This window comes from Micromonospora sp. CPCC 206060 (assembly GCF_036906895.1).
Taxonomy (GTDB): Bacteria; Actinomycetota; Actinomycetes; order Mycobacteriales; family Micromonosporaceae; genus Micromonospora.
Genome location: NZ_JBAKHU010000009.1, coordinates 57,207 through 114,135, shown reverse-complemented (window position 1 = coordinate 114,135; position 56,929 = coordinate 57,207). Strand labels below are relative to the sequence as shown.

The 56,929-nt window shown below is 71.7% G+C and carries 54 protein-coding genes and 1 pseudogene (1 of these 55 running past the window's edge); 43 read left to right on the top strand and 12 right to left on the bottom strand.

The window, feature by feature from the left end:
• The 3 genes from V6U90_RS09995 to V6U90_RS09985 all read left to right on the top strand — a co-directional run.
• Positions 1-997, top strand: partial view of an FAD-dependent monooxygenase gene (locus tag V6U90_RS09995; protein ID WP_334433768.1) — the 3' portion only. The gene continues 74 nt to the left of window position 1, outside the view; only the last 997 of its 1,071 coding nucleotides appear in the window; the start codon falls outside the window, past its left edge; the stop codon is at positions 995-997.
• Positions 998-1,139: 142 nt separating this feature from the next.
• Complete coding sequence (locus tag V6U90_RS09990) at positions 1,140-2,708, top strand: MFS transporter (protein ID WP_334433766.1); 1,569 nt, start codon at positions 1,140-1,142, stop codon at positions 2,706-2,708.
• Positions 2,709-2,727: 19 nt separating this feature from the next.
• Positions 2,728-3,327, top strand: a complete 600-nt coding sequence (locus V6U90_RS09985; protein WP_334433764.1) for a TetR/AcrR family transcriptional regulator — start codon at positions 2,728-2,730, stop codon at positions 3,325-3,327.
• A gap of 118 nt (positions 3,328-3,445) precedes the next feature.
• On the opposite strand, the gene V6U90_RS09980 is transcribed toward V6U90_RS09985, so the two are convergent.
• On the bottom strand, positions 3,446-5,377 hold the full coding sequence (locus V6U90_RS09980; RefSeq protein ID WP_334433762.1) for a helix-turn-helix domain-containing protein: 1,932 nt from the start codon (positions 5,375-5,377) through the stop codon (positions 3,446-3,448).
• An 18-nt stretch (positions 5,378-5,395) separates the two neighbouring features.
• Positions 5,396-6,178, bottom strand: a complete 783-nt coding sequence (locus tag V6U90_RS09975; protein ID WP_334433760.1) for a 3-hydroxybutyrate dehydrogenase — start codon at positions 6,176-6,178, stop codon at positions 5,396-5,398.
• Positions 6,179-6,348: 170 nt separating this feature from the next.
• On the opposite strand from V6U90_RS09975, the gene ruvC reads away from it, so the two are divergent.
• The 8 genes from ruvC to V6U90_RS09935 all read left to right on the top strand — a co-directional run bounded on the left by ruvC (position 6,349) and on the right by V6U90_RS09935 (position 15,583).
• Complete coding sequence (gene ruvC / locus V6U90_RS09970) at positions 6,349-6,876, top strand: crossover junction endodeoxyribonuclease RuvC (RefSeq protein WP_334433758.1); 528 nt, start codon at positions 6,349-6,351, stop codon at positions 6,874-6,876.
• Positions 6,873-7,475, top strand: a complete 603-nt coding sequence (gene ruvA, locus V6U90_RS09965) for a Holliday junction branch migration protein RuvA (protein ID WP_334433756.1) — start codon at positions 6,873-6,875, stop codon at positions 7,473-7,475. The genes ruvC and ruvA overlap by 4 nt, the downstream gene beginning before the upstream one ends.
• Positions 7,472-8,536, top strand: coding sequence for a Holliday junction branch migration DNA helicase RuvB (ruvB, locus tag V6U90_RS09960; RefSeq protein WP_334433754.1), 1,065 nt, complete (start codon positions 7,472-7,474; stop codon positions 8,534-8,536). Before ruvA ends, ruvB begins: the two co-directional genes overlap by 4 nt.
• 139 nt (positions 8,537-8,675) lie before the next feature.
• Positions 8,676-9,011 carry a preprotein translocase subunit YajC gene (gene yajC, locus V6U90_RS09955; RefSeq protein WP_334433753.1) on the top strand — a complete coding sequence of 112 codons (336 nt, stop codon included), beginning with the start codon at positions 8,676-8,678 and terminating at the stop codon, positions 9,009-9,011.
• Between the two features lie 151 nt (positions 9,012-9,162).
• A complete protein-coding gene (gene secD / locus V6U90_RS09950) occupies positions 9,163-11,067 on the top strand; it encodes a protein translocase subunit SecD (RefSeq protein ID WP_334433751.1) in 1,905 nt (634 codons plus the stop codon).
• Position 11,068: 1 nt separating this feature from the next.
• Complete coding sequence (secF, locus tag V6U90_RS09945; RefSeq protein WP_334433749.1) at positions 11,069-12,256, top strand: protein translocase subunit SecF; 1,188 nt, start codon at positions 11,069-11,071, stop codon at positions 12,254-12,256.
• Positions 12,257-12,379: 123 nt separating this feature from the next.
• Positions 12,380-12,943 carry an adenine phosphoribosyltransferase gene (locus tag V6U90_RS09940; RefSeq protein WP_334433747.1) on the top strand — a complete coding sequence of 188 codons (564 nt, stop codon included), beginning with the start codon at positions 12,380-12,382 and terminating at the stop codon, positions 12,941-12,943.
• 222 nt (positions 12,944-13,165) lie between these two features.
• Complete coding sequence (locus V6U90_RS09935; RefSeq protein WP_334433815.1) at positions 13,166-15,583, top strand: RelA/SpoT family protein; 2,418 nt, start codon at positions 13,166-13,168, stop codon at positions 15,581-15,583.
• Positions 15,584-15,660: 77 nt separating this feature from the next.
• On the opposite strand, the gene V6U90_RS09930 is transcribed toward V6U90_RS09935, so the two are convergent.
• Both V6U90_RS09930 and V6U90_RS09925 read right to left on the bottom strand, forming a co-directional pair.
• Positions 15,661-16,494 (bottom strand): peptidylprolyl isomerase, encoded by an 834-nt coding sequence (locus V6U90_RS09930; RefSeq protein WP_334433745.1) that lies wholly within the window; start codon positions 16,492-16,494, stop codon positions 15,661-15,663.
• A 44-nt stretch (positions 16,495-16,538) separates the two neighbouring features.
• Positions 16,539-17,405, bottom strand: coding sequence for a peptidylprolyl isomerase (locus V6U90_RS09925; RefSeq protein WP_334433743.1), 867 nt, complete (start codon positions 17,403-17,405; stop codon positions 16,539-16,541).
• 261 nt (positions 17,406-17,666) lie between these two features.
• Between V6U90_RS09925 and V6U90_RS09920 the strand changes: the two genes are divergently transcribed.
• The 3 genes from V6U90_RS09920 (at position 17,667) to V6U90_RS09910 (ending at position 20,789) form a co-directional block, all read left to right on the top strand.
• Positions 17,667-18,386: an MBL fold metallo-hydrolase gene (locus V6U90_RS09920; protein WP_334433741.1), complete on the top strand. Its 720-nt coding sequence runs from the start codon at positions 17,667-17,669 to the stop codon at positions 18,384-18,386.
• Between the two features lie 39 nt (positions 18,387-18,425).
• On the top strand, positions 18,426-19,754 hold the full coding sequence (gene hisS, locus V6U90_RS09915) for a histidine--tRNA ligase (RefSeq protein WP_334433739.1): 1,329 nt from the start codon (positions 18,426-18,428) through the stop codon (positions 19,752-19,754).
• Between the two features lie 93 nt (positions 19,755-19,847).
• Positions 19,848-20,789, top strand: coding sequence for an acyl-ACP desaturase (locus tag V6U90_RS09910; protein WP_334433737.1), 942 nt, complete (start codon positions 19,848-19,850; stop codon positions 20,787-20,789).
• A 125-nt stretch (positions 20,790-20,914) separates the two neighbouring features.
• Here V6U90_RS09910 and V6U90_RS09905 read toward each other — a convergent pair whose 3' ends face one another.
• The gene (locus V6U90_RS09905) at positions 20,915-21,430 is read right to left on the bottom strand and encodes a PaaI family thioesterase (RefSeq protein WP_334433735.1); all 516 of its coding nucleotides are present in this window, start codon (positions 21,428-21,430) and stop codon (positions 20,915-20,917) included.
• A 54-nt stretch (positions 21,431-21,484) separates the two neighbouring features.
• On the opposite strand from V6U90_RS09905, the gene V6U90_RS09900 reads away from it, so the two are divergent.
• The gene (locus V6U90_RS09900; protein WP_334433733.1) at positions 21,485-21,961 is read left to right on the top strand and encodes a winged helix-turn-helix transcriptional regulator; all 477 of its coding nucleotides are present in this window, start codon (positions 21,485-21,487) and stop codon (positions 21,959-21,961) included.
• 23 nt (positions 21,962-21,984) lie between these two features.
• Here the strand turns inward: V6U90_RS09900 and V6U90_RS09895 are convergent, their stop codons facing one another.
• The gene (locus V6U90_RS09895; RefSeq protein ID WP_334433731.1) at positions 21,985-22,815 is read right to left on the bottom strand and encodes an SGNH/GDSL hydrolase family protein; all 831 of its coding nucleotides are present in this window, start codon (positions 22,813-22,815) and stop codon (positions 21,985-21,987) included.
• A gap of 429 nt (positions 22,816-23,244) precedes the next feature.
• On the opposite strand from V6U90_RS09895, the gene V6U90_RS09890 reads away from it, so the two are divergent.
• Entirely contained in the window at positions 23,245-24,297 is a 1,053-nt protein-coding gene (locus tag V6U90_RS09890; protein WP_334433729.1) for a S1 family peptidase, read from the top strand.
• Between the two features lie 82 nt (positions 24,298-24,379).
• Here the strand turns inward: V6U90_RS09890 and V6U90_RS09885 are convergent, their stop codons facing one another.
• Positions 24,380-25,075: a hypothetical protein gene (locus V6U90_RS09885; protein ID WP_334433728.1), complete on the bottom strand. Its 696-nt coding sequence runs from the start codon at positions 25,073-25,075 to the stop codon at positions 24,380-24,382.
• 251 nt (positions 25,076-25,326) lie between these two features.
• On the opposite strand from V6U90_RS09885, the gene V6U90_RS09880 reads away from it, so the two are divergent.
• The 15 genes and pseudogenes from V6U90_RS09880 (at position 25,327) to V6U90_RS09810 (ending at position 43,037) form a co-directional block, all read left to right on the top strand.
• A complete protein-coding gene (locus V6U90_RS09880; RefSeq protein ID WP_334433726.1) occupies positions 25,327-25,986 on the top strand; it encodes a hypothetical protein in 660 nt (219 codons plus the stop codon).
• Between the two features lie 86 nt (positions 25,987-26,072).
• A complete protein-coding gene (gene aspS, locus V6U90_RS09875; RefSeq protein WP_334433813.1) occupies positions 26,073-27,902 on the top strand; it encodes an aspartate--tRNA ligase in 1,830 nt (609 codons plus the stop codon).
• Positions 27,903-28,025: 123 nt separating this feature from the next.
• A pseudogene (locus V6U90_RS09870) lies at positions 28,026-28,840 on the top strand (sugar nucleotide-binding protein).
• A gap of 88 nt (positions 28,841-28,928) precedes the next feature.
• Positions 28,929-29,513 (top strand): helix-turn-helix domain-containing protein, encoded by a 585-nt coding sequence (locus V6U90_RS09865; protein WP_334433722.1) that lies wholly within the window; start codon positions 28,929-28,931, stop codon positions 29,511-29,513.
• Positions 29,510-30,847, top strand: a complete 1,338-nt coding sequence (locus V6U90_RS09860) for an MFS transporter (protein WP_334433720.1) — start codon at positions 29,510-29,512, stop codon at positions 30,845-30,847. The genes V6U90_RS09865 and V6U90_RS09860 overlap by 4 nt, the downstream gene beginning before the upstream one ends.
• 105 nt (positions 30,848-30,952) lie before the next feature.
• Positions 30,953-31,171 (top strand): hypothetical protein, encoded by a 219-nt coding sequence (locus V6U90_RS09855; protein WP_334433718.1) that lies wholly within the window; start codon positions 30,953-30,955, stop codon positions 31,169-31,171.
• Between the two features lie 75 nt (positions 31,172-31,246).
• Positions 31,247-32,818, top strand: a complete 1,572-nt coding sequence (locus tag V6U90_RS09850; RefSeq protein ID WP_334433716.1) for a replication-associated recombination protein A — start codon at positions 31,247-31,249, stop codon at positions 32,816-32,818.
• A gap of 1,460 nt (positions 32,819-34,278) precedes the next feature.
• Positions 34,279-34,878 (top strand): hypothetical protein, encoded by a 600-nt coding sequence (locus tag V6U90_RS09845; RefSeq protein WP_442933558.1) that lies wholly within the window; start codon positions 34,279-34,281, stop codon positions 34,876-34,878.
• Between the two features lie 170 nt (positions 34,879-35,048).
• Positions 35,049-35,510 (top strand): DUF948 domain-containing protein, encoded by a 462-nt coding sequence (locus V6U90_RS09840; protein WP_334433714.1) that lies wholly within the window; start codon positions 35,049-35,051, stop codon positions 35,508-35,510.
• Between the two features lie 36 nt (positions 35,511-35,546).
• A complete protein-coding gene (locus V6U90_RS09835) occupies positions 35,547-35,852 on the top strand; it encodes a hypothetical protein (RefSeq protein ID WP_334433712.1) in 306 nt (101 codons plus the stop codon).
• Positions 35,849-38,527, top strand: coding sequence for an alanine--tRNA ligase (gene alaS / locus V6U90_RS09830; protein WP_334433710.1), 2,679 nt, complete (start codon positions 35,849-35,851; stop codon positions 38,525-38,527). Before V6U90_RS09835 ends, alaS begins: the two co-directional genes overlap by 4 nt.
• Positions 38,524-38,982 carry a Holliday junction resolvase RuvX gene (gene ruvX, locus V6U90_RS09825; protein WP_334433708.1) on the top strand — a complete coding sequence of 153 codons (459 nt, stop codon included), beginning with the start codon at positions 38,524-38,526 and terminating at the stop codon, positions 38,980-38,982. The genes alaS and ruvX overlap by 4 nt, the downstream gene beginning before the upstream one ends.
• Positions 38,982-40,214 (top strand): endolytic transglycosylase MltG, encoded by a 1,233-nt coding sequence (gene mltG / locus V6U90_RS09820; RefSeq protein ID WP_334433706.1) that lies wholly within the window; start codon positions 38,982-38,984, stop codon positions 40,212-40,214. Before ruvX ends, mltG begins: the two co-directional genes overlap by 1 nt.
• Position 40,215: 1 nt before the next feature.
• The gene (locus tag V6U90_RS09815; RefSeq protein ID WP_334433704.1) at positions 40,216-41,034 is read left to right on the top strand and encodes a shikimate dehydrogenase; all 819 of its coding nucleotides are present in this window, start codon (positions 40,216-40,218) and stop codon (positions 41,032-41,034) included.
• A 119-nt stretch (positions 41,035-41,153) separates the two neighbouring features.
• A complete protein-coding gene (locus V6U90_RS09810; protein WP_334433702.1) occupies positions 41,154-43,037 on the top strand; it encodes a glycerophosphodiester phosphodiesterase family protein in 1,884 nt (627 codons plus the stop codon).
• On the opposite strand, the gene V6U90_RS09805 is transcribed toward V6U90_RS09810, so the two are convergent.
• Entirely contained in the window at positions 43,038-43,307 is a 270-nt protein-coding gene (locus tag V6U90_RS09805; RefSeq protein WP_334433700.1) for a hypothetical protein, read from the bottom strand. It lies immediately after the preceding gene.
• Positions 43,304-43,459 (bottom strand): hypothetical protein, encoded by a 156-nt coding sequence (locus tag V6U90_RS09800; protein WP_334433698.1) that lies wholly within the window; start codon positions 43,457-43,459, stop codon positions 43,304-43,306. Before V6U90_RS09800 ends, V6U90_RS09805 begins: the two co-directional genes overlap by 4 nt.
• Before the next feature lie 171 nt (positions 43,460-43,630).
• Here V6U90_RS09800 and V6U90_RS09795 point away from each other — a divergent pair, with 171 nt between their 5' ends.
• Positions 43,631-43,873 (top strand): GntR family transcriptional regulator, encoded by a 243-nt coding sequence (locus tag V6U90_RS09795; RefSeq protein ID WP_334433696.1) that lies wholly within the window; start codon positions 43,631-43,633, stop codon positions 43,871-43,873.
• An 872-nt stretch (positions 43,874-44,745) separates the two neighbouring features.
• A complete protein-coding gene (locus V6U90_RS09790; protein WP_334433694.1) occupies positions 44,746-45,480 on the top strand; it encodes a restriction endonuclease in 735 nt (244 codons plus the stop codon).
• Positions 45,481-45,655: 175 nt separating this feature from the next.
• Here the strand turns inward: V6U90_RS09790 and V6U90_RS09785 are convergent, their stop codons facing one another.
• The gene (locus V6U90_RS09785; protein ID WP_334433692.1) at positions 45,656-46,918 is read right to left on the bottom strand and encodes a cation:proton antiporter; all 1,263 of its coding nucleotides are present in this window, start codon (positions 46,916-46,918) and stop codon (positions 45,656-45,658) included.
• A gap of 161 nt (positions 46,919-47,079) precedes the next feature.
• Here V6U90_RS09785 and aroC point away from each other — a divergent pair, with 161 nt between their 5' ends.
• A complete protein-coding gene (aroC, locus tag V6U90_RS09780) occupies positions 47,080-48,258 on the top strand; it encodes a chorismate synthase (protein WP_334433690.1) in 1,179 nt (392 codons plus the stop codon).
• Positions 48,255-48,761, top strand: a complete 507-nt coding sequence (locus V6U90_RS09775; RefSeq protein ID WP_334433689.1) for a shikimate kinase — start codon at positions 48,255-48,257, stop codon at positions 48,759-48,761. Before aroC ends, V6U90_RS09775 begins: the two co-directional genes overlap by 4 nt.
• Here V6U90_RS09775 and V6U90_RS09770 read toward each other — a convergent pair whose 3' ends face one another.
• On the bottom strand, positions 48,762-49,499 hold the full coding sequence (locus V6U90_RS09770) for an alpha/beta fold hydrolase (protein ID WP_334433687.1): 738 nt from the start codon (positions 49,497-49,499) through the stop codon (positions 48,762-48,764).
• A gap of 84 nt (positions 49,500-49,583) precedes the next feature.
• Between V6U90_RS09770 and V6U90_RS09765 the strand changes: the two genes are divergently transcribed.
• The 5 genes from V6U90_RS09765 (at position 49,584) to nusB (ending at position 53,198) form a co-directional block, all read left to right on the top strand.
• Positions 49,584-50,600 (top strand): helix-turn-helix transcriptional regulator, encoded by a 1,017-nt coding sequence (locus V6U90_RS09765; protein WP_334433685.1) that lies wholly within the window; start codon positions 49,584-49,586, stop codon positions 50,598-50,600.
• Between the two features lie 11 nt (positions 50,601-50,611).
• Positions 50,612-51,688: a 3-dehydroquinate synthase gene (gene aroB / locus V6U90_RS09760; protein WP_334433683.1), complete on the top strand. Its 1,077-nt coding sequence runs from the start codon at positions 50,612-50,614 to the stop codon at positions 51,686-51,688.
• Complete coding sequence (gene aroQ, locus V6U90_RS09755; RefSeq protein ID WP_334433681.1) at positions 51,685-52,140, top strand: type II 3-dehydroquinate dehydratase; 456 nt, start codon at positions 51,685-51,687, stop codon at positions 52,138-52,140. The genes aroB and aroQ overlap by 4 nt, the downstream gene beginning before the upstream one ends.
• Before the next feature lie 66 nt (positions 52,141-52,206).
• Positions 52,207-52,764, top strand: a complete 558-nt coding sequence (efp, locus tag V6U90_RS09750; RefSeq protein ID WP_208814320.1) for an elongation factor P — start codon at positions 52,207-52,209, stop codon at positions 52,762-52,764.
• A 23-nt stretch (positions 52,765-52,787) separates the two neighbouring features.
• Complete coding sequence (gene nusB, locus V6U90_RS09745; RefSeq protein ID WP_334433809.1) at positions 52,788-53,198, top strand: transcription antitermination factor NusB; 411 nt, start codon at positions 52,788-52,790, stop codon at positions 53,196-53,198.
• A gap of 73 nt (positions 53,199-53,271) precedes the next feature.
• On the opposite strand, the gene bldD is transcribed toward nusB, so the two are convergent.
• Positions 53,272-53,760 carry a transcriptional regulator BldD gene (bldD, locus tag V6U90_RS09740; RefSeq protein ID WP_208814321.1) on the bottom strand — a complete coding sequence of 163 codons (489 nt, stop codon included), beginning with the start codon at positions 53,758-53,760 and terminating at the stop codon, positions 53,272-53,274.
• A gap of 283 nt (positions 53,761-54,043) precedes the next feature.
• Here bldD and pyrR point away from each other — a divergent pair, with 283 nt between their 5' ends.
• The 3 genes from pyrR to V6U90_RS09725 are packed head-to-tail and all read left to right on the top strand — an operon-like array spanning position 54,044 to position 56,907.
• Complete coding sequence (gene pyrR / locus V6U90_RS09735; RefSeq protein WP_334433674.1) at positions 54,044-54,709, top strand: bifunctional pyr operon transcriptional regulator/uracil phosphoribosyltransferase PyrR; 666 nt, start codon at positions 54,044-54,046, stop codon at positions 54,707-54,709.
• Entirely contained in the window at positions 54,706-55,626 is a 921-nt protein-coding gene (locus V6U90_RS09730) for an aspartate carbamoyltransferase catalytic subunit (RefSeq protein WP_334433672.1), read from the top strand. The genes pyrR and V6U90_RS09730 overlap by 4 nt, the downstream gene beginning before the upstream one ends.
• 3 nt (positions 55,627-55,629) lie before the next feature.
• On the top strand, positions 55,630-56,907 hold the full coding sequence (locus V6U90_RS09725) for a dihydroorotase (protein ID WP_334433669.1): 1,278 nt from the start codon (positions 55,630-55,632) through the stop codon (positions 56,905-56,907).
• The last annotated feature ends 22 nt before the right edge of the window (positions 56,908-56,929 follow it).

Genomic DNA, 56,929 nt, shown 5'->3' with positions numbered 1-56,929 from the left:
CTGGGCGGTGAGCGTCTTCGAGCGCGGGCCCAGCCTGCCCGACACCGGTACCGGTCTGGGCATCTGGCCGACCGCCCTGGCCGCGCTGGACGCGCTGGACGCGCTGGGTGTGGGGGAGGAGGCCCGGCGGCGCGGGCGTCCGCAGGGCAGTGGCCTGATCCGTCGCCCGGACGGGTCCCGGATCGCCGCCATCGACGTCGACCGGGTGGTCCGGCGCGCCGGGGAGCCGGTCCGCCTGCTGGCCCGCCCGGATCTGCTTCACCTGCTTGCCGGGGCGCTCCCGCCCGGGCTGGTCCAGTTCGGTGTGCGGATCACCGATCCGGCCCCGCTGACCCGCGAGTTCGACCTGGTCGTCGGTGCCGACGGCATCCACAGCGACGTCCGCCGGGCGCTGTGCGGTGACCGCTTCCCGGTGCGCTACGCCGGTGTCGTCGCCTGGCGCGGCACCGCCGCGATGGACATCGCGACCGGCGGGGAGACCTGGGGCCGTGGGGCGCGTTTCGGCCTGACCCCGCAGGGCCCGGGAGTGACCAACTGGTACGCCACGCTCGCCGTCACCGAGGGGTACCGGCCGCCGGACGGGGACCGGGCCGGACTGCTCCGGCGCTTCGGTGAGTGGCACGACCCGATCCCGCGACTGCTGGCCGGGCTGCGGGACGGGGAGATCCTCCGGCACGACGTCTGCGACCTCACGCCGTTGCCCGGGTACGTCACCGACCGGGTGGCGCTGCTCGGTGACGCGGCGCATGCGATGACCCCGGATCTCGGGCAGGGCGCGTGCCAGGCGCTGATCGACGCGGCCGTGCTCGCGGACTGTCTCGGTGGTGGGGTGCCGGTGCCGGTAGCGCTGCGCGCGTACGACCGCTGCCGTCGTCGGCGCACCCAGCGGCTGGCGGCCGTGGCCCGCCGGGTCGGCCGGCTGGCGCAGGCACGCCGGTTCACCCCGGCCCGGGACGTGCTGGTCCGGCTCGCCCTGGCGGTCGGCCCGCCCGCCTGACCGGCCGCCTCCGGGTCAGGAGTGACCTGAGGCACATACGATACGGACCGGTTCCGTATCGTATCTCTTCCCCGTACGCTCGGGCCGTTACGAGTCTGTTCCGTATCGTTTTGGCGGTACGGCGTACCGGGGGAACCGAATCATGGAAATCACCGAGAACACCGGCCATCCACGACGATGGGCCATCCTCGGCGTGCTGGTGATCAGCCTGCTGGTGGTGGTACTCGACAGTACGATCCTCAACGTCACCCTGCGCACGCTGGCCGACCCGGTGCACGGGCTCGGCGCCAGCCAGGGCGAGCTGGAGTGGGCGATCAACTCCTACACGCTCGTCTTCGCCGGCCTGCTGTTCAGCTTCGGTGTGCTCGGTGACCGTACCGGCCGCAAACGGTTCCTCCTGATCGGCCTGGCCGTCTTCGGCCTGGGCTCGCTGCTGTCGGCGTACGCGCAGAGCCCGGCCCAGCTGATCGCGGCCCGGGCGCTGATGGGCGTCGGTGGCGCGGCCATCATGCCGGTGACCCTGTCGATCATCTCCAACGTCTTCGACCCTCGGGAACGCGCCCGGGCGATCGGCGTCTGGTCCGGCGCGGTCGGCCTCGCGGTCGCCATCGGGCCGATCCTCGGCGGCGTGTTGCTGGAACGGTACTGGTGGGGCGCGGTCTTCCTGATCAATGTGCCGGTGGTGCTGGTCGGCCTGGTCCTGGTCGGGGCGCTGGTGCCCGAGTCCCGCGACCCGCGCCCGGGGCGGGTCGACGTGCTCGGCGTGCTGCTCTCGGTGGTCGGTCTGGTCGCCCTCTCCTACGGCATCATCGACGGCGGCGAGCACGGCTTCGGTCGTCCCGTGGTCTGGGCCTCGATCGCCGGCGGCCTGGCGGTGCTGGCCTGGTTCATCGTCCACGAGCGACGCAGCGACCACCCGTCGCTGGACGTGACGCTGTTCCGCGTGCCCCGCTTCGCCGCGCCGGTGGCGATGATCGGGCTGATCTTCTTCGCCGCCATGGGCGTGATGTTCTTCAGCTCGTTCTACCTGCAACTGGTCCGTGGCTACAGCCCGTTGCAGACCGGCCTGCTCTTCCTCCCGTTCGCCCTGGCCCAGCTCTTCTTCGCCCCGCGCAGCGCGGCCATGGTCCGTCGCTACGGGGGCAAGGCGGTCTCCGCCGTCGGGCTCTCCCTCTCGGTGATCGGCCTCGGCACGTTCGCCTTCATCGGGGCGGACACCCCGATCTGGGTGGTCGGGATCGCGTTCTTCGTACAGGGGGCGGGGATGGCCAACGTCATGCCACCGGCGATGGAGTCGATCATGTCGTCGTTGCCCCGGGAGAAGGCCGGCGTCGGCTCCGCCGTCAGCAACACCATCCGTCAGGTGTCCGCCGCGCTCGGCGTCGCCGTGCTCGGCTCGGTCCTCGCCGCCGTCTACCGGGGCGAGATCGGTGCCGCCACCGAAGCGCTGCCGGCCGGGGCCCGGGACGCCGCCGACGAGTCGATCACCGGGGCGTACGCCGCCGCCGGCCGGCTCGGTGCCGACGGGCCCGCCCTGATCGATGCCGCCAACACGGCGTTCGTGCACGCGATGCACTGGGCCGGGGCGCTCTCCGCCGTCGTCGCCGCGCTGGGCATCCTGGTGGTCCTGCGGTGGCTGCCCGGCCGGCCGCCCCGTCCGGAGGTGACCCGGGTGACCGCCGGCGAGCCGGAATTGGCCGCAACCTCCTGACCTCGGCCACAATGTCGATATGACCTCCACCGCTGACGCTCCGCGGTCGCCTGGTCGACCGCGGAGCAGCCGCGCCGACGAGGCGATCGTGGAGGCCACCCTCGACCTGCTCGCCGAGGGCAACACCATCGAGGCACTCTCCATCGAGGCCATCGCCTCCCGGGCCGGCGTGGGCAAGGCCACCATCTACCGGCGCTGGCCGGGCAAGGAAGCCCTGCTCCGGGACGCGCTGCGTACCCTCAAGGGCCCGCCGCCGGTGCCGGCCGGCGTGTCGGTCCGCAACGACCTGCTCACCCTGCTGGTCTCGGTCGGCCACAACTCGGATGCCCGGGCGGTGCGGATCATGCCCTGCCTCGTGCCGGACCTGCACCGCAGCGTCGAGCAGTACCGCCTCTACCAGGAGCTGGTGGAACCACGCCGGCAGGCGATGCGCGAGGTGCTGCGGGCCGGCATCGACCGGGGGGAACTCCGCCCGGACCTGGACGTCGAGGTGGCGCTGGCCATCCTGACCGGGCCGGTGCTGTTGCAGAAGCTGCTGCGCTGGCAGCCCGACCTGGACGACGCGCACCTCGCCGAACGGGTCGTCGACACTGTGCTCGCCGGACTGGCCAACCGCTGACCGCACCCGGCCGGGTGCGGTCGTGGTCAGAAGGGCGGCGCGGCCGTGCGGTCGTGGTCAGAAGGGCAGCGCGGCCGTGCGGTCGTGGTCAGGAGGGCGGGCAGCCGTACGGTCGCGGTCAGGAGGGCGTGGCGCGCAGCCGGTGCAGCCGCAGCGCGAGCTGCACCTCCAACGCCCGCTCCGGCTTCTGCCAGTCCGGGCCGAGTAGTTGACCCACCCGGTCCAGCCGCTGGGTGACCGTGTTGACGTGCACGTGCAGCAGTTCGGCCGCCCGGGCCAGGCTGCCGCCCACCCCGAAGTACGCCTCCAGGGTCTTCACCAGGGCGGTGCCCCGGCGGGCGTCGTAGTCGACCACCGGGCCGACGGTGTCCGCCAGGAACCGGCTCACGTCCTGGTCCCCGCCGTCGGTGACCGAGCCCAGCAGCAGACCGACGAAGCCCAGCTCGGCGGTGCTCGCCCCCTGCCCGGACCGGCCGAGCGCGCCGAGCGCGGTCAGACACCGGTCCGCCTCCCGGAACACCCGGGCCAGTGCCGCCGGGCCGGTCGACGGGCCGGTCGACGGGCCGCTGGAACCGGCCGTCACCGGTCGCCCGGTCACCCGGGACAGGTCCCGGGCCACCGCCCGGGCCGCCCCGCCCGCATCCCGGCCGGGCAGCATCAGCACCACCCGCCCGTCCCGCGCCGCGGCCAGTCCACCCCGGGCCGAGGCGTACGTGGTGGCCCAGGAGAGCACCCGCTGGCGGGCCGAACCGGTGGCCGCTATCGCGTCGTCACCGACCGCCACCAGTACGTGCGGGGCGTCCAGGTCCACCCCGAGGCGACGGGCCCGGCTGCGCAGCGCCTCGACGTCGCGTACCGGGCGGGCGATCAGGTCGTCGAGCAGCTCGCCCCGGACCCGGCCCTCCGCCTCGGCCACCGTCCGCCGGAACAGCAGCAGCAGGGCGGTCACCAGTGCGGCCCGCTCCAGGATCCGCTGGTCGGCGTCGACCAGCTCGTCATCGGGGCGCAGCACCAAGGCACCCAGGTTCTCCGCGCCGGCCACCACCGCGGCGTACCAGAGCGGGCCGCGCCGTACGCTGCGCCCCTCGGTCCGGGAGGCGGCGACCGCCTCCACCATGTCCGCCCGTTCCGGCTCGTCGATCGCACCCACCCGGGCCAGCCGCCGTCCCTCGGCGTCGAGGGCGAGCAGCGCCCCGCCGAGGACGTCGGTGACCGCCGAGGCGACGTCCTCGACCCCGCCACCGCGCAGCACCAGGGCGGTCATCCGGTCGTGCGCGGCGGCGGCCCGCTCCACCGAGGCGCTGTGCGCCCGGATCGTGGTGTTCGCCGCGGACAGCTCCTCCAGCGCCGAGCGGGTCTCGGCCAGCAGCCGGGCGGTGTCGATGGCCACCGCCGCGTGTGCGGCCAGCGACACCAGCAGCGCCACCTCCTCGGGTACGAACGGCCGGGCCGAGCGGTTGGCCGCGTAGAGCACCCCGATCACGCTCGACCCCAGGCGCAGCGGTACGCCGAGGATGGCGACCAGCCCCTCCTCGCGTACCCCGGCGTCGATCTCCCCGGTGTGGTGGAACCGGTCGTCCTCGGGGTAGTTCGCGGTGACGTACGGCGTGCCGGACTGGGCCACCAGGCCGCCCAGTCCCGCCCCCATCGGCAGCCGCAGCCGCTGGAACCGGGCTGAGATGGAGCCGTCGGTGACGCGCATGTACGTGTCGCCGTGCTCGTCGTCGTTGAGCGTCATGTACGCGGCGTCGGTGCCGAGCAGGTGCCGGGCCCGGTGCACGATGGCCCGCAGCACCGCGTCCACGTCGCGCAGCCCGGCCAGGTCACTCGCGGTGTCGTACAGCCCGGACAGCTCGACCTCGCGGCGGCGGCGACGCTCCAGCAGCCCCCGCACCCGCAACGCGACCAGCTTGGCCTGTTCGAGTTCGGCCAACCGGTCGGCGGGCAGTCCGGCGGCCCGGGCGGCCACCAGTGGCCCCTCGAACTCCACCGCCGCGGCCTCCCGGGCGAGCAGTTCCAGGAACTCGATCGGCGACGACATGAGGCCCATTCTGCGGGTACCCCTCATTCAGTTGGCCGTCCAGCCCCCGTCGAGGGCGATGGACGCGCCGGTGATGAAGTCCGCCGGAGGCGCGCAGAGGTACGCCATCAGCTCGGCCACCTCCTCCGGCTCGATCAGCCGCTTGATGGCGGCCCGGGCCAGCATGATCCGCTCCACCACGTCGTTCTCCGGGATGCCGTGACTGGCCGCCTGGTCGGCGATCTGGCTCTCCACCAGCGGGGTCCGTACGTACGCCGGGTTGATGCAGTTGGCGGTCACCCCGTGCGCCGCCCCCTCCAGCGCGACCACCTTCGACAGCCCCTCCAGCGCGTGCTTCGCCGAGACGTACGCCGACTTGTACGGCGAGGCGCGCAGCCCGTGCACCGAGGAGATGTTGACGATCCGCCCCCAGCGGCGGGCGTACATGTGCGGCAGAGCCCGCCGGATGATCCGGAACGGCGCCTCCACCATCACCCGGTGCAGGTAGGCGAAGCGCTCGGTGGGGAAGTCCGGGATCGCGGCGACGTGTTGCAGCCCGGCGTTGTTGACCACGATGTCGACGTCGGCGTCCAGACCGTCCACCGCCGTCGGGTCGGCCAGGTCGATGCCGACGGCCCGTCCGCCGGCCTCCGCCGCCACCGCCTTCGCCGCCTCGATGTTGCGGTCCACCACCTGGACCGCCGCCCCGGCGGCGGCCAGCCGCAGGGCACAGGCCCGCCCGATGCCGCTGCCACCGCCGGTCACCAGTGCGCTGCGGCCGGTCAGGTCGAGCTGTACGACGTGGGGGGCCGCCACGGGTTCTACCGTCATGGCGCATGAAACTACGAGCTGTGTGGCCGGCGGCACATGGGCCGCCGGCACATACTCCGGCGCCGCACTATGTGGCGTGTCCGCAGTGGCGTGTTCGGTGCCGGTGGCCGGTACGCCGACCAGTAGGGTGTCGAACACACGTACTGCTGACGATCCGGGGAGGGGGCGGCGTGCGGGTACTCGGTGTCGACCCGGGGTTGACCCGGTGCGGGGTCGGTGTGGTGGAGGGCGTTCCCGGCCGGCCGTGCACCCTGGTCGCCTACTACGTGGTCTACACCGATCCGGGCGACGACCTGGCCCTGCGCCTGCTGCACCTGGATCGCTCGCTGACCGACCTGGTCGCCGAGCACCGGCCGGACGCGGTCGCGGTGGAACGGGTCTTCAGCCAGCACAACGTGCGGACCGTGATGGGCACCGCCCAGGCCAGCGGGATCGCCGTCCTCGCCGGGGCGCGGGCCGGGCTGCCGGTGCAGACGTACACCCCGAGCGAGGTCAAGGCGGCGGTGACCGGGTCCGGCCAGGCGGACAAGGCGCAGATGACCGCGATGGTCACCAGGCTGCTCCGGTTGGCCGCCCCGCCGAAGCCGGCGGACGCCGCCGACGCCCTGGCGTTGGCGATCTGTCACGTGTGGCGGGGCGGCACCCGGTCGAAACTGGCCGAGGCGGCCCAGCGGGTACGACGAGGAGGACCGAGATGATCGCCAGTGTGCACGGCGTGGTGGCCGCAGTGGGGCCCGACCAGGCGGTGGTGGAGGTCGGCGGGGTCGGGCTCGCGGTGCAGTGCTCCCCGGGCACGCTGGCCGGGCTCCGGGTGGGCCAGACCGCCCGGTTGGCCACCAGCCTGGTGGTCCGGGAGGACTCGCTGACCCTCTACGGCTTCGCCGACGACCACGAGAAGCAGCTCTTCGAACTGTTGCAGACCGCCAGCGGGGTGGGGCCCCGGCTGGCCCAGGCGGTGCTCGCGGTGCACACCCCGGACGCGGTCCGCAAGGCGATCGCCAACGCGGACACCGCCGCGCTGACCCGGGTGCCGGGGATCGGTAAGAAGGGCGCCGAACGGCTGGTGCTGGAGCTGCGGGACAAGGTCGGGCCGATCCCGGTCGGCGCCGACGGTGCAGCCGGGGTGACCGCAGGCGCCTGGACCGAGCAGGTCCGGCAGGCGCTGGTCGGGCTCGGCTGGACGGCTGGGCAGGCCGACCAGGCGGTCGCCGCGGTCGCGGAGACCGTCGACGGTCCGCCCCCGCCGGTACCGGTCCTGCTCAAGCAGGCCATCCGACTGCTCGGCCGCACCCGATGACGGCGGAGGGGCTGGTCTCGGCGTACGCGGACGCCGCCGAGCGGGACGCCGAGGCCAGTGTCCGCCCGAAGCGCCTGGCCGAGTTCATCGCCCAGGACCGGGTACGCGACCAGCTCGACCTGCTGTTGCAGGGTGCGATGCGGCGCGGTTCCCCGCCGGACCACATCCTGCTCTCCGGGCCGCCCGGGCTGGGCAAGACCTCGCTGGCCAACATCGTCGCCGCCGAGCTGGGCTCGGGGATCCGGGTGACCAGCGGTCCGGCCATCGAACGCTCCGGTGACCTGGCGGCGATCCTGACCAGTCTCGCCGAGGGCGACGTGCTCTTCATCGACGAGATCCACCGGATCGCCAAGCCGGCCGAGGAGCTGCTCTACAGCGCGATGGAGGACTTCCGGGTCGACGTGGTGGTCGGCAAGGGGCCGGGGGCGACCGCGATCCCGCTGGACGTGGAGCCGTTCACCCTGGTCGGGGCGACCACCCGGTCCGGTCTGCTGACCGGTCCGATGCGGGACCGGTTCGGCTTCGTCGCCCACCTGGACTTCTACTCGCCGACCGAGCTGGAGGCACTGCTGCACCGCTCGGCGCGGATCCTGGGGGTGCCGATCACCGAGGACGGGGCCACCGAGATCGCCGGCCGGTCCCGGGGTACCCCCCGGATCGCCAACCGGCTGCTGCGCCGGGTGCGGGACTACGCGGAGGTCCGGGCCGACGGGGTGGTCAACCGGGAGACCGCCCAGGCCGCCCTGAAGGTGTACGACGTGGACGCGCTCGGGCTGGACCGGCTGGACCGGGCGGTGCTGACCGCACTGGTCGACCTGTTCCGGGGCGGTCCGGTGGGGGTGTCGACCCTCGCCGTCGCGGTGGGGGAGCAGCCGGACACGGTGGAGGAGGTGTGCGAGCCGTTCCTGGTGCGGGCCGGGCTGCTGGCCCGTACGCCCCGGGGCCGGGTGGCCACCGAGGCTGCTTGGCGCCATCTGGGGCGTAACCCCCCGGATGGTACATTTGGTGCCGGTTCCCCTCCCGCGCCCGATCTTTTCTCCGCCGGACCTGATCAGCCGTGATCCGTTCGTGATCCGTGCCGCATTCGGTCTTCCCAGGTCCAGGGATTAGACTCGCGGCGGTTTTGTACAGGATGTGAGATCCTGCCTCCGCTCCGGCGCCTCCTAGGCCGCGACGGGGGTCAATGGGAAGGTCGTTAACGTGCTTTACGCAGCAGAGAGCGGCGGCGGAGCCGGCAGTCTGACGCCGCTCCTCATGATCGCTCTGCTCTTCGGTGTCATGTATTTCATGATGATTCGCCCGCAGCAGAAGCGCCGCCGTGAGGCGGAGAAGATGCAGTCCGCGCTCGGCGCGGGCGACGAGGTGGTCACCATCGGCGGGCTCTACGGCACCGTGATCAGCGTCGACGACGAGACCGTGGTGCTCGAGGTCGCCCCCGGCGTGCACACCCGCTACGCCCGTCCGGCCGTCGCGCGGGTGGTCAGCCGGGCCGAGCGGACCGAGCCCGTCGCCGAGGACGCCGACATCAAGGAATGAACGCCCCGTGAGGGGCAGCGCACACATCGAAAATATCGGATAGTTGGGTCGGCGCACCGCGCCGAGACCACCTTCATGCCGCCGGGCCCGCCGGCGCGACGCCCGCCGCCACACCACCAGCGGCGCCATTACGCAGGGAGACAGGACAGCCGTGGCACCACCTCAGGGACAGATGCGCCCGGGACGGCAGCTCGCCGTGCTCGGGCTCATCTTCGCCGTCCTCTATCTTTTGGTGTTTTTCGCCGCAGGCGCGAGCGGTAGCTGGAAGGACCGGCTCGAGCCCAAGCTCGGCCTGGACCTGATCGGCGGCACCCGGCTGACGCTGGAGGCGACCAACACCATCGACGGTAAGCCGCCCACGGCGGAGAACCTCGAAGAGGCCCGGCAGATCATCGAGAACCGGGTCAACGCGACCGGTGTCGCCGAGGCCGAGGTGGTCACCGAGGGTAACCGCAACATCGTCATCTCCCTGCCCGGTGAGAACCGGGACCTGACCGAGGTGGGCAGCGCGGCCGAGCTGCGGTTCCGCAAGGTGCTCCAGGCCACCGACGGCAGCGGTGCCCTCCCGGCACCCGCGCCGACCGCCACCCCGGCGCCGTCGGGCAGTGCCACCCCGGCCCCGTCCGGCAGCGCGTCGCCCGCCCCGTCGGGTACCCCGGCGGCGAAGGTCAGCGCCTCACCGTCGGCCGGTGGGCAGGGCGGCATGGCCCCGGCCCCGACGCCGAGCGGGGCCCCGAGCGCCTCGGCCGCCGCGCCGAGCCCGTCGGCCAGCGCTGCGCCGGTGCCGCAGGGCATCGAGGAGCAGCGCAAGGCCGTCCAGGCCAAGGTCGGCGCGGCCGCCTGGGCGGCGGCCAGCGGCCTCCAGGCCCCCGCCGATCTGAGCCAGGACCCGTCGCTCGGGGAGCGGCTCAAGCCGTTCGGCACGCTCACCGGTCGTGAGGTCGCGGTGCTGCCGGTCGAGATGCAGTTCAACGTCCCGACGATCGGCTGCAAGCAGCTCGATGAGCGCCCGCCGGCGTCGATCCAGGACCCGAAGCAAAAGGTGATCGCCTGCGAGGACGGGGTCAGCAAGTACCTCCTCGACGTGGCCAAGGTCGAGGGGACCGACGTCAGCGACGCCGACGCGGTGCTCGACCAGACCAGCCAGTGGGTGGTCAGCCTGGACTTCAGCAGCGAGGGCCAGGAGAAGTGGACCAACCTGACCCGCGAGGCGTTCAACAACGAGGGGCAGGCCTGCGACCAGAGCGCCCTCGGCCAGGACGGCAAGTGCCGGGTGGCGGTCGTGCTGGACAACAAGGTGATCTCCTCGCCGGAGATCCAGGGCGTGTTGACCGGTGACTCGCAGATCAGCGGCAGCTTCAACAACAAGACCGCGAGCGCGTTGGCCAGCCAGCTCCGCTACGGCGCGCTGCCGGTGACCTTCGAGGCGCAGCAGTCGGAGAACGTCTCCGCCACCCTCGGCTCCAGCCACCTGAAGGCGGGTCTGCTCGCCGCCGGCATCGGCATGCTGCTGGTCGCGGTCTACTCGTTCTTCTACTACCGCCTGCTCGGTACGGTGATCTTCCTCAGCCTGATCCTCTCCGCGCTGCTGGTCTTCGGCGCGCTGGTGGTCCTCGGCCGGGGCATCGGCTTCACCCTCACCCTGGCCGGTATCGCCGGTTTCATCGTGTCGCTGGGTGTCGCGGCGGACTCGTTCGTCATCTACTTCGAGCGGCTCAAGGACGAGATCCGGGAGGGCCGCAGCCCGCGCAGCGCGGTACCCCGCGCCTGGGTCCGGGCCCGCCGGACGATCATCTCGGCGAACGCCATCTCGATCCTCGCCGCGGTGGTGCTCTACATCGTCTCGGTCGGCACGGTGAAGGGCTTCGCCTTCGCGCTCGGCCTCGCCACGGTGCTGGACCTGGTGGTCGTCTTCCTCTTCCGGCACCCGATCATGACGATGTTCGCCAACACCAAGGCGTTTCTCTCGCCCCGGGTAAGCGGCCTCGGTCGGGTCCTCCAGTCCACCGAATCCGAGTCGGCCACCACCCGCAACCCGCGCGTCAAGGAGGCCTGACATGGCCAAGAGCAGCGGTCTGGCTACCCGTCTCTACCGGGGTGAGGCCGGCCTCAACATCATCGGCAAGCGCAAGCTCTGGTTCTCCATCGCCGGGGCGCTCATCCTGGTCGCGATCCTCAGCTTCGCGGTGCGCGAGTTCAGCCTGGGCATCGAGTTCGCCGGGGGTAACTCCTTCCAGGTGCCGGCCAGCGTCGGCACCCTGGAGAAGGTCGAGCAGGTCGCCGAGGAGGTGGTCGCCGCCCAGGGCGGCGGCGAGATCGTCTCCTTCCAGGAGGTCGGCGGCGCCGGTGGCGAGTTCTACGAGTTCCGTACCGCGGAACTGAACGCGGAGCAGTCCAACGCGGTCAAGACCGAGCTGGCCGGCGAGTTCGGCATCGACGCGGCCCAGGTCAGTGTCAGCCAGGTGAGTGCCGCCTGGGGCACCCAGGTGACCCAGCGGGCGCTGCTCGGTCTGGTCATCTTCGTCGCCCTGGTGACGCTCTACCTGATCCTGCGCTTCGAGTGGCGGATGGCGGTCGCGGCGGTCTCCTCCCTGGTGCTCAACCTGGTGCTGACCGCCGGTGTCTACTCGCTGGTCGGCTTCGAGGTCACCCCGTCCACGGTGATCGGCTTCCTGACCATCCTCGGCTTCGCGCTCTACGACGTCGTGGTGGTCTTCGACAAGGTCCAGGAGAACACCCGCAGCATCACCGCGAGCAACAGCCAGACCTACGGCGACGCGGCCAACCTCGCCGTCAACCAGACCCTCATGCGGTCCATCAACACCGGTCTGGTCGCGCTCCTGCCGGTCGGCGGTCTGCTCTTCATCGGTGCCGGTCTGCTCGGCGCGGGTACCCTCAAGGACCTCGGTCTGGTGCTCTTCGTCGGTATGGCGATCGCGGTCTACTCGTCGATCTTCTTCGCCACCCCGGTGCTGGTCTCGCTCAAGGACTTCGAGCCCCGCATCCAGGCGCACAACAAGCGGGTCCTCGCCCGTCGGGGCGCCATCGCCCGGGGCGAGATCGCGCCGAAGGGCGCACCGCGGGCCAAGGACGGCGAGGCCGAGCCGGTCGACCCGGAGCAGGCGGCCCTGGCGGGCGCGGCCCCCAAGGTCGGCAGCCGGCCCGCCGGCAAGCGGGCCACCGGCGCCCGTGGTGGCCGCCCCGGCGGTGCGGGCAACCGGCCCAGCGGCGCGAAGCGGCGCTGACGCCAGCGGGATCATCCAGTACGGCGGCGCCGAGCGCCGCGCACCCGGTACGAACCGGCAGTCGGGCGTCCTTCATGCTGTGCGAGCAGCGTGGAGGACGCCTTGTCGTGGAGAGGGAAGAGTGTGACGCAGACGGACATCGGAGCCCGGGGGGACAGCGGGCCGGAGACCGCGCGGCTGGTGGCGAGTCGGGTACTGGACGTCCCGGACTTTCCCAAGCCGGGTGTGGTGTTCAAGGACCTGATGCCGCTCTTCGCCGACGGTGCGGTGTTCCGCGAGGTCATCGACGGGATCATCAGCCACCACGGGCGGGACTCGTTCGACGCGGTGGTCGGCATCGAGGCGCGGGGCTTCGTGATCGCCGCCGCCATCGCGTACGCCACCGGGGTCGGCGTGGTACCGGTCCGGAAGGCGGGCAAGCTGCCCCGGGCCGCGTACTCCGCCTCGTACGCACTGGAGTACGGCGAGGCCACCCTGGAGGTGCACCAGGACGCGTTCACCGCCGGCCACCGGGTGCTGGTGGTGGACGACGTGCTCGCCACCGGGGGGACCGCCGAGGCGACCATGGATCTGGTGGAGCGGGCCGGTGGCACCGTGTCCGGTTTCACCGTACTGATGGAGCTGGGCTTTCTGGGCGGTCGCGAGCGCCTCGCCCCACGTTCGGTGCACGCGCTGCTGACTGTCTGATCCGCGCCGGTCGGCCGGCCGGTCGCGCCGTCCGGGGGAACGGCGACCGGTGTGCGGTGGGGGTAGCATTGCCCTTTGCTGACCGGGTGGGAGGCATCCGCCGGGCAGCGTGCAAGGCCACGCCGACCGGTACCGGTCGGTGTGGGAGTCAGGCCGGCCGGCGACGGTCGGTTCATCCGGCGAGCGGTGAGGAGGCCGGTGTCCCACGATGTCGTCCCTCCGGTGGAGGACACGGTGCACCCGACAGGCGAGGCTGACAGCTCCCCGACAGACCGGACCGGCGTCCCACCGGTGACCGGCCCGGTTGCTGAGCCGGCCCAGGCCGCGACCATCGCCGACGGCGAAGCACCCATTCCGGCCACCGTATCCGGTTTCGGGCTGGCCAGCGCCCCGACCGGGCGGCGGGTCCGGGCCCGGCTGGCCCGGTTCAACGCCCCCTGGCAGACGTCACAGGTCAGTGAGGTGCTGGAGCCGCTGATCTCGACGCACCGGGAGAACCATCCCAAGGCGGATGCCCGGCTGCTCCAGCGCGCCTTCGACCTGGCCGCCCGCTGGCACTCGGGGCAGTACCGCAAGTCCGGTGACCCCTACATCACCCACCCGCTGGCCGTGGCGACCATCCTGGCCAACCTGGGCATGGACACCACCACCCTGGTCGCTGCGCTGCTGCACGACACGATCGAGGACACCGACTACACCCTGGACCAGATGCGGGTGGACTTCGGTGGCGAGGTCACCCTTTTGGTCGACGGCGTCACCAAGCTCGACAAGGTCAAGCTCGGTGACGCGGCCAAGGCCGAGACCATCCGGAAGATGGTCGTGGCGATGGCCAAGGACCCCCGGGTGCTGGTGATCAAGCTTGCCGACCGGTTGCACAACATGCGGACCCTGACCTTCCTGCCCCGACCCAAGCAGGAGCAGAAGGCCAAGGAGACCCTGGAGATCCTCGCCCCGCTGGCCCACCGGCTGGGTATGAACACCATCAAGTGGGAGCTGGAGGATCTGGCCTTCGGCACGCTGTTCCCCAAGCGGTACGAGGAGATCAACCGGCTGATCGGGGAGCACCAGCCACAGCGCGAGGCGCTGCTGAAGCGGGTGACGCAGAAGGTCCAGGTCGACCTCAAGGCCGCGAAGATCAAGGCGGAGGTCACCGGGCGGCCCAAGCACCTCTACTCGATCTACCAGAAGATGATCGTGCGGGGGCGGGACTTCAACGACATCTACGACCTGGTCGGGGTGCGGATCCTGGTCGACACGGTGCGGGACTGCTACGCGGCGCTGGGGGTGATCCACGCCAACTGGCAGCCGGTGCCGGGCCGGTTCAAGGACTACATCGCGATGCCCAAGTTCAACATGTACCAGTCGCTGCACACCACGGTGATCGGGCCGACCGGCAAGCCGGTGGAGATGCAGATCCGGACGTACGCGATGCACCGTACCGCCGAGTTCGGTATCGCCGCGCACTGGAAGTACAAGGAGCAGAAGGGCACCCAGATCGTCGGCCCGCCGGCGCACATCGACGAGATGACCTGGCTGCGGCAGTTGCTGGACTGGCAACGGGAGGCGGCCGACCCGAGCGAGTTCCTGGACGCGTTGCGGTTCGACCTGTCCAGCCAGGAGGTGTACGTCTTCACCCCGAAGGGCGACGTCATCCCGTTGCCGACCGGTTCGACCCCGGTGGACTTCGCCTACGCGGTGCACACCGAGGTGGGGCACAAGTGCATCGGTGCCCGGGTCAACGGCAAGCTGGTGCCGCTGGAGTCGACGCTGTCCAACGGCGACGTCATCGAGATCTTCACCTCGAAGTCGGACACCGCCGGCCCGACCCAGGACTGGCTCGGTTTCGTCAAGAGCCCCCGGGCGCGGACGAAGATCCGGCAGTACTTCAACAAGGAGCGCCGGGAGGAGGCGATCGAGGCCGGTAAGGACTCGATCGTCAAGGCCATGCGCAAGCAGGGCATGCCGTTGCAGCGGATGCTCACCCCGGACGCGCTGATGGCGATCGCCCGGGACCTGCACCTGGCCGACGTGGCGTCGCTCTACGCGGCGGTGGGGGACAGCCAGGTCTCCGCGCAGTCGGTGGTGCAGAAGCTGATGGCCACCTACGGCGGCGAGGAGGGCGCGGCCGAGGACATCGCGGAGACCGCGGTGGCCACCCGTCCTCCGCGCAGCCGGGCCAGCAGCCAGGACCCCGGCGTGGTGGTACGGGGGGTGAGCGACGTCTGGATCAAGTTGGCCCGCTGTTGCACCCCGGTGCCCCCCGACGCGGTGTTCGGGTTCGTCACCCGGTCGGGCGGGGTCAGCGTGCACCGGGACGACTGCGCCAACGCCGAGGACCTCAAGGTGCAGCAGGAGCGGATCGTCGAGGTCACCTGGAAGCTCACCTCGGCATCGACGTTCCTGGTGGCGATACAGGTCGAGGCGCTGGACCGGCACAAGCTGCTCGCCGACGTCACCCGGGTGCTCTCCGACGAGCGGGTCAACATCCTCTCCGCCACCGTCACCACCACCCGGGACCGGGTCGCGGTGAGCCGGTTCAGCTTCGAGATGGCCGACCCGAAACACCTGGGCCACCTGCTGGCCGCGGTCCGCAAGGTCGACGGGGTCTTCGACGCGTACCGGGTCACCTCCGGCGCCTGACCGCAGCCGCTCAACCGAAAGCGAGGGGCCCGCCGGCACTGCCGGCGGGCCCCTCGACGTTCAGAGCGTCCGGTGGGTCAGCCCTGGATCTCGCTCATGGTGAGCGACTTGATCAGGACCTCGGTCTTCGGGTGGCCGTCGCCCTCCTGGTTGGCGTTGTCGCTGCCGGCCGCGCCGACCTTCTTGACCAGGTCCATCCCGCTGGTGATCGTGCCGAGCACGGTGTAGCTCGGGTCGAGCTGCGCGTCGCCGTAGACGATGAAGAACTGGCTGCCGGTGCTCGCCGGCTCCTGGGTCTTGGCCATCGCGATGACGCCCTCGGGGTACGCCGGGCGCTTGTCGGTGGGGAGGTTCTCCTCGGCGAAGCGGTAGGTCGGCCCGCCGGTGCCGTCGGTGTCCCGGTAGCCCTTGCCGGTCGCGCTCGGGTCACCGCACTGGAGCACCTTCAGCTGACCGGTGGTGAGCCGGTGGCACTTGGTGTTGTCGAAGAACTTCTTGCTGGCCAGGTGGGTGAAGCTGGCGGCGGTGCAGGGCGTCTGGGTCAGGTTGACCTTGGCGGTGATCGGACCCAGGCTGGTGTCGATCGTCATCACCTGGGTGCCCGAGTTCTTCGCCTGGACCGCCGGCAGGCCCACATCCTTGACCTGCTTGGTCCGAGCCTCGGCCGGCACCTCGTTCCACGCGCACAGGACGGACCCGCCGTTGCTGGCGGCGGTGTCGGTCGACTTGTCGTCGTCGCCGAGGCTGCTCACCAGCCAGACCGTACCGGCGATGACCAGCAGCAGCGCGGCCCCGGCGGCGACTGCGGCCTGGGTCTGGCGGCGCTTGCGGGCCCGGGCGGCCCGCTCGGCCATCTCCTTCTCGAGCCGGGCCCGCGCCGCCGCGCGCTGCCGCTCTTTGGTGGACGTCACGGTCACTCCTTCTGGCTGTCTGTGCGGTGCGGTCTCGGTGCCGGTCAGCCGGCCGCGCTCGGGCTGGCCGCCGGGGCGCCGGTCGTGGCCGCCGGGGCCGGCGCGGTGGTCGGCTCGCCCACGGTGAGGCTCTGGATCACCACGTCGGTCTGCGGCTTGACCTTTGCGCCACTGCCATTGTCCACCGTCGGTAGCGCCCCGATCTTCTCCACCACGTCCAGACCACCGGTGACCTTGCCGACGATCGGGTACGCCGGCTGCGTCGCCTTGTGGTCCTTGAAGAAGATCAGGAACTGGCTGCCGTTGGCGCCCGGCGGGCTGCTGATCATCGCGACCGTGCCCCTGGGGTACGCCGCCGGCGCGTCCGCCGCCGGGCTGGCCGGCGCGCTCGGCGTGTTCTCGCTGAAGAAGCTGTACGTCGGGCCGCCCAGGCCGGTGCCGCTGGGGTCACCGCAGCGCAGCGCGCCCTCGGCGGTGATCTCGTGGCACTTGGTGTTGTCGTAGAACGAGCGGCCGGCGAGGTGGGCGAGGCTGGCGCCGGCGCACGGGGCGCCGGTCAGGTCCAGGTCGACGGTGATCGGGGCACCCTGGTTGGTGGTGATCGTCATCGGCCGGGTCCCGCTGGCCGGCAGGCCGGTGGTGGCCGGGGTGCCGACGTCCTTCAGGTTGTTGTTGGCCGAGGCGTCCTGCGGGGTCCAGGCGCACTGGTCCTGGGCGGTCTCCTGCTCGGGCTCGGCGTCGAAGCCACCGAGTGCCCAGACCGAGCCGAGCACGATCAGTACCAGGGCGAGCGTGGCGCCGACGCCGGCCTGGATCCGCCGCCGGCGGCGCGTGGCGGCGGCCCGCCGTGCCATCTGGCGGTCGAGCTTGGCCCGCGCCAGTTTGCGCTGCCGGTCCCTGCTGGAAGCCACCGTGCGCTCCCCTTCCTCTAACCTGGTCGTCGTGGCGGACGGGCATGCCGCGCCGTCGGGCGTCAAGTGCGCCACGCCACACGCCCGCCAGAGTGTACGGCTATCCGCTGTGAATGTGTTGTACCAGGTGGGTTCTGCGTTTATTGGTGCCTGTCGTTGTCGTCGGACAACGCCCCGCCCGGCCCGGTCCGGGCGGGAAATCAGCGGGCCTGGCCGGTTAGGCTGCCGGTGGGTCCACAACCGGACGGAAAGGGGAGCAGCGTGCTCGTGGCCGGGTTTCCCGCGGACGCCTTCGGCACCAACTGCTACGTGGTGGCCACCGGGCCGGGGGAGCAGTGTGTCGTGGTCGACCCCGGTATCGGCGTTCTCGACCGCCTTGACGACCTGCTTGCCGAGCACCGGCTGCATCCCGCCGCGGTGCTGCTCACCCACGGTCATCTCGACCACACCTTCTCGGTCGCGCCGGTCTGCGGCGCCCGGGGTATCACCGCCTACGTGCACCCCGGTGACCGGGAGATGCTGGCCGACCCGACCAAGGCGCTCTCCAGCGATCTCACCCAGCTCTTCGGTGGCCGGCTGCGCTACACGGCCCCGGATGACGTCGCGGAGCTGACCGACGGCGCGACGCTCTCCCTGGCCGGGCTGGAGATCAGTGTCGACCACGCCCCCGGCCATACCGGCGGGTCGGTGCTGTTCCGCCTGCCGGGTGCGGGCTCGCCGTGGGAGGCCGACCAGGTCTGCCTCTCCGGGGATGTCCTGTTCGCCGGCTCGATCGGGCGTACCGACCTGCCGGGCGGCAGCATGCCGGCGATGTGGACGAGCCTGCGGGAGAAGATCCTCCCGCTCGCCGACGACACCGTCGTGCTGCCCGGCCACGGACCGTTGACCACCATCGGCCGCGAGCGCACCCGCAACCCGTACCTCATCGAGGCGGCGGGCACCGGCGGCGCGCGCCCGGCCGTTCCCCACCGAGGCTGGTAGACCACCCCGCGCGTCTCGCGCGGGATTTCGAGGAGAGTCATGAGCAAGCCCATGCCCATTTCCGGCTTCCCGGAGTGGACGCCACCGCAGCGGATGATCGAGCAGTACGTCCTCGGCCGGATCCGCGACACCTTCGAGCTGTACGGCTTCGCGCCGCTGGAGACCCGGGCGGTCGAGCCGCTGGACCAGTTGCTGCGCAAGGGGGAGACCTCCAAGGAGGTCTACGTGCTGCGCCGGCTCCAGGAGGACCCGGGCGGTCCGGCCGGTGACGACGCGCTCGGCCTGCACTTCGATCTGACCGTGCCGTTCGCCCGGTACGTGCTGGAAAACGCCGGCAAGCTCCAGTTCCCGTTCCGGCGCTACCAGATCCAGAAGGTCTGGCGCGGTGAGCGCCCGCAGGAGGGGCGCTACCGCGAGTTCGTCCAGGCGGACATCGACATCGTGGACCGGGACACCCTGCCGGCGCACTACGAGGCGGAGATGCCGCTGGTGATCGGCGACGCGCTGCGGGCGCTGCCGATCCCGCCGGTGCGCATCCAGGTCAACAACCGCAAGATCTGTGAGGGTTTCTACCGGGGCGTCGGGCTGACCGATCCGGAGGCCGCGCTGCGGGCGGTCGACAAGCTCGACAAGATCGGTCCGGAGAAGGTCGCCGCGCTGCTGGCCGAGACCGCCGGGGCGAGCGAGGCGCAGGCCAAGGCGTGCCTGGCGCTGGCCGAGATCTCCGCCGAGGACGCCTCCTTCGCCGACGCGGTACGCGGCCTGGGTGTGACGGACCCGCTGCTGGACGAAGGGCTCGACGAACTGGTCCGGGTGGTGGAGACCGCGGCGGCGCACACGCCGGGGCTCTGCGTCGCCGATCTGCGCATCGCCCGGGGCCTGGACTACTACACGGGTACGGTCTACGAGACCCAGATGCTCGGCTACGAGCGGTTCGGTTCGATCTGCTCGGGTGGTCGGTACGACAACCTGGCCAGCGCGGGTACCACCCGGTTCCCCGGGGTGGGTATCTCGATCGGGGTCACCCGGCTGCTCGGGCTGCTCTTCGGCGCCGACGAGCTGTCCGTGTCGCGCAGTGTGCCGACCTGTGTGCTGGTGGCCCTGCCGGCGGAGGAGCAGCGGCCGGAATGCAACCGGATCGCGGACGCGCTGCGGCGGCGGGGCATCGCCTGCGAGGTGTCCCCGTCGGCGGCGAAGTTCGGCAAGCAGATCCGGTACGCCGAGCGGCGCGGCATCCCGTACGTCTGGTTCCCGGGCGCCGAGGGCAACCCGGACGAGGTGAAGGACATCCGCTCCGGGGAGCAGGCGGTGGCCGAGCCGGATCACTGGGCGCCACCCGCCGACGACCTGCGCCCGGTCGTCTCCTGAGTCACACCGGCCGAGATGTGTGGGGTGGCTGGCTGGCGTGAACGGCGAATCCGACCTACGGTAGCGTAAGTTACGCCACCGTAGGGAGATGCTGTGTCCGTCGCCGCGCCATTGAGCCAGACCGCCCTGCTCATCGAGCTGGAGCCCGTCGTTGCCCGCAACCTCGACCGGCACCTGTCGGTCGCCAAGGAGTGGTTCCCGCACGAGTACGTGCCGTGGAGCGAGGGCCGTACCTTCGACGGGCCGCTGGGCGGCGAGGCATGGTCGCCGGAGGATTCACCGATCCCGGACGTGGCCCGCACCGCGCTGGTGGTCAACCTGCTCACCGAGGACAACCTGCCCTCGTACCACCACGAGATCGCGACCCTGTTCGGCCGGGACGGCGCGTGGGGGAACTGGGTGCACCGCTGGACGGCGGAGGAGGGGCGGCACGGCACCGCCATCCGGGACTACCTGACCGTCGCGCGCAGCGTCGACCCGGCCGCCCTGGAGCGGGCCCGGATGACCCACATGTCCACCGGGTACACCAACGTGCACGGCGACGAGGTGCTGCACTCCCTGGCGTACGTGTCGTTCCAGGAGCTGGCCACCCGGATCTCGCACCGCAACACCGGTCGGGCCAGTGGCGACCCGAACTGCGAGGCGCTGCTGGCCCGGGTCGCCGCCGACGAGAACCTGCACATGATCTTCTACCGCAACCTGCTCGGGGCGGCCTTCGAGCTGGCCCCGAGCCAGGCGATGAGGGCGGTGACCGACGTGGTGCTCGACTTCCAGATGCCCGGTAACGGGATCGAGGGCTTCGCCCGCAAGTCGGTGGAGATCGCCCTGGCCGGCATCTACGACCTGCGGCAGCACCGGGACGAGGTGGTCACCCCGGTGCTGCGGCAGTGGGACGTGTTCAACCTGACCGGTCTGGACGCCGACGGTGAGGCGGCCCGGGAGGAACTGGCCCGGTACCTCGACAACCTGGAGCAGGCGGCCTCCCGGTTCGAGGAGCGGCGCGAGGCCCGCCGCGCCCGGTTGGCCAACCGCTGACCGGCGCACCCGGCCGTCTGCGGTGCCGGTGGCGAACTCCGTCGTGCAGGTAGCCGGTCATCTCCTCCGTCGCCCGGCCGGCCGCTGTGCGCCGGCCAGCCTGGGCTGACCACCCGGCGCGGCGGTCAGGTCGCCGCGTCGAGCGGGAAGATCAGGCAGTTGGAGGTGGCGTGGGCGACCAGCCGGTCGGCCGCGTCGGTCAGTCTCGCCTCGGCCAGTGCGGTGCGCCGGCCCCGGTGCAACACGGTGCCCGTGCAGGTCAGTAGGCCGGATTCGACGGTCACCGGCCGGAGGAACTTCACGTTCAGGTCCAGCGAGGTGTATCCGGTGCCGGGCGGCAGCGTGGTGTGCACGGCGCAGGCGGCTGCGGTGTCCAGCAGAGTGGAGAGCACCCCGCCGTGCACGGTGCCGAGCGGGTTGTAGTGGAACTCCTGCGGGGCCAGCTCGACGGTGACCTGACCGTCGGCCGCTGTCATGGCGCCCATGTCGATCAGATGCGCGACCGGTGGTGGCGGCAGCTCGCCGCTGATCATCGCGTGCATCAGGTCGAGCCCGCTCCGGTGGCCGAGCTGGGCCTGGTGGCTCGCCGGGTCCGGCCAGGCGAAGGTCCGGCTCCGTACCGGATTCTGGGTCTGTGTCATGGACGCAGCCTGGCAGCGGTTGCTGCGTCTGTCAACGAGACCTAGCCTGGGGGGATGAGACCCGTAGCTCTGGACTGGTCGGTGGAGAACTGCACCATCGCCCGCGCCATGGAGATCCTCGGTGAGCGGTGGACCCTGGTGGTGCTGCGCGAGGTCTTCAACGGGGTCCGGCGGTTCGACGACATGCGGGTCCGGACCAACGTCCCCCGCCAGGTGCTGACCAACCGGCTGGCCACCCTGGTCGACCGGGGGGTGCTGCGCCGCGAGCCGTACCGCGAGCCCGGTGCCCGCCTCCGGCACGAGTACCGGCTGACCGCGATGGGGATGGACCTGTGGCCGGTCCTGGTGGCGGTGCTCGGTTGGGGCGACCGCTACCTGGCCGATCCGGACGGTTCACCGCTCGTCGTCCGGCACGCGGACTGCGATGGCCCGGTCCGGGCGGTGCTGCGCTGTGCCGACGGCCACGACGTGACCGAGTTGCGGGAGATCCGTCCCGCGCCGGGCCCCGGCGCCCGGCGCCGGACGGACTGACCCCGTCCGGCGCCGGCCCGGGATCACCAGCCGAAGCCGGCCGCGTACGAGGTGCTCGCCAGAACCTGCTGCCCGGTGGTGTTGGGGTGGAAGTAGTCCCAGGTGGAGAGCTGGCTCAGGGTGAACGGGTAACTGAACACGGCGTTGTTGTCGAACGTGCAGTTCGCGCCGTACGCCGCGCACGCCTGGGCGAGCTGCGTGTTGTAGTCGATGACCCGCTGCCGGACCCGGGCCCGCCGGTCCACGTCAGCCTGTGCGGTCGAGGTGGGGTTGGCCAGCATCGACTGGCAGATGCCGAAGAGCGACCACGCGGTACGGGCGCTGCTGCTGTCCTTGCCGACCGACCAGAGCCGGTGGATGTCGGGGACGCTGATCAGGAACACCCGGGCGTTCGGTAGCCCGGTCTTCAGCCGGTTGAGCGCGGAGTCGATGTTCGCCCGGTAGGTGGCGACCGGCGTCATCGTCGACTCCGAGCCGGTGCAGGCGTCGTTGGCGCCGATCAGCATGGTGACGTACCCGACGCCCTGGCTCACCGCGCTGCCCGCCTGGCCGTACATGTCGGCGGACTTCGCACCGGTCTTGCCGTCGTTGTAGTTGCGTCCGTTGATGTTCGGATTCACCGTACGGATCCGCAGGTAGTGGCTGTTCACGGAGGAGTAGTCGCCGGTGCTGAAGGATCGGGACGTGCAGTCGACGTACCAGCCGCAGGCGTTGAACCCGCGGGTGATCGAGTCGCCGAGGCTGGCCATCGAGTTCGGTGGCGGCCCGGCGTCGGCGACCGCCGGTGCGGCGGTGAGGGTGACGAACGCGGTGATGGCGGCGAGCACGGTCAGCGCTCTGCGGCGGTGGGTCATGGGGGCCTCCGGATCGCGGGTGCCGGGACAAAGCGGGGTGGGCAGATAATATAGATGGACATAGGTATAGACAGCGCTCGTTGGCGTGCGTCCGGAGTGGTCCGTCGGTGGGTTTGCGGGGTGCTCCGCGTGTCGCCCGGGGGTGCGCGGCGGGATGTCCGGGGCGGAGGAATCCATCGGTGGTCCGGGTGAGTGCTCCATCGGCCGATCGGTTTGCCCTGTCATCGGCCGTCCGGATGGGCGCGTCGCCGGAGGGCTGGTTGGGGGACCTGTCCTGTTGACACGTCCCGGACCAACCCGGCTGATCTGGGGGAATCGACCGGGCTGAACTGAAGTATTCACATATTTCACTGTCTAGGCAAGACCAGCTCCAACGGAATTCATCCGGACGAAACCCGCCAAGCCCCCACCTTCTTCGGGAGGCCCCGTATGCGACCCACGAGGTCATCGCTCCGCCGTGCCGTGACGATCGTCGCCGCCGGCACCCTGGTCGCCGGCTCGCTGATGAGCGCGCCCGCGCAGGCAGCACCCGCCGTCCTCGCCTCGCCCGATGCCGCCGCCTCGCTGTCCGAGCGGCTAGGTGACCGCTCCGCAGGCGCGTACGCCGACGCCAGCGGCAAGATGGTCGTCACCGTCACCGACGAGGCCGCAGCCCGCGAGGTGCGGGCCGCCGGCGCGACTGCGAAGATCGTCAAGCGCGGCGCCGTCGAACTCAACCGGGCCACCACGGTCCTGGAGAAGTCGGCCAAGATCCCCGGTACCGCGTGGTGGATCGACCCGGTCAGCAACCAGGTCGTGATGTCCGTGGACAGCACCGTCACCGGCGCCAAGCTCGACCGGGTCAAGGCCGCGGTGGAGAGCCTGGGCGGCACCGTCCGGCTGGAGTCCGAGTCCGGCGTGCTGAGCACCCGGATCTCCGGCGGGCAGGCCATCTACGCCGGTGGCGGCGGTCGTTGCTCGCTCGGCTTCAACGTCCGCAGCGGCAGCACCTACTACTTCCTGACCGCCGGCCACTGCACCAACATCTCGTCGAGCTGGTACTCCAACTCCGCGCAGACCAACCTGCTCGGCACCCGGACCGGCACCAGCTTCCCGGGCAACGACTACGGCATCGTCCGGCACAGCAACTCGGCCAACGCCGCCGGCAACCTCTACCTCCACAACGGCAGCTACCGGGACATCACCGCCGCCGGTAACGCCTACGTCGGCCAGTCGGTGCAGCGCAGCGGCAGCACCACCGGGCTGCGCAGCGGCTCGGTGACCGCCCTCAACGCCACGGTCAACTACGCCGAGGGCTCGGTCTACGGCATGATCCGGACCAACGTCTGCGCCGAGCCGGGCGACAGCGGCGGCGCGCTCGTCAGCGGCAGCATCGCCCTGGGCCTGACCTCCGGCGGCAGCGGCAACTGCACCTGGGGCGGCACCACGTTCTTCCAGCCGGTGCCCGAGGCGCTGAGCGCCTACGGGGTCAGCATCTTCTGATCCTGTTCCTCGGTACCACCCCTACCGTGACGGGCCGCCGGGTAATCCCGGCGGCCCGTTCCGTGTTTCCTGGTCCCTCGATTCAGCGTCTGGTCAGCTCAGCGCCGACCAGTACGACATGACCGTCCGGTACGTCGCACTCGATGGTGAGCACCAACTCGTCGGCTCCCTCGACCGGAAAGGTCAGTGGTTGCGACGGGCTGGCCGAGCTGGCGGACCGGGTGCCGCGTACCTGTCGGGTCATTGTGTCGTCGACCTGCTTGACCCCTACCACCGCGGTCACCCGCACGACCGACTCCCGGTCCTCCGGCGCGGCGAAGTGAGGCCGCAGGGTTACCGAGAAGTCGAGGTACCGGCGGCGCAGTGGATAGCTCACCGAGCGGGCCCGGTCGCCGGTGTTGTTGGAGGGGCAGGCCACGGTCACCGGGTGCGTCAGTCCGGCGTCGGCGAGGGCGCGCGGCAGGGGCCTGAGGTATCCGGCCCCGGTCTCGGGGTTCAACGCATCGAGGTATACCCGGCTGCCGGTCGATGCGCCGGTGGTCGGATCGGTCGGTACACCGGTGGTCGGACCCGGGGTCGCCGGCAGTGCCGGCGCCGTCTGGGCGGGCGGCGTGGCCAATGGGCCGGCCTGCTGCTTCGGCAACTGCCAGGCCAGCACTCCGACGAGGGTGCCGATCACCGTGACCCCGAGGGAAAGGACTGCCGTCTTCTCGCCGATGGTCAGGTGGTGCCAACCACGTCCGGCGCGGAGCACCCGAGCCTCCCCGGGATCAGCCACGGAACCTCACCTTCCGGAGATCGGTAAGCGAGGGTTCATTGTCCTGGAGGCGCTACGTTACCGAGACCCCGTGTAGTGACAGATTGGTGACAGCGCGCTGGTGGAACCTGTGGGATAAATGCGCCCCGATCCGTGGTCGTCCGCCGACCGACGTGAGGAGTCACAGGATGTCCTCTGACCACGTGCCGTCACCCGCCCGTCCGCTTGACCCTGCTTCCCCGCCGAAGCGGACCCGTGGTCGCGGTGTGCCGGTGGCGATTGCGGTGGCGGCACTCGCCATGGTGCTTGCTCTCGTCTCGCTGCTGGTCTCCTGGCGGGCCCTGGACCAGGCCGGCGTCGCCCGTGACATCGCCCGGGCCGGTGGTGGTGCCGAACCGTCGCAGAGTCCTGTCGCCAGGACCCCGGCCGCGCAGGACGCCATCACGGAGCCTGCCCGGGAACCGACTTCCGGCGCCGAACCCGGCACCACCGTGGAGCCGTCTCTCGATCTGCGGACCCGTTACACGGCAAAGTACGAGAAGGTGACCCTGATTCTGCGCGCGGGATGCGACTCCAGCCTCGACATCGACCTCGACAAGCCGGAGGTCAGGGTGACGAACGGGGAGGACCTCCGGTTCAGCGCCCGGTGCGGTGCGAACCCGTCCCTGTTTGCCCTGGTCAACTCAAGGGGCAGCCAGGCGGACACCCCCCTGCTCACCCCAGCGGACTGCAACGTCCGGATCGAGCGGGCCCCGATCGGCCCGGACATCACGGTGCCGGCTCGTAAGGGCGTGGTGATCTGCGTCAAGACCTCGTTGGCCGACGCCCGGCAGAGCGGCGACACCTGGAAGATGGCCCTGGTCGAGGTGACCGGTACCAGTGACGACGGGACGGTGACCATCGAGGTCACCGCCTGGGACATCCCCGGCTAGCGTCCGATTCGTGCCCGGGATGGGCGTCTCCGGTCCACCCTGACAGAATGCGGGGGCAGACCGATCCAGATGAGGAGACGCTTCTCGTGATCCGTACCCATGACGCCGGAAGCCTGCGCGCGACGGACGCCGGCAGCACGGTGACCCTCGCCGGGTGGGTGGCCCGCCGACGCGACCACGGCGGTGTCATCTTCGTCGACCTGCGGGACGCCTCCGGCGTGGTGCAGGTGGTGTTCCGCGAGGGCATGGATTCGGCGCACGCGCTGCGCAACGAGTTCTGTGTGCGGGTGACCGGTGAGGTGACCCGGCGCCCCGAGGGCAACGACAACCCCGAGCTGCCCACCGGCCAGATCGAGGTCACCGCCAGCGAGCTGGTCGTGCTCTCCGAGGCCGCGCCGCTGCCGCTGCCGGTGGACGACCAGGTCGAGGCCGGCGACGACATCCGCCTGCGGTACCGCTACCTGGACCTGCGCCGCAGCGGCCCGGCAAAGGCGATGCGGCTGCGCTCGCAGGCCAACCAGATCGCCCGGAAGGTGCTGCACGACCGCGACTTCCTGGAGATCGAGACCCCGACGCTTACCCGCTCCACCCCGGAGGGTGCCCGGGACTTCCTGGTCCCGGTCCGGTTGCAGCCTGGCAGCTGGTACGCCCTGCCGCAGTCCCCGCAGCTGTTCAAGCAGCTGCTGATGGTCGGCGGCATGGAGCGGTACTACCAGATCGCCCGCTGCTACCGGGACGAGGACTTCCGGGCCGACCGGCAGCCGGAGTTCACCCAGCTCGACATCGAGATGTCCTTCGTCACCGAGGACGACGTGATCAGCCTCGGTGAGGAGATCGTCGCCGCGCTCTGGTCCAAGCTGGCCGACCACGACATCCCCCGGCCGATTCCCCGGATCACCTGGCACGACGCGATGGCCCGGTACGGCTCCGACAAGCCGGACCTGCGCTACGGCGTGGAGCTCACCGAGCTGACCGACTACCTGCGCGGCACCGAGTTCCGGGTGTTCGCCTCGGCGATCGACGCGGGCGGGTACGTCGGCGCGGTGGTCATGCCCGGTGGCGCCAGCCAGAGCCGCAAGGAGCTGGACGGCTGGCAGGACTGGGCCAAGGCGCGCGGTGCGCGGGGCCTGGCGTACGTGGTGCTCGACGCGACCAGTGGCGAGGCGCGGGGACCGGTGGCCAAGAACCTCTCCGCCGAGCACCTGGCCGGGCTCGCCGACGCGGTCGGCGCCAAGCCCGGCGACGCGGTCTTCTTCGCCGCCAGCACGAACACCCGCGAGGCGCAGGAGTTGCTCGGCGCGGCCCGGGTGGAGATCGCCAGGCGGGCCGGGCTGGTCGACGAGAGCGCCTGGGCGTTCTGCTGGGTGGTCGACGCGCCGATGTTCGAGCCGACCTCCGACCAGGAGAACGGCTCGGCGGGCGGCTGGACGGCGGTGCACCACCCGTTCACCTCGCCGAACGCCGAGTGGATGGACCGGTTCGAGGAGGCGCCGGACCGGGCGCTGGCCTACGCGTACGACATTGTCTGCAACGGCAACGAGATCGGTGGCGGTTCGGTCCGTATCCACCGGGGCGACGTGCAGAAGCGGGTCTTCGACCTGCTCGGTATCACCCCGGAGGAGGCCCAGGACAAGTTCGGCTTCCTGCTGGACGCGTTCAAGTACGGCCCGCCGCCGCACGGCGGTATCGCGTTCGGCTGGGACCGGGTCTGCATGCTGCTCGCCGGGGCGGACTCGATCCGTGAGGTGATCGCCTTCCCGAAGACCCGGGGCGGCTACGACCCGTTGACCGGGGCGCCGACGCCGATCACCGCGCAGCAGCGTACCGAGGCGGGTGTCGACGCCAAGCCGAAGCCGGCGGCGGTACCGCACACCGGTACCGCCGGTCCGGCCGCCCCGGTCGCCGACCCGGTCTGAATCGCCGACCCGGTCTGACCGGCCACGACCCCACCTGTCGGCGTTGATCATGAAGTTGTTGTCGTCCGGTACGGCGTGTCGGGGCAATAACTTCATGATCAACGCGGTGGGGCGGTGGGGCGGATGACGCTGCTTGTGGTGGGTGCCAGCGGGCACCTCGGTGGCGAGGTGTGCCGGCGGGCACTCGCGGCGGGGGAGCACGTCGTCGGGACGTACCACCGGCAGGCCGCGCCCATCGACGGCGTCGACTGGCGGCGGCTGGACGTGCGCGACGGCGCCGCGGTGCGGACGCTGGTCACGACGGTGCGCCCGAACGCGGTGGTGGGCAGCGCCTACGTGTACGCCGACTGGACGGTCACCGCGGACGGCGCGGCCCACGTCGCGGCAGCCGCCGCCGAGGTGGGCGCCCGGCTGGTGCACATCTCCAGCGACGCGCTGCACGGCGGCCGGCCGCAGCCGTACCCCGACGACGAACCGCCCTCGCCGATCTTCCCGTACGGCGCCGCGAAGGCGGCGGCCGAGACCGCGGTACGCCTGGTCGACCCGACCGCCGCGCTGGTCCGCACCTCGCTGATCCTCGGGGACGAGCAGAGTAGGCAGATCCGGCTCTGCCTGGACGCCCTCGCCGGCCGGGCAGCCCTCTACACCGACGAGATCCGTTGCCCGGTGGGCGTGGACGATCTGGCGGCGGCGGTCCTGGAGTTGGTGGCCGGTGACTACGCGGGCCCCCTCAACGCCGGTGGCCCGGACGAGGTGAGCCGGCTGGACCTGGGTCGGTTGGTGGCCCGCCGGTACGGGCTGGACACCCGGGGGCTGCGCACGACGACCATCGCCGAGTCCGGAGCGGGCGTCCGGCCGAGATCCGGTTGACCGGGGTACGGGCCGCCGAGGTGCTGAAGACCCGGTTGCGCGGCGCCGCCGAACTCCTGGCCAACTGACTCGCAGGCGACACGTGGTCGCTGATCTCGCCGCACCGTAGATGCAAAGAACTTGTGCATGGTTTCTATGCACAGTTATTGTGCATCTATGTCTGAGAACGACGACCAGCGGACCGTCCACCTCGACAGCCGGCAGATCCGGGTGCTCGCCCACCCGCTGCGGATCCGGCTGCTCGGCATCCTGCGGGCCGAGGGCCCGGCCACCGCGACGATGCTCGCCCGCACCCTGGACACCAACACCGGAGCCACCAGCTACCACCTGCGCCAACTCGCCGACGTCGGGCTCGTCGCCGAGGACCCGGACCGGGGTACCGCCCGGCAACGGTGGTGGCGGGCCGCACACCACCTGAGCTCGTGGGAGCCCACCGACTTCGACCACGACCCGGACGCCCGCGCCGCCGCCGAGTGGATCCAGGCCGACCAGGTACGCATCCTCGCCGAGCAGGCCGACCGGTGGCTGGCCGTCCAGCACGACTACTCACGCGACTGGCGTGACGTCGCCGGCATGGGGGACACCCTGCTGACCCTGGGCCCGCGCCGGCTGCGCACGCTCACCGACGAGCTGTGGCAGGTGATCGAGCGGTACCAGGACAACCCCGCGCCGGACGACGAGGACGCCCAGCAGGTGGTGCTCTTCCTCGCCGGGTACCCGCGTCCCCGGGACGACCGGTGAGCGCGCTGACCGTCCGGCAGGTCCGCCAGCGCTACCTGACCCTGCACGGCCTGCGCTGGCTCCCGGTCGGGCTGCTCTTCCCGGTGATGATCCTGTTGATGCAGGAGCGGGGCCTCTCTCTGGCCCAGATCGGCCTGGTCGTGGCCGCCCAGGGGGTGGTCGTGCTGGCGCTGGAACTGCCCACCGGCGGGATCGCCGACGCGCTCGGCCGCCGACCGGTGCTGCTCGCTGCCGCCGGTCTGCACCTGGCCGCGCTGCTGCTCTTCGCCGTCGCCGACACCGTCACCCTGTTTCTGCTCGTCTTCTTCCTTCAGGGCGTGCACCGGGCCCTGGACAGCGGTCCACTCGACTCCTGGTACGTCGACACCGCGCTCGCCGCCGACCCGGCCGCCGACTTCGAGGGTGGCCTCAGTGCCGGGGAAGTGGTCACCGGGCTGGCCATCGGCGCCGGCGCCCTGCTCAGCGGGGCCCTGGTGGCGATCGGCCCGGTCGGCCCGGTGAGCGCCTTGACCGTTCCGGTCCTGGTCGCCGCAGTCCTGCAACTGGTCTCACTGGTTGCGCACCTGCTGCTGCTCACCGAGGGGAGTCCGGAGGCCGGTCGGGCGGCGCTCGGTACCTCGCTGCGGGCCGTGCCGGCCACCATCGGCGGTGCGCTCGGGCTGCTGCGTCGGTCCCGGGTGCTGATGGCCCTGGTCGGTGTCGAGTTGTTCTGGGGGTTCGGCATGGTGACCTTCGAAGGGCTGCTGCCGGTCCGGCTCGCCGAGGTGGTCGGTGACCCGGACCGGGCCGCGATCCTGCTCGGGCCGGCCAGTGCGGCCGCCTGGCTCGCCTCGGCCGCCGGTGCCGCGCTCGCCGTACCGGTCAGCCGGTGGATCGGGGCCGCCCCGACCGCCGCCCTGCTGCACATCCTGCAGGGCGGCACGGTGGTCGGGATGGCCCTGCTGGCCGGGCCGGTGGGCATCCTCATCGCCTACCTCGCCTGTTACGCGGTGCACGGTGCGGCCAACCCGCTGCACATGGGGCTGTTGCACCGCCAGGTCGACGGGCCGTACCGGACCAGCGTGGTCTCGCTCAACTCGATGGTCTCGCTGCCGGCGGGAGCGCTCGGCGGGGTGCTGTTGACCGCCCTGGCCGGGGCGACCACCGTCAGCACCGCCCTGCTCGCCGGAGCCGTCGTGCTCGCCTGCGCCGCACCGCTCTACCTGCCCGCCTGGCGGGCAGGCCGGCGGGTGACCGGGCCGGTCGGGGACGGGAGCCAGGCCGGGGACGGGGAAGGGCCCCCGGTGGAACTCAAGTTGGTTAACCGGGGGCCCTTCCTCTACCAAAAGCGATAACGGGGGGCCCTTCCTTACACTGCCCCGTCCAGGGTGGAGATTGACGATCGGTCCGTTTGGGTACATCGGGGTCGACCTACTGGTAACCCCCACCGGAGGACTGGAATGCTCGCCATCGCTGCGGCTGTCGTCTTTGGTTTCGCGCTCCTGCTCGACCTGCTCAACAGCAATCTCGGTGCGCCGGACCTGTTCAACTGGCAGACCCTCACCCTGATCGGGCTGCTGCTGCTCTCGCTCTACCTGGCCGGGGTGGGTCGGGGCGCCGGACGGACCGGCGGCGGTGGCGGCCGCTGGTACCGGGGCCGCCGACCGGGTCGCGGCTGACCCGAACTGATCATCACCGGCCCGGCCCACGCCGCGTTTTCGTCGCCCGTGGGCCGGGCCGGTACTGTCTGCGTGATGGAGTCCGACGCCCTCTTCTCCCTCGCCGAGCCGGGCGAGGCGCGTGGCGTGCCCACCGGTACGGTGCGTGCCGACGGTTTTACGGCACCGGACCGGAACTCTCCGCTGCCGGTCCGAATGCGCCCGGTGACGATCGATGAGCTGGTCGGCCAGGAACACCTGCTCGCCCCCGGTTCCCCGCTGCGCCAGCTGGTGACCGGCACCAGCCCGATGTCGGTGATCCTCTGGGGGCCACCCGGGTGCGGCAAGACCACCATCGCCCACCTGGTGGCCGGGGCCACCGACCGCCGGTTCGTCGCCATGTCGGCGCTGTCGGCCGGGGTCAAGGACGTCCGCGCGGTGATCGAGACCGCGCGCCGCGAGCGGCGGGCCGGCGGCCGGCCCACCGTCCTCTTCATCGACGAGGTGCACCGCTTCAGCAAGACCCAGCAGGACTCGTTGCTCGCTGCCGTCGAGGACCGGACGGTCACCCTGCTCGCTGCGACCACCGAGAACCCGTACTTCTCGGTCATCTCCCCGCTGCTGTCCCGCTGCGTGCTGCTCACTCTGCAACCGCTGACCGACGACGCGGTACGCGGCCTGCTGCGCCGCGCGGTCACCGACGAGCGTGGGCTGGGTGGCGCGGTCACGCTCGCCGCCGACGCCGAGGACCACCTGGTACGTCTCGCCGGCGGCGACGTCCGCAAGGCACTGACCGCCCTGGAGGCGGCGGCCGGTTCCGCGCTGGCGCTCGACGCCGCGCAGATCGACCTTGCCGTTGCCGAGCGGGCGGTGGACGTGGCGGCGGTCCGCTACGACCGTGACGGTGACGCCCACTACGACGTGACCAGCGCGTTCATCAAGAGCATGCGCGGTTCGGACGTGGATGCCGCCCTGCACTGGCTGGCCCGGATGCTGGTGGCCGGGGAGGACGCCCGGTTCATCGCCCGCCGGCTGGTGATTTTCGCCAGCGAGGACGTCGGCATGGCCGACCCGAGTGCGCTCAGCGTGGCGACCGCCGCCGCGCACGCGGTGGAGTACGTCGGTCTGCCCGAGGCCCAGCTCAACCTGGCCCACGCGGTGATCCACCTGGCCACCGCGCCCAAGTCGAACTCGGCGACCACCGCGATCGGGGCGGCCATCGCCGACGTCCGGGCCGGCCGGGGCGGCGGGGTGCCCCGCTCCCTGCGGGACGCCCACTACTCGGGCGCCCGGGGCCTCGGGCACGGCCGGGGCTACCGGTACCCGCACGACGACCACCGGGGCGTGGTGACGCAGCAGTACGCCCCGGACGACCTGGTTGGGGTCGACTACTACCAGCCGAGCGGGCACGGGGCGGAACGCGCGGTGGCCGGCCGGCTGCCGTTGCTGCGCCGGATCGTGCGCGGGCAGGGACCGAATCCGGCGACGGACACCCCGGCCAGGGCTGGGACGGGTACGCCGGCCAGGGCCGAGATGGACACCCCGGCCAGGGCTGGGACGGGTACGCCGGCCAGGACCGGGGACATGGCGCCGGCCGACGACCGGCCCGCGACTGGCGACGCGACAGGCGAGGACGGCAGCGAAGCTGCCGGAAAGGAACACCAGTGAGAGGGCGGGGCTCCGACCGACCGGAGGATGGTACCGACGACCTGCGGGACGGGCGTACCAAGGGACGCCGGTGGGGCAGGGGGAGGAGCGAGGAGCCGGCCGAGGAGCCGGTCAGCGCCGAGGAACTCGGCTGGATCGACGACCTCCGGACAGCCAAGCAGCAGCGTACCGAGCTGGGGCCGGACGGCGGCGCCGCCGCCGGGCCGTGGCCCGGTGAGCCGGTCCGGCCGGCGGGCCACCCGCGTCCCCCGCAGTCCCCGGCACCCCGGGTGCCCGACGCTCCCGCACCGCCGCCCCCCGCCGCAGCGCCGGGGTCGGAGCGGCGACCGGCTCCACCGCGTACCCCGCCCGCACCGCCGCCCGCCGTCAGCCGGCCGGGTGACCGGGACGCCGGCCCCGAACCGACCGGCGAGGTGACCGGCCCGGTCGGTGCCGGTGGCCGCCGCCGGGTACCCGACACCAGCGGACCCGGCCTGGATCCCCGCACCGGGGGTATGCCCGTCGTGCCGCAGTCCGGTAACGCGCCGGTACCGCCGGTGGTACCGCGTTCGGGTAACGCGCCGGTGCCCCCGGTGGTGCCGCAGTCCGGTAACGCGTCGGCGCCGCCGGTGGTGTCACGTCCGCCCGGCGCTCCGGTGCCGCGTCCGGGAACCGTGCCGGTACCGCCTGCCGCCGACGCCGCCCCCGGCCGGTCCGGGCGGCGCCCGACGGACGAGCCCGCCGCTACGGATGGCACCACACCCCGCCCGGCTGCCCGCGCAGCGGTGCCGCCGCCGGTCGCGGGCCGGGCGGCGCCACCTCAGCCCGGTCCGTCGCCACGTCCCGCGCCGGTACCACCCCGCGCCGCTGGACCCACCAACGCGGGCCGGACCAGTCCGGAGGTGTCGGGGGAGATCCCGGGGCGGCGTCGGTCGGATCCGGAGGTGTCGGGGGAGATCCCGGGGCGGCGTCGGTCGGATCCCGAGGCGTCCGGTGAGATCCCGGGGCGCCCGGCAGCGAGGCCGGGTCAGCCGCCTGCCGCGCCGGGGCCCCGCGCGGCCGGTTCGGCACCTCCAGCACCCGGGCCGGTGACCGGTTCGGCGCGTCCGCCCGCACCCGTGGTGGCCCGGGCCGCCGCGCCGGTGGGCCGGCCACCGGGTGCGCCCACCGACGAGCCGTCCGGAGCGCCGGCCCGGCCCGCCGGCCCCGGCACCCCGCCCCGACCGGCATACCGCGCCGGTACCCCGGACGACCCGACCACCAGCGGCCCGGTGCCGGTCCGCGCCGCTGCCGTCGTACCCCCGCCGGTATCCGGCGGCCCGGCCGGCCCGGCGGCAGTCGGCGGTCCCGAGCTGCGGCGGGGGGCCAGTGACGACCCGGAGTGGGAGCCGGACGTCTCCCCCCGACCGGCGACCGGTGGCGCCTTCCAGGTCGCCCGTTCCGAGTTGCGCCGCCAGATGCGGGAGCGGCGCCGGCTGCGGATGGGTGTCCTGGCGCTGGTCAGCGTGATCCTGCTCGGCGCGCTACCGCTCTACTTCGGCGTCCGGGCGCTGAGCCGGGACCCGGTCTTCGACTCGCTCGACGCGCTGGACGTGCCCGCCTGGGCGGCGACGGAGACCGAGGACGCCATGTCGGGCAGCCGGTGGTGCCTGCTCGACTGCCGGCTGCGGGAGCGGACCGTGCAGTCGCAGCGCCCGCCGGAGGAGACCGCCCGGGTGTACGAGCGGGCGCTGACCGAGGCGGGCTGGCGCCCCTGGAAGGTCAGCCGCTGCCCGGAGCAGCCAACCAAGGGGCGGTACACCTGCTGGCGGCAGGACGAGCTGACCCTCGACCTCTGGGTACGCGAGCCGACCTGCGCCGTCGCCCAGGAGTCGGCCGCCCTGCCGGTGGAGCCGACCCCCACTCCGCCGGCTGAGGCCGCGACGTGCGAGGGGTCGCTGGTGTCGGTCAAGGTGCGCAACGCCATCGACGACGAGCGGATCGGTCCGCAGCCGAGTACCGATCCGTCGCTCACCGGTGAGGATCCGTTCCCGATCATCACCGAGGATCCGTTGGAGGACGTGACACCGTCACCGTCGTGAGGCCATCGGACATCACGGACGGTAGGGTCTGGGGCTGGTGCCGGGATCGCCCGTCGCCGGCTGCGGTCCTGCCCAGGCGTGGACGGTGCCGGGCAGGCTTGGCGGGTGGGTAGGACGGTCGTGCGTTCCGGGATGTCCGGTGGGCGGAACAATTCTGTAGGAGGACAGGCGTGGATGGTGGACAGGTCGCTGCGCTGATCGCGGCCGGCGCGTTCCTGATGCTCGTGCTCGTGCTGGCGGTGCCGATCCTTCGGCTGCGGCACACCGTGGACGCGGCGACCCGGGCGATCAACGATCTCAACGACCGCACCGCGCCGCTGCTCGGTAACGTCAACACCACGGTGGAGAACGTCAACACCGCGCTCAACCAGGTGCACACCTCGCTCGACGGGGTGAACCTCCAGCTTGCGAAGATCGACACGATGACCGGGCACGCGCAGAACGTCACCGCCAACGTGGCCAACCTCGCCACGGTGATCTCCGCTGCCGCCGCGAACCCGCTGATCAAGGTGGCCGCGTTCGGGTTCGGTGTCCGCAAGGCCGCCGCCGCCCGCCGGCACGCGGAGACCGAGCGCGAGGTCCGCGACACCATCAAGCAGCAGCGCCGCGCCGCCAAGCGGGCCAACCGCTGATCCGGCCGGCTGCGGGCACGACAGGAGAATGAGGCCATGAGGCGCTTGCTGTGGTTGGGCGTGGGGCTCGCTGTGGGTGCGCTGGTGGTGCGGAAGATGACCCGTACCGCGCAGGCGTGCACCCCGGGCGGGATCGCGCATTCGTTGACCGAATCCGCTGGCGGACTGGTCGAGTCGCTGCGAAGCTTCGTCGACGATGTCCGCGAGGGGATGGCCGAGCGGGAGCAGCAGATCCACGAGGCGTTCGCCCAGGGCGTGGCGTACGACGACCAGTTCGCCGAGCTGCGGGAGGACCCGCGCATCGGTGACCGAGAGATCTTTCCGGAGGAGCACCAGCGATGAAGACGGCGGAGATCAAGCGGCGGTATCTCGCCCACTTCGAGGCGAACGGCCATGCCGTGGTGCCGTCCGCTCCGCTGCCCGCCATCAGCGACCCGAACCTGCTGTTCATCAACGCCGGCATGGTGCAGTTCGTGCCCTACTTCCTGGGCCAGCAGACCCCGCCGTACCCGCGCGCGGTCAGTGTGCAGAAGTGCATCCGTACCCCGGACATCGATGAGGTCGGCAAGACCAGCCGGCACGGCACGTTCTTCCAGATGAACGGCAACTTCTCCTTCGGCGACTACTTCAAGGCCGGGGCGATCCCGCTGGCCTGGGAGCTGTCCACCAAGCCGGTCGCCGAGGGCGGCTTCGGGCTGGACCCGGAGCGGATCTGGGCGACGGTGTACCTCGACGACGACGAGGCGTACCAGATCTGGCGTTCCGTCGGGGTACCGGCGGAGCGGATCGTCCGCCGGGGCAAGAAGGACAACTTCTGGTCCATGGGCATCCCCGGCCCGGCCGGTCCCTGCTCCGAGCTGTACTACGACCGGGGCCCCGCCTACGGGCGCGAGGGCGGCCCGGAGGTCGACGAGGACCGCTACCTGGAGTACTGGAACCTCGTCTTCATGCAGTACGAGATCGCCGACGTGGTCGACAAGGAGACCTTCCGGATCGTCGGTGACCTGCCCAAGAAGAACATCGACACGGGCATGGGCCTGGAGCGGATCGCCTCGATCCTGCAGGGCGTCGACAACCTGTACGAGATCGACGAGGTCAAGCCGATCCTGGACCGGGCCTCGGAGCTGACCGGCAAGCGGTACGGCGCGCACTCCGGCCACGCGGCCAGCGAGTCGCACCCGGACGACGTGCGGCTGCGGGTGATCGCCGACCACGTGCGGACCGCGCTGATGCTGATCGGTGACGGGGTCACCCCGTCGAACGAGGGGCGCGGCTACGTGCTGCGCCGGATCATGCGCCGGGCGATCCGGTCGGTCCGCCTGCTCGGGTACGGCGACCGGGCGCTGCCCGAGCTGCTGCCGGTGGCCCGGGACTGCATGTCCCCGTCCTATCCCGAGCTGGCCTCCGACTTCGACCGGATCTCGCAGTACGCGTACGCCGAGGAGGACGCCTTCCTGGCCACGCTGCGCGCCGGGACGACGATCCTGGACACGGCGATCGCCGAGACCAAGTCGGCCGGGAAGTCGGCGCTCTCCGGTGACAAGGCGTTCCAGCTGCACGACACGTACGGCTTCCCGATCGACCTGACCCTGGAGATCGCCGCCGAGCAGGGGCTGAAGGTCGACGCGGAGGGCTTCCGCCGGCTGATGGCCGACCAGCGGGCCCGGGCCAAGGCGGACGCGGCGGCCCGCAAGACCGGGCACACCGACCTGTCGGCGTACCGCACGGTGCTGGACGCGGGCGGCCCGGTGGAGTTCACCGGCTACACCGAGGTGTCCCGCGAGTCGCGGGTCCGCGCGGTGCTCGCCGGGGGCGGTCGGGTCGAGGCGGCGGTCGAGGGCGACACCATCGAGTTGGTGCTCGACGCCACCCCGTTCTACGCCGAGGGCGGTGGTCAGCAGCCCGACCTGGGTCTGATCACGGTCGGCGGCGGGCAGGTCGAGGTGCTCGACGTGCAGCAGCCGGTACCGGGCCTGATCGTGCACCGGGCCCGGGTGGTCCGGGGTGAGGTACGCAGCGGCGAGTCCGGGTACGCCGAGATCGACGTGACCCGCCGTCGGGCGATCTCCCGCTCGCACACCGCGACGCACCTGGTGCACCAGACCATGCGGAACTTCCTCGGCGAGTCGGCGACCCAGGCGGGTTCGCTGAACGCCCCGGGTCGGCTGCGGTTCGACTTCAACACCCCGACCGGGGTCGCGCCCAGCGTGCTGCACGACGTCGAGCAGCAGGTAAACGAGGTGCTCCTGGCCGACCTGGAGGTGCACGCCTTCATCACCAGCCAGGAGGAGGCGCGGCGGCTCGGCGCGATGGCGCTGTTCGGCGAGAAGTACGGCGAGGAGGTCCGGGTCGTCGAGGTGGGTGACTACGCCCGGGAGCTGTGCGGCGGTACCCACGTGTCCCGCTCCGGCCAGCTCGGCCTGGTGAAGATCCTCTCCGAGTCGTCGATCGGTTCCGGGGTACGCCGGGTCGAGGCGCTGGTCGGCATCGACGCGTTCCGGTTCCTGGCCAAGGAGCACCTGCTGGTGTCCCGGCTGGCCGAGCTGTACCGGGTGCCGGGCGACCAGGTCGCCGACCGGGTGGAGCAGACCATCACCCAGCTCCGCGACGCCGAGAAGGAGCTGGAGAAGCTCCGCGCCCAGATGGTGCTGGGCGGCGCGGCGGCGCTCGCCGGGCAGGCGGTCGACGTGCGCGGGGTCGCCTACGTCGGCACCGAGGCACCGGAGGGCGCGGCCGGCAACGACGTGCGTACCCTCGCCCAGGAGATCCGCGGCAAGATCGACCCGGCCCGTCCGGCGGTCGTCGCGGTGGCCGCCCGGGCCAATGGCAAGGCGTCGCTGGTGGTGGCGCTGAACGCGGCGGCCAAGGGGCGCGGCCTGTCGGCCGCCGACCTGGTCAAGGCGGCCTTCTCCGGTCGGGGCGGCGGCAACGCCGACCTGGCCCAGGGTGGCGGCCTGCCGGCCGCCGAGGCGCCGAAGTTGCTGGCCACCGTCGAGAAGGCGATCGCCGACGCGTGAGTGGTCTGTCCCGAGGGGTACGCCTCGGCGTGGATGTCGGCCAGGTCCGGGTCGGAGTCGCGCGCTCCGATCCGGACGGCATCCTCGCCACCCCGCTGGTGACCGTCGCCCGTGACCTGACCGCCGACGCCGACAAGGTGCCGGCCGACATGGCGGAACTGGCCCGTCTGGTCGAGGAGTACGCCGCCGTCGAGGTGGTTGTCGGCCTGCCGGTGAACCTGGCCGGGAAGGAGGGCCCGGCGGCCCAGCAGGTACGCGCCTACGCTGACCGACTGGCTGATGTAATACTGCCTGTTCCGGTCACGCTGAAGGACGAGAGGATGTCCACGGTCGTGGCATCTCGTAGGCTGGCAGAGCGTGGCGTCCGGGGGAAGCGTCAGCGCGCGGTGGTCGACCAGGCGGCTGCCGTGGAGATCCTGCAGAGCTGGCTAGACGGGCAGCGGAGGCGGACCTGATGATCGACGAGCTGGACGACGCGTTCGACGAACGCGAGCGGGAGCGTGAACGGGAGCGGGAGCGCGGCGACAAGGGCCGGCACCGCCGCGCCTACGTGGAGAACCGCCGCAAGCGGGGGGAGGGTAAGGCCGGTGGCCGGGGGAAGACCTTCTTCGCCCTGCTGATGACCCTGGTCCTGCTCGGCACGCTCGGCGGCGGCATCTGGTACGGCTACGACCGGATCCAGGGCTTCTTCACCGCCGCTGACTATTCCGGCGGCGGCACCGGCGAGGTGGTCGTCGAGGTGAAGGCCGGGCACACCGCCACCGACATCGCCAACACCCTCTACTCGGCCGGCGTGGTCAAGAGCGCCAAGGCGTTCATCGAGGCGGCCACCGAGAACTCCCGCAGCAAGGGCATCCAGGCCGGGTCCTACAAGCTGCGCAAGCAGATGCGCGCGGCGGACGCGCTTGCCATGCTGCTCGACCCGAAGAGTCGGGTGGTCAACGGGGTGATCATCCCCGAGGGGACCACCGCCAAGCGGACCTACCTGCTGCTGGAGAAGGCCACCAAGATTCCGGTCGCGGAGTTCGAGAAGGCGGCGAAGGATCCGCTGGCCCTCGGCGTGCCGGACTTCTGGTTCAAGCGCAGCGACGGCAAGAAGGTCGCCCCGTCGATCGAGGGCTTCCTCTTCCCCTCCACCTACGAGATCCCGCCGAAGGCGGACGCGGCGAGCATCCTCAAGCTGATGGTGGACAACTTCCTCACGGTCGCCGGGGAGATGGAGTTCGCCGACCGGGTGCAGAAGGAGCGCGGCGGCATCACCCCGTACGAGGCGTTGATCGTGGCGTCCCTCGCGCAGGCCGAGGCGGGCAACAAGGACGACCTGGGCAAGGTCGCCCGGGTGGCCTACAACCGGCTGTACGGCGAGTTCCCCTGCAACTGCCTGGAGATGGACGTCACGGTCAACTACTACCTGGAGCTGACCGGGCAGAAGACCAAGACCTCCAAGCAGATGACCCAGGCGGACATGGACAACCCGAAGAACCCGTACAACCGAAAGCTGCCCGGCATGATCCCGACCCCGATCAACAACCCGGGTAAGCAGGCCATGGAAGGGGCGATGGACCCGCCGCCCGGCAAGTGGCTCTACTTCGTGGCCATTGACGACAAGGGGCACTCGGCGTTCGCCGATACCTACGAGCAGCACCGGAAGAACGAGGCGAAGGCCAAGGAGAACGGGATCATCTGAGATGACCGCTGTGCGGCGGGCGGCGGTCCTTGGTAAGCCGATCGCCCACTCGCTCTCCCCGGTGATCCACAACGCCGGTTACGCGGCGGCCGGGTTGACCGGCTGGTCGTACACCGCGATCGAGTGCGCCGAGGCGGAGCTGCCCGGCCTGGTCGCCGGCCTGGGCCCGGAGTGGGCCGGGCTGTCGCTGACCATGCCACTCAAGGAGGTGGCGCTCGCGGTGGCCGACGAGGTCGCGCCGGTCGCGGTCGCCGCCGGTGCGGCCAACACGCTGGTACGCCGGCCCGACGGCTCCTGGTACGCCGACAACACCGACGTGCCGGGCATGGTCGACGTGCTCACCGGGGCCGGTGTGCGTACCGGCGGCACGGTGACCGTGCTCGGTGCGGGCGGTACCGCCCGGGCGGCCCTGGCCGCGGCCGCCCGGCTCGGTGCCGAGTCGGTGACCGTGGTGGCCCGCCGGGCGGCGGCGATCGAGGAGCTGCGTCCGATGGCCGCCACCCTCGGGGTGAAACTGGCCGGCGCGGACTGGGCCGACGCGACCGCGCACACCGGCGCCGACGTGGTGATCTCCACGGTGCCGAAGGGGGTGGCCGACCCGCTGGCCGGCTCGGTCGGCTGGCAGCCGGGGACGGTCTTCTTCGACGCGCTCTACGACCCGTGGCCGACCCCGCTCGCCGCCGCCGCGCAGGCTGCCGGGGTCCGGGTGGTCTCCGGGCTGGACCTGCTGCTGGCCCAGGCACTCGGCCAGTTCACCCACTTCACCGGGGTATCCGCGCCCCGGGCGGCGATGGCCGCCGCCCTGGCCGCCGCCCGCTGACCGCGGGTGTCCGGGCGCCAGGCCGGGGTGTCGGGGCCGCACCAGGCGTACATCCGCAGGTCGGTGACCTGTAACCCGCAGCGGGTCCACGGTTATGGTCTGGTCCTTAACCTCCTGGCATGTCGAAGTCCGCTGAACTGCTCCGGCGCCGTCCCCGGCCCCGGAGCATCGCCGCGCTGACCGCGCTTGCCCTCGCCGGCGGCACGCTCGCCGCCGTCAACCTGACCACCTCCGCCGCCGCCGAACCCGGTGACGTCATCGTCAACGAGAACTTCTCCAGCGGCACCCTGCCCGCCGGCTGGCGGGCGATCGACGGGGAGTGGAAGGTCGAGAACGGCCGGCTGCGTGGCGCCACCACCAGTGGCACCAAGAAGATCACCTTCGGTCGGCACCTGACCGACTTCCGCTTCGAGGCCACGGTACGGTTCGAGGCCGTCAACGAGGCCACCCGGTGGACCGCCCTCGGCCTGGATGTGCCGGCCGACGGTCGTACCCCGTGGTGGATCGCCACCATGCGCAGCGGCACCACGGCCGCCAACGGCCTGGAGTTCGCGCAGCTCACCACCGCCAACGCCTGGAACGTCACGAACACCGGTTCGGCGCCGTACCCGGCCGGCACCGGGCGGGACATCAAGGTCGCCATCGAGGTGCACGGCAACCAGGCCCGCTGGTTCTTCGACGGCCGGCAGTTGCTGCGCACCACCAGCCTGGCCCGGTCCGCCGACGGTGGTCAGGCGTTGATCGTCAACGGCAGCACCGTCTCCTTCGACGACGTCCGGGTCACCGAACTGCCGCCGAACGGGTTCCTCCGGCCGGCCGGCAGCCCGGTCACGGTGATCGCGCACCGGGGCGCCTCATCGGCCGCCCCGGAGAACACCCTGGTCGCCCAGGAGGTGGCCCGCCGGGCCGGCGCCGACTTTATCGAGAACGACGTCCAGCCCAGCAAGGACGGCATCCCGTTCGTGCTGCACGACGGCACCGTCGACCGCACCACCGAGGGCACCGGCTCGATCCGGAACCTGACCGCTGCCCAGCTCAAGGCCCTCGACGCCGGTTCCTGGTTCGCCCCGCAGTACACCGGCCTCCGGCTGCCCACCCTCGCCGAGCAGTTGGCCGACCTGCGTACCCGGGGCGGCAACCTGCTGCTGGAGATCAAGGGCGCGCACACCCGGGACGAGGTGGCGACAATCGTCGAGGTGATCCGGGCCGAGCAGATGACCGGTCGGGTCTTCGTCCAGAGCTTCGAGGTCGACGCGCTCCGGTACACCTACGAACTCGCTCCCGAACTGCCGATCGGTCTGCTGCGCGGCAGCCTGGACGCCGACCCGGTTGCGCTGGCGAAGGAACTGCACCTGACCGCGTACAACCCAGCCGCCGGGGCGCTGCTCGGCCGGCCGGGGATCGTCACCGACCTGCACGCCGCCGGGGTCGCGGTGATGGCCTGGACGGTCAACTCGGCCGTCCAGTGGCAGCAGCTTGAGCGGATCGGCACCGACGGCATCATCACCGACCGCCCGGCCGAGCTGGCCGGCTGGAACGCCGCGCTGATGCAGGGTGCCGCCGCCGAGCCGGCTGTGGCGATCGCCTCGCCGGTCGACCGGGCCGAACTGGACCGGGCCCAGCAGCCGATCCTCGCCGTGACCCGCGCCGCCGTCGACACGCTGACGGTCACCCTGGACGGCGCGCCGGTCGAGCCGGGCAAGCCGCTGGACCTGACCAAGCTGGCTGCCGGGGCGCACACCATCAAGGCCGAGGGGACCGGTCCGGCCGGTACGGTCTCGGCGACCGCCACCTTCACCGTGAAGGTGACCCGGGCCGGGCTCGCCCACCTCATCCTCAACTCGGGTGCCGACGCGCCCACCCTCCAGGTGCTGACCGCGCACCTGGCCGGTGGCCGGTACGCCGAACTCGCCGTGCACGCCGAACGGCAGGCCGGTCTGTCCCTCGACCGGGCGGTGGCCGCCACCATCGCCGCCGACGCCCGCGTCCTCGCCGCCAACTGATCACCTCTGCCGGTACCGGCCCGGGGCTGCCCGGGCCGGTACCGGCCTTTCCGCCCGGAAGGTCCGCAGACCCGACCTCTGGACGAAGACGGAGCGGCGGGCGACCGCCTCGCCGTTGGCCCTGATCTCGTACCCGTCGAGCCAGACCCACCCGTCGTAGGTGATCCAGTCCTGCTGCACCCGGATCAGCCGGAAGAGGATCGGCGTGACGAACTGGACGCTTGCCGCCCGGGTGAGGTGAAGGACGTCTCCGGCCCGCAGGTCGGTCATGTCCGTCGGCTCCGGCGCCAGGCGATGATCCGGGCCCGGGCAACGGCCACCCGGGGACACCACCCGTCGGGGCCGCACTTCGCGCAGCGGTTGTGGACGTGGAAGTCGAGGCAGTACCCGGCCAACTGCACCTCGAACGGCACCTCCCTCACCGCCGGGCTCCGTCTCCGGCTGGATTGAATCGCCAGACCCTCATCGGAAGCCTCCTGTTCCTGAGCGTGTACGGCCCACCGCAGAGGGTAAGTCAACTCGTTCAACACGTACAAGACGTCTAGGACGTACTGCAAGTATCGGCCGTCCTGGACGTTTGTGAAGGTGCGGAGATGGTCGATCCCATGAATCCGACGCCGCTCTACGTGCAGCTTGCCGACGTACTTGCTGCCCAGATCGGTGCAGGGGAACTGCGGCCGAGGCAGCCGTTGCCCAGTGAGACGCAACTACGCCAGACGTACGGGGTGGCGCGCGGGACGGTGCGGGCGGCGGTCGCACTGCTCAGAGAACGTGGGCTGGTGGTCACGCTGCCGCAACGGGGGACCTACGTGGCGGAGCCCGCGCCCGGCGAATAGCGGCCGGCGTAAGGGGACTGTTCGCCAGAGCTGCGGTTGTTCCTGGCTCCCAACGGGATGCGCCGGCAGGACGCCGCCCGCCCGCGCTTCCCGTTGGTGCCCCTGAGCCTCGCGGTTTCCAGGATGTCGGGGTGTCCCAGTGCGCGGGTCACCCCGACATCCTGGAAACCGAGTCGATCAAGGGACGCGGTGCCGGTCAACAGGAGCCGGTCACGAGCGGCGGCGGGGCCGGCGAACCCGGTCCGGCGTTCGGCGGGCGCGGCGATCGTGGGACACCTGGCGCAGCTTCTCGTGCCAGGCGGGTGTGGTCGCCGGGTCGACAATCCGAGCCACCGTGCGATCGGTCGACGACCGGCGGTGCTGAGGGCCGGGCACGTACGGGAAGATCGCGCTGTGCCACTCGCCGTTTCCGCAGGTTGCCGTCCCGCAGCCAGGCTTCTCGTAGGTGAGCCGCTGGCGTCTCAATCCTGTCTTTCTCACCGATTTCGGTGGGCTGGTCCGAAGGGCGGTCATGAGTTCCGAGGAGAAGAAACTCTGGAAGATCCAGATCGCGGTTCTGGCGACCCAGTAGGTTGCTGCCGTGAGCGACGCTGTCGGTCACGCAACGTGCCCCGACGATGATCATGCGGGCAGTTGCCCCGTCCCCTGGTTCCTCATCGTCACGGATGGCGACTCGCTGAGTCATCGGGAACGTCGCGACCTGGAGGAACTATTACGGATGCCGGACATGCCCGACCCCCCCCCAGAAGGCGCGTGAACTCGGCCGTCCTGGCGACGTGAGTGGTAGCTGTTGACGGGAAATTGACAGTTGTCAGTGGGAATGTCGTACCCGGGCGGGAGAATGCGGACTCGGCTCACCCTGGGGAGGCGAGGTGCACCGAGTCCGCTCGTACCGGCGCCGGGACGGCACCCGGGTCAGATCGCACCTGCGTAGATCGAGCGGTCGGTCCCGGGCCTCCGCCCGGCGTCGTCGCCCGACTCGGCGGGACAGCGGCGGCCTCGACTACCGGCTGCTGCTCGGCGCCTTCGTTGCCGTGCTGACCGTGGTCGTGGTGCTCGCGGTCGTCGAGTTCGTCCAGCGGCATCCGGTCTGGTCGGCGTTCATCGGTCTCGTCCTGGTGTCCGGCGCCGTGGCGGTGGTCCGGTTCATTCGTCGGGAGCAGGCCCGCCGGGCCGCCGAGCAGGCCGAACGGGACCGCCGCATCGGCGTCACCGACGCGATGACCGGTACGGAGTTCGAGCACTGGTTCGGCCGGCTGCTGGCGGCGTCGGGCTGTACCGGCGTCACGGTCTGCGGTGGGGCCGGTGACCGGGGCGCGGACATCCTGGCCACCGCGCCGGACGGCCGCCGGGTCGTGGTGCAGTGCAAGCGGCGCAGCCCCGGCAACCGGGTCGGTAGTGCGGAGATCCAGCGGTTCGCCGGCACCTGCCGCAGTGTCCATGGCGGCGACATCTGCCTGCTCGTGACGAACGGGTCGTTCACGGACGGCGACGGGTTGCTGCTGGCCCGGCAGCTCGACATTCTGCTGGTCGACCGGGCGGCCCTGGAGACCTGGGCGTACACCGGCAGGCCGCCGCTCGCCCTCGTCGCCCGGTGGCAGCCGTGAGCCACTCCGCCCGGTGGCAGCCGTGGGCCACTCCGCCCGGTGGCAGCCGTGGGCCACTCCGCCCGGTGGCAGCCGTGAGCCACTCCCTTCCCAGGATGTCGGGGCAACCGAGCGCCGGGTCACCCCGACCTCCTGGAAACAGTGTCGATCCATGAGCGGCACCACCGGACCTGGCCTACTCGTCGTTCAGGCGGCCCGGGCCGGGCTCGACGAGCCCTCGGTCCCGGCGGCGGGCGCGCCGGTCGGCTGACGCGCGTCGGAGCTTCTCGTACCAGGCGGGAGTGGTCGCCGGGTCGAAGATCCGGGCCACCACGACGTCGGTCGACGAGTGCGCGATGATCGACAGCACGATGGTCAGCGCGACCAGGTGGAAGATCTCGTCGCCGGCCGGGATGCCGGCCTGGAGCACCAGCAGGCCGTAGACCACCGAGGCGAAGCCCTTCGGCCCGAACCACATGGCGGCGAACTGCTCGGTCCGGCTCAGGTGCGCGCCGAGGAACGACACCGCCAGCGCCAACGGCCGGGCCACGATGATGGCCAGTACCGCGAAGACCCAACCCGGCCAGGAGATCTCGCCGAGGAACTCGATCGAGATCAGCGCGCCGAAGACCAGTAGCGCGGCCAGCTTGAACAGCTCGGCGATCAGCTCGCCGAAGTGCTCGAACGCCTCCCGCTGCCGGGAACCGAAGGTGGCCACGGTGATCCCGGCGGCGAACGCGGCGAGGAAGAGGTTGGCGTGGGTGACCATGCCCAGGGCCAGCACCAGCAGCCCGATCGCCAGCGCGTTGAGCGGCTCGTACTGCGTCGACGCGGAGAAGAAGCGCAGCTTCTCCAGGCGCAGCGCCAGCCACGGTACGGCCACCCCGATCACCACGCCGAGTAGCAGTTCGGTGCCCAGTTCGTCGAGGTGCAGGTCGTCCGAGCCGGCAGCGACGGCCAGGAAGAGGATCACGAACGGCAGGGCCAGCCCGTCGTTGATGCCGGACTCGACGTTGAGCAGGTGTCGCAGCCGGCCCGGTACCCGCTCGTTGCCGACCAGCGCCGAGGCGAAGACCGGGTCGGTGGGGGCCAGGACGGCACCGATCAGCAGCGCCTCCGGCCAGTCCAGCCCGACCACGTAGTGCGCCAGCAGGGCGGTGATCACCAGGGTGAGCGGCAGGCCCCAGCCGAGCGCCCGGCCGGGCAGCCGCCAGGCCGAGCGCAGGTCAGCCCAGCCGAGCCGCATGCCGTCGGTGAAGAGCACGGTGAACAGGGCCAGCTCGGCCAGGGTCGCCACGATCGGCGAGTCGGCGGTGATGTCCAGGACCCCGGTGGTCTCCGGGCCGAGGACGAAGCCGGCGACCAGGAACAGCACCGCGGTGGAGAGGATCGTGCGGTGCGCGAGGCTGGACACGAGTACGGCCAGCAGCAGGACCGCCGCGAATGCGAAGAGCAGCACCGGAACTCCCGGGATCAGGGGTCGACAAAGCCTCTGCCGACCAGACTTCCCGGCGCGCCGAGCCGATCGTAGAGGTTCCCGCAAGTGCCACCCGTGTCCGCTGGCCGGGACGGTACGGGCGCCGCGCGGCGGGCGGTGGTGGTCATGACAAACTGACCGCTGTGTTGCGTTGGCTGACTGCAGGTGAATCGCATGGTCCCGCCCTCGTCGCGCTCCTGGACGGAGTGCCGGCCGGAGTCGAGGTGACCAGCGAGGAGATCGTCCGCGAGCTGGCCCGCCGCCGGCTCGGCTACGGCCGGGGTGCCCGGATGTCGTTCGAGCGGGACGAGGTCGAGGTCATCGGCGGCCTGCGGCACGGGCGCACCCTGGGCAGCCCGGTGGCGATCCGGGTCGGCAACTCGGAGTGGCCCAAGTGGCAGACCGTGATGGCCGCCGACCCGGTGGACCCGGACGAGTTGGCCCGGCAGGCCCGCAACGCGCCGCTGACCCGGCCCCGGCCGGGCCACGCCGACCTGGCCGGCATGCAGAAGTACGGTCACACCGACGCCCGGCCGATCCTGGAGCGGGCCAGCGCGCGGGAGACCGCCGCCCGGGTGGCCGTCGGCACGGTGGCCAAGGCGCTGGTCCGGCAGACCGCCGGCATCGAGATCGTCTCGCACGTGGTGGAGTTGGGCCCGGTGGCCGCGCAGCCGGGGCTGCGGCCCCTGCCCGCCGACGCCGAGCGGATCGACGCCGACCCGATGCGCTGCCTGGACGCCGAGGCCAGTGCCCGGATGGTTGCCGAGGTCGACGCGGCGAAGAAGGACGCGGACACCCTGGGCGGGGTGGTCGAGGTGCTGGCCTACGGCCTGCCCCCGGGGCTGGGCAGCCACGTGCAGTGGGACCGCAAGCTCGACGCCCGGCTGGCCACCGCGCTGATGTCGATCCAGGCGATCAAGGGCGTCGAGATCGGCGACGGCTGGTACCAGGCCCGGTCCCGGGGGTCGGTCGCGCACGACGAGATCGCGCCCACCCCGGACGGCGTCCGGCGGCTCACCGACCGGGCCGGCGGCCTGGAGGGCGGCATCACCACCGGTGAACCCCTGCGGGTACGCGCCGCGATGAAGCCGATCTCCTCGCTGAACCGGGCACTGGGCACGGTGGACGTCACCACCGGTGAGCCGGCCACCGCGATCAACCAGCGCTCGGATGTCTGTGCGGTACCGGCGGCGGGGGTGGTCGCCGAGGCGATGGTGGCGCTGGTGCTGGCCGAGGCGGTGACCGAGAAGTTCGGTGGCGACTCGGTCGCCGAGATCCGCCGTAACGTCGCCGGCTACCTCGACAACCTTCTCATCAAATGAGCCGGCCGGTCTGCGTGCTGGTGGGCGCCCCGGGCTCCGGCAAGACCACCGTCGGGCAGTTGCTCGCCGGGACACTGGGTGTGGAGTTCCGGGACACCGACCACGACATCGAGGCGATGGCCGGTAAGCCCATCCCGGAGATCTTCGTGGACGAGGGCGAGGCGCACTTCCGTACCCTCGAACGGGCGGCGGTGGCGGCGGCGCTGGCCGCCCACCCGGGGGTGCTCGCCCTCGGCGGCGGTGCGGTGCTCGCCGAGGAGAACCGGGCCGCGCTGGTCGGCCACACCGTGGTGCACCTGTCGGTGGAGCTGACCGACGCGGTGAAGCGGGTCGGCCTGGGCGCGGGTCGGCCGCTGCTGGCGATCAACCCGCGCGCCACCCTGAAGTACCTGCTCGACCAGCGCCGACCGCTCTACGCCGAGGTGGCCACCGCGACGGTGGTCACCGACGGGCGCGAACCGGACGACGTGGTCGCCGAGATCGTCGCCCTGCTGCGGGATTGATCACCGCGGACTGTCCCGGGCGATCACGTCCAGGGTGTCGACCAGCCCGGCCGGTTCGCTGAGCATCGGCCAGTGCCCGGTGGGTAGCCCGTGCAGGTCGGCGCCGGCCGGCCCGGCGAAGAACGGGTGCCCCTGGTCGATCATCTCCCGGGCCACCTCCACCGGGAAGGTGCAGGCGATCAGGGCGACCGGTACCGGCAGCCGGTCGGCGCGGCGCAGCGGGTCGGTGGCGGTGCGCAGCGGTTGCGGCGTGGACCGGGCCCGGAGCAGGGCCAGTGCGGTGTCGTCGAGACCGGCCAGATTCCCCGGGTCCTGATCCGGCTCCCAGGTCGGCGGCGGCAGCAGGTGACCGTCGCCGATCAGGCGGCGCAGCCGCTCCTGCTCCTCCGGCGGGTTGGTGTCGAACTGCGCCATCCCGTCCGGCAGCGGACCGCTCTCCAGGTAGACCAGCCGGGCGATCCGCTCCGGCATCCGTTCGGCGGCCTGGGTGGCCGGCAGCCCGCCGCCGGAGTGCCCGACCAGGAGTACGTCCCGCAGGTCCTCGGCGTCGAGCAGCGTGCTGATGTCCCTCGTGTGTGTCTCCAGGGTCACCTCCGGGCCGGCCAGGTGGGCCCGGTCGGCCAGGCCGGTCAGGGTCAGTGGGTACACCTCGTGCCCGCGTCCGCGCAGCCCGGCGGTGACCTCCCGCCACGCCCACGCGCCCAACCAGAAGCCCGGTACCAGTACGAACGTCGCCATCTCGGTGCTCTCCCTGTCGCTGTGCGGTAGGGGAACCGTACGATCGAATCCGGACGGGATCCGCCCGGTTAAGGAGTGTGTCTGGTGTCACATCCGGCTGGCCGGGTGCTCGGCATGCTGGAACTGCTCCAGAGCCACCACCGGTTGTCCGGCGCCGAGCTGGCCCGCCGGCTCGGCGTCGACGAGCGCACCGTACGCCGGTACGCCACCACCCTGGTCGAGTTGGGTATCCCGGTACGCGCCGACCGGGGCCGGTACGGCGGCTACCGGCTCGGCCCCGGCTTCAAGCTGCCTCCGCTGATGTTCACCGACGACGAGGCGGTGGCCGTGGTGCTCGGTCTGGTCGCCGCCGAACGCCTCGGTCTCGGTACCGACCAGCCGGCCACCGCGCTGGCGCTGGCCAAGATCAGTCGGGTGCTCCCGGTCGCGCTCGCCGACCGGCTCGCCGCCGTCCAGTCCAGTCTCGGGTTCACCCTGCGCCGGACCGGGACCGTCGACCGGCCGGCCACCGGCATCCTGCTCGCCCTCGGTGCGGCGACCCGTGCCCGGCACCGGGTCACCATCGGTTACCGGTCCTCCGGCGGTACGCCCACCCGACGGACCGTCGACCCGTACGGGCTGGTCTTCCACGCCGGCCGGTGGTACCTCACCGGACACGACCACCTCCGGGGTGAACTGCGCACCTTCCGGTTGGACCGGATCGACACGGCCGACCCCGGCCCGGGAAGCTTCACCATGCCGGCCGACTTCGATCCGGTGGCCCAGGTGACCCGCTCCCTGGCGAACGTGCCGTACCGGTGGGAGGTGGTGGTGCTGCTGGAGACCGACCTGGCCACCGCCCGCCGGCGGGTACCGCCCAGCGTGGCCGAGCTGACCGGGGTGGACGGCGGGGTGCTGCTGCGGGCGTACGCCGAACGCCTGGACGGGATGGCCCAGCTGCTCGCCGGACTCGGCTGGCCGTTCACCGTCCGGCGGCCCGACGAGCTTCGGGGCGAGGTCGCCACCTGGGCCGCCCGGCTGGCCGGCTTCGCCGAGCGGGGGACTGCTCCGGTGGCGGCCGGTGGTGGGACGGAGACCGGTGATCCGGGCGGGGCCGGCTAGGCTCACTGCCGATGGACGAGGTGACCCGCATTCCGGTCGGCGGCGAACGGCCGTACGACGTACTCGTCGGGCGTGACCTGCTCGACTCCCTGCCCGCACTGCTGACCGGGGCGACCCGGGCGGCCGTCCTGCACGCGCCCCCGCTGCGGGAGCTGGCCGACGGCATCGCCGCGCGGCTCGGCGCCGCCGGCATCGAGCCGCTGCTGATCGAGGTACCGGACGCCGAGGCCGGCAAGCAGATCGACGTGGCGGCGCACTGCTGGGACCGGCTCGGCGCAGCCGGCTTCACCCGTACCGACGTGGTCGTCGGGGTGGGCGGCGGCGCGGTCACCGACCTGGCCGGGTTCGTCGCGGCCTGCTGGCTGCGCGGGGTGCGCTGGGTGCCGGTGTCCACCTCGCTGCTCGGCATGGTCGACGCGGCGGTGGGTGGCAAGACCGGCATCAACACCGCCGCCGGCAAGAACCTGGTCGGCGCGTTCCACCCGCCGGCCGGGGTACTGGCCGACCTGGCGACCCTGGACAGCCTGCCCCCGGCCGACCTGGCCGCCGGGCTGGCCGAGGTGGTCAAGTGCGGGTTCATCGCCGACCCGGTGATCCTCGACCTGGTCGAGTCCGACCCGGCGGCGGCGACCGACCCGACCTCGCCGGTGGTCCGGGAGCTGATCGAACGGGCGGTCCGGGTCAAGGCCGACGTGGTCTCCGGCGACCTGCGCGAGTCCGGGCTGCGGGAGATCCTCAACTACGGCCACACCCTGGCCCACGCGATCGAGAAGGTCGAGGGGTACCGGTGGCGGCACGGCCACGCGGTCAGCGTCGGCACGGTCTACGCCGGTGCGCTCGGCCGCCTGTCCGGCCGGCTGGACGAGGCCACCGCCGCCCGCCACCGCACCGCGATGGCGGCGCTCGGGCTGCCCACCGGGTACCGGGCCGACGCCTGGCCGGACCTGCTGGCCGCGATGCGGGTGGACAAGAAGGCCCGCGGTGCCCGGCTGCGTTTCGTGGTACTCGACGGGCTGGCCCGGCCGGGGATCCTGGACGGGCCGGAGGACGAGCTGCTGCACGCCGCCTTCCAGGAGATCAGCTCATGAGAAAGGTGTACGTCCTCAACGGGGTGAACCTGGGTCGGCTCGGTACCCGGCAGGTCGACGTCTACGGGGTGACCAGCTACGCCGACCTGGTGTCGCGCTGCGAGTCCACCGGGCGGGAGCTGGGGCTGGACGTCACCGTCCGGCAGACCGACGCCGAGCACGAACTGGTCGGCTGGCTGCACGCCGCCGCCGACGAACAGGCGCCGGTGGTGCTCAACCCGGCCGCCTGGTCGCACTACTCGTACGCGGTCCGGGACGCCTGCGCGCTGCTGCGTGCCCCGCTGGTCGAGGTGCACATCTCCAACATCCACGCCCGGGAGTCGTTCCGGCACCACTCGGTGGTCTCCGCGGTGGCCACCGGGGTGATCTGCGGTCTGGGCGTGGACGGCTACCGGCTCGCCCTGCGCCACATCGCCGGCCTCGCCGGTGAACCGGCTGGTTCCGGCGCCTGACAGCGTGGATCCGGTGAGCTAGTAGACTTGCCAGGTCTGTCCGCCAATTGAAGATCAAGGCAGGAAATGGCCACCACCAACGACCTCAAGAACGGCCTGGTGCTCAACCTCGACGGCGAGCTGTGGGCCGTCGTGGAGTTCCAGCACGTCAAGCCCGGCAAGGGCGGCGCGTTCGTGCGCACCACGCTGAAGAACGTGCTCTCCGGCAAGGTCGTCGACAAGACCTTCAACGCGGGGACCAAGGTCGACACCGCCACCGTCGACAAGCGCACCATGCAGTACCTCTACGCCGACGGCGAGGACTTCGTCTTCATGGACCTGGAGACGTTCGACCAGATCACCGTGCCCGGCGGCACGGTCGGCGAGGCCGCCAACTACCTGCTCCCCGAGGCCGAGGCGATCGTCGCCACCCACGAGGGCGTGCCGCTCTACATCGAGCTGCCGACCAGCGTGGTGCTGGAGGTCACGTACACCGAGCCGGGTCTGCAGGGCGACCGGTCGACCGGTGGCACCAAGCCGGCGACGGTCGAGACCGGCGCCACCGTTCCGGTGCCGCTCTTCATCACCACCGGTGAGAAGATCAAGGTCGACACCCGCGACGGCCGTTACCTCGGCCGAGCCTGATGGCCGAGGGTCCCAAGCAGCAGATGCCGGCGCGCCGCAAGGCGCGTAAGCGGGCACTGGACGTCCTCTACGAGGCCGACCTGCGGGACCGGCCCCCCGTCGAGGTGCTCGCCAGCTACCTGGACCGCATCGAGCGGCCCCGCCCGGAGCACATCGGCTACACGGTCAGCCTGGTCGAGGGGGTCGCGGCCCACCTGTCCCGGATCGACGAGGTGATCGCCAGCTACACCGAGGGCTGGACGTTGGACCGGATGCCGGTGGTCGACCGTAACCTGGCCCGGATCGCCGTCTACGAGTTGCTCTACGTCGACGAGATCGACGATGCGGTGGCGATCACCGAGGCGGTCGAGTTGGCCCGGCAGATGTCGACGGACGACTCCCCGCGCTTCCTCAACGGGGTGCTCGGCCGGATCGCCGAGTACGCCACCCGCTGACCGCGACACTGTTGAAGGGGCCCGCGCCAACTGGCGCGGGCCCCTTCACGTGTGTCCCGGCGGACGCTGGACCTCAGGAGGCGAAGAACGCCCGCGGGTCGGCGACCAGCACACCGTGCTCGGTGAGCCGCTCGATCAGGCCGGACGGCGAGGCGTCGTAGACGATCGCGAGCGCCCGCAGGTCGTCGGCGCGGATGGAGAGCACGCGGCCGTTGTAGTCACCCCGCTGCTGCTGGATGGCCTTGGCGTAGCGGGCGACGTAGGCCAGCTCCTCAGAGCCGTCGTCGTACAGCCGCTCCAGGTCCAGGACGATCTTGTTGGTGGGCTCGTGCCGCACCCCGCTGCCGTCGGGCAGCAGCTCCGAGACGGGTACGCGGTAGAAGTCGGCCAGCTCCGCCAGGCGGGAGACGGTGACGGCGCGGTCGCCGCGCTCGTACGAGCCGACCACGACCGCCTTCCATCGCCCGTTCGACTTCTCCTCCACCCCTTGCAGGGAGAGCCCCTGCTGCTGGCGGATGGAACGCAGGCGGGCGCCCAGCGACTTGGCGTATTCAGAGGGCATTCGGACACTCCCAGTGCTGCTCGGGGTTCTCGCAGGTATCGCTACGGAGCGTGACGGTACGGGGATTGCGACACGTGGTCAAGTGTTCATGACCCACCTGTCCGGAAGAACATGGAAAGTTATCCGGTTTCCTCCGTACCTGACCCGGTGATCAGTGACCCGCCGCAGCAGGTGCTCTGACCACTGGTAACGTGGCCGGGAGCCCCGATCGGGACCGGACCGGCCCGATCGCATCCGACATCCTTTAACGACCCGTCCCGTGAGGCGGGGAAGGAGGTCCGCCGTGGCCTACCCGCAGGCCGCCCAACCCCCGGTGCCTTCCGGCACCGCTGACCAGGTGGCCCAGCCACCGTCCGTAAAGGTGATTCTGACCAGCGCTGACGTCCAGCGCGTGGTGGACCGGATCGCCCACCAGATCCTGGAGAAGACCCAGGGCGCTGCGGACACCGTTCTGCTCGGCATCCCGACCCGGGGGGCGCCGCTGGCCCGCCGGCTGGCCGACCGGATCAACGCCTTCGAGGCCGTCGACGTACCGGTCGGTGTGCTCGACATCACGCTCTACCGCGACGACCTGCGCCGGCACGCGACCCGGAAGGTCGGCCCGACCCAGGTACCGCCGGGCGGCATCGACGGCAAGCGGATCGTCCTCGTCGACGACGTGCTCTTCTCCGGCCGGACCATCCGGGCCGCTCTGGACGCGCTGAGCGACCTGGGTCGGCCCAGTTCGGTGCAGCTCGCCGTGCTGGTCGACCGGGGCCACCGGCAGTTGCCGATCCGGGCCGACTACGTGGGCAAGAACATCCCGACCGCGCTGTCGGAGAACGTCCGGGTCACCCTCGCCGAGACCGACGGCGTCGACGAGGTCCGGCTCTTCGGGGTGGGCTCGGTGAGCGCGAGGAGCGAGCTTGCGAGCCCCGCAGTCGCGAACGAAGGGTGGGCCCAGCCATGATCAGACACCTGCTCTCCGCCGCCGATCTGGACGCCGACACCGCCACCCTGATCCTCGACACCGCCGCCGAGATGGCCACCGTGGCGGGCCGGGAGGTCAAGAAGCTGCCCGCGCTGCGCGGCCGGACCGTGGTCAACCTCTTCTACGAGGACTCCACCCGGACCCGGATCTCGTTCGAGGCGGCGGCGAAGCGGCTCTCCGCCGACGTGATCAACTTTTCGGCCAAGGGGTCCAGCGTGGCCAAGGGCGAGAGCCTGAAGGACACCGCGCTGACCCTCCAGGCGATGGGGGCCGACGCGGTGGTGGTCCGCCACCCCGCCTCCGGCGCCCCGCACCGACTGGCCGACTGGGTCGACGGGTCGGTGGTCAACGCCGGGGACGGCACCCACGAGCACCCCACCCAGGCACTGCTCGACGCGTACACGATGCGCTCCCGGCTGGGCCGGCTCGCCGGACTCTCCGTGGCGATCGTGGGGGACGTGCTGCACAGCCGGGTCGCCCGGTCCAACGTGCTGCTGCTGTCCACCCTCGGCGCGAAGGTCACCCTGGTCGGTCCGCCGACCCTGATCCCGGTCGACATCCCGACCGCACTCGCCCCCGGTACCCAGGTCTCCTACGACCTGGACGCGGTGCTGCCCGACGCCGACGTGGTGATGATGCTGCGGGTGCAGCGGGAACGGATGGGGGACTCCTACTTCCCGTCGGCCCGCGAGTACGCCCGCCGTTACGGGCTGGACGCGACCCGGATGCGTCGGCTGGCCGAACACGCCATCGTCATGCACCCCGGCCCTATGAACCGGGGCATGGAGATCTCCCCGGAGGTCGCCGACTCGCCCCGCTCCACGATCGTCGAACAGGTCACCAACGGGGTCTCCGTCCGGATGGCCGTCCTCTACCTGCTCCTCGGGGGGAAATAACCCGTGCCCACGTACCTCATCAAGGGGGCCAGCGTCGTTGGCGCCGCCCCGACCGACCTGCTCATCCGTGACGGCGTGGTGGTCGAGACCGGCCGTGGTCTGGACGCCGCCGGTGCGCTGACCGTCGACGCGGACGGGCTGGTCGCCCTGCCCGGTCTGGTCGACCTGCACACCCACCTGCGCGAGCCGGGCCGGGAGGACGCCGAGACCGTCGAGTCCGGTTCCCGGGCCGCCGCGCTCGGCGGCTACACCGCGGTCTTCGCGATGGCGAACACCTCCCCGGTCGCCGACACCGCCGGTGTGGTCGAGCAGGTCTGGCGGCTCGGCCGGGAGGCCGGGCTGGTCGACGTGCAGCCGATCGGTGCGGTGACCGTCGGGCTGGCCGGTGAGCACCTGGCCGAGTTGGGCGCGATGGCCAGCTCCGCCGCCGGGGTCCGGATCTTCTCCGACGACGGGTTCTGCGTGGCCGACCCCCGGCTGATGCGCCGCGCCCTGGAGTACGTCAAGGCGTTCGACGGGATCATCGCCCAGCACGCCGAGGAACCCCGGCTGACCGAGGGCGCCCAGATGCACGAGGGGGAGGTCTCCACCCGGCTCGGGCTGACCGGCTGGCCGGCGGTCGCCGAGGAGGCGATCATCGCCCGGGACGTGCTGCTCACCGAGCATGTCGGCAGCCGCCTGCACGTCTGCCACGTCTCCACCGCGGGCAGCGTCGAGGTGCTGCGCCAGGCCAAGGCCCGGGGGATCCGGGTCACCGCCGAGGTGACCCCGCACCACCTGCTGCTGACCGACGAGCGGGCGGTCAGCTACGACCCGGTCTTCAAGGTCAACCCGCCGCTGCGTACCGCCGCCGACGTCACCGCACTGCGCACCGCACTGGTCGAGGGCGTGATCGACGTGGTTGCCACCGACCACGCCCCGCACGGGGTGGAGGACAAGGAGTGCGAGTGGGCGTACGCCCGGCCCGGCATGCTCGGGCTGGAGACCGCACTGTCGATCGTGCTCGACGTGCTGGGCCCGCAGTGGGACCTGATCGCCGAGCGGATGTCCCGCAGCCCCGCCCGGATCGCCGGCCTGACCGGGCACGGCGTCGACCCGGCGCCGGGCGTCCCGGCGAACCTGACCCTGGTCGACCCGGCCGCCCGGCGGACCGTCGAGCCGTCGGAACTGGCCAGCCGCAGCCGCAACACGCCGTACGCCGGCATGGCGCTACCCGGTCGGATCGTCGCCACCTTCCTGCACGGCGAACCGACCGTCCTCGACGGAAAGGCAGTCCGGTGAGCGCGAGGAACGCAGCGCAGCG

Excerpts from the sequence above, each read along its gene's own strand:
- V6U90_RS09775 (WP_334433689.1), top strand. The coding sequence starts at position 48,255 with ATGAGCCGGCCGGTCTGCGTGCTGGTGGGCGCCCCGGGCTCCGGCAAG.
- secF (WP_334433749.1), top strand. The coding sequence starts at position 11,069 with ATGGCCAAGAGCAGCGGTCTGGCTACCCGTCTCTACCGGGGTGAGGCC.
- nusB (WP_334433809.1), top strand. The coding sequence starts at position 52,788 with ATGCCGGCGCGCCGCAAGGCGCGTAAGCGGGCACTGGACGTCCTCTAC.
- V6U90_RS09815 (WP_334433704.1), top strand. The coding sequence starts at position 40,216 with ATGACCGCTGTGCGGCGGGCGGCGGTCCTTGGTAAGCCGATCGCCCAC.
- V6U90_RS09850 (WP_334433716.1), top strand. The coding sequence starts at position 31,247 with ATGGAGTCCGACGCCCTCTTCTCCCTCGCCGAGCCGGGCGAGGCGCGT.
- aroQ (WP_334433681.1), top strand. The coding sequence starts at position 51,685 with ATGAGAAAGGTGTACGTCCTCAACGGGGTGAACCTGGGTCGGCTCGGT.
- mltG (WP_334433706.1), top strand. The coding sequence starts at position 38,982 with ATGATCGACGAGCTGGACGACGCGTTCGACGAACGCGAGCGGGAGCGT.
- V6U90_RS09890 (WP_334433729.1), top strand. The coding sequence starts at position 23,245 with ATGCGACCCACGAGGTCATCGCTCCGCCGTGCCGTGACGATCGTCGCC.
- V6U90_RS09980 (WP_334433762.1), bottom strand. The coding sequence starts at position 5,377 with ATGGGCCTCATGTCGTCGCCGATCGAGTTCCTGGAACTGCTCGCCCGG.
- V6U90_RS09905 (WP_334433735.1), bottom strand. The coding sequence starts at position 21,430 with ATGACACAGACCCAGAATCCGGTACGGAGCCGGACCTTCGCCTGGCCG.
- V6U90_RS09975 (WP_334433760.1), bottom strand. The coding sequence starts at position 6,178 with ATGACGGTAGAACCCGTGGCGGCCCCCCACGTCGTACAGCTCGACCTG.
- V6U90_RS09805 (WP_334433700.1), bottom strand. The coding sequence starts at position 43,307 with ATGACCGACCTGCGGGCCGGAGACGTCCTTCACCTCACCCGGGCGGCA.
- V6U90_RS09795 (WP_334433696.1), top strand. The coding sequence starts at position 43,631 with ATGGTCGATCCCATGAATCCGACGCCGCTCTACGTGCAGCTTGCCGAC.
- aroB (WP_334433683.1), top strand. The coding sequence starts at position 50,612 with ATGGACGAGGTGACCCGCATTCCGGTCGGCGGCGAACGGCCGTACGAC.
- ruvA (WP_334433756.1), top strand. The coding sequence starts at position 6,873 with ATGATCGCCAGTGTGCACGGCGTGGTGGCCGCAGTGGGGCCCGACCAG.
- hisS (WP_334433739.1), top strand. The coding sequence starts at position 18,426 with ATGAGCAAGCCCATGCCCATTTCCGGCTTCCCGGAGTGGACGCCACCG.
- V6U90_RS09770 (WP_334433687.1), bottom strand. The coding sequence starts at position 49,499 with ATGGCGACGTTCGTACTGGTACCGGGCTTCTGGTTGGGCGCGTGGGCG.
- V6U90_RS09900 (WP_334433733.1), top strand. The coding sequence starts at position 21,485 with ATGAGACCCGTAGCTCTGGACTGGTCGGTGGAGAACTGCACCATCGCC.
- V6U90_RS09855 (WP_334433718.1), top strand. The coding sequence starts at position 30,953 with ATGCTCGCCATCGCTGCGGCTGTCGTCTTTGGTTTCGCGCTCCTGCTC.
- V6U90_RS09810 (WP_334433702.1), top strand. The coding sequence starts at position 41,154 with ATGTCGAAGTCCGCTGAACTGCTCCGGCGCCGTCCCCGGCCCCGGAGC.
- V6U90_RS09730 (WP_334433672.1), top strand. The coding sequence starts at position 54,706 with ATGATCAGACACCTGCTCTCCGCCGCCGATCTGGACGCCGACACCGCC.
- V6U90_RS09985 (WP_334433764.1), top strand. The coding sequence starts at position 2,728 with ATGACCTCCACCGCTGACGCTCCGCGGTCGCCTGGTCGACCGCGGAGC.
- V6U90_RS09865 (WP_334433722.1), top strand. The coding sequence starts at position 28,929 with ATGTCTGAGAACGACGACCAGCGGACCGTCCACCTCGACAGCCGGCAG.
- alaS (WP_334433710.1), top strand. The coding sequence starts at position 35,849 with ATGAAGACGGCGGAGATCAAGCGGCGGTATCTCGCCCACTTCGAGGCG.
- V6U90_RS09845 (WP_442933558.1), top strand. The coding sequence starts at position 34,279 with ATGGGTGTCCTGGCGCTGGTCAGCGTGATCCTGCTCGGCGCGCTACCG.
- V6U90_RS09835 (WP_334433712.1), top strand. The coding sequence starts at position 35,547 with ATGAGGCGCTTGCTGTGGTTGGGCGTGGGGCTCGCTGTGGGTGCGCTG.
- ruvB (WP_334433754.1), top strand. The coding sequence starts at position 7,472 with ATGACGGCGGAGGGGCTGGTCTCGGCGTACGCGGACGCCGCCGAGCGG.
- V6U90_RS09895 (WP_334433731.1), bottom strand. The coding sequence starts at position 22,815 with ATGACCCACCGCCGCAGAGCGCTGACCGTGCTCGCCGCCATCACCGCG.
- bldD (WP_208814321.1), bottom strand. The coding sequence starts at position 53,760 with ATGCCCTCTGAATACGCCAAGTCGCTGGGCGCCCGCCTGCGTTCCATC.
- efp (WP_208814320.1), top strand. The coding sequence starts at position 52,207 with ATGGCCACCACCAACGACCTCAAGAACGGCCTGGTGCTCAACCTCGAC.
- V6U90_RS09990 (WP_334433766.1), top strand. The coding sequence starts at position 1,140 with ATGGAAATCACCGAGAACACCGGCCATCCACGACGATGGGCCATCCTC.